The organism is Algoriphagus lacus (assembly GCF_003583985.1).
GTDB lineage: Bacteria > Bacteroidota > Bacteroidia > Cytophagales > Cyclobacteriaceae > Algoriphagus > Algoriphagus lacus.
On the sequence record NZ_QXML01000005.1, the window covers coordinates 1 to 57,671 of the forward strand.

Annotated in this window: 50 protein-coding genes and 2 tRNA genes (1 of these 52 running past the window's edge); 26 read left to right on the forward strand and 26 right to left on the reverse strand. The window is 43.2% G+C overall.

The window, feature by feature from the left end; genetic code table 11:
- From D0X99_RS10895 to D0X99_RS10935, 9 genes are all read right to left on the reverse strand, one after another.
- A partial coding sequence (locus D0X99_RS10895; RefSeq protein ID WP_147392222.1) for a cadherin repeat domain-containing protein occupies positions 1–1,865 on the reverse strand: 1,865 nt, incomplete at its 3' end.
- Between the two features lie 162 nt (positions 1,866–2,027).
- Positions 2,028–2,753: a LytR/AlgR family response regulator transcription factor gene (locus D0X99_RS10900; protein ID WP_233553699.1), complete on the reverse strand. Its 726-nt coding sequence runs from the start codon at positions 2,751–2,753 to the stop codon at positions 2,028–2,030.
- Between the two features lie 172 nt (positions 2,754–2,925).
- On the reverse strand, positions 2,926–5,142 hold the full coding sequence (locus D0X99_RS10905; protein WP_119477867.1) for a histidine kinase dimerization/phosphoacceptor domain -containing protein: 2,217 nt from the start codon (positions 5,140–5,142) through the stop codon (positions 2,926–2,928).
- Positions 5,143–5,493: 351 nt separating this feature from the next.
- Positions 5,494–6,282, reverse strand: a complete 789-nt coding sequence (locus D0X99_RS10910) for a DJ-1/PfpI family protein (protein ID WP_199708071.1) — start codon at positions 6,280–6,282, stop codon at positions 5,494–5,496.
- 59 nt (positions 6,283–6,341) lie between these two features.
- Entirely contained in the window at positions 6,342–6,983 is a 642-nt protein-coding gene (locus D0X99_RS10915; RefSeq protein ID WP_119477869.1) for a TVP38/TMEM64 family protein, read from the reverse strand.
- A complete protein-coding gene (locus D0X99_RS10920) occupies positions 6,980–7,717 on the reverse strand; it encodes an SDR family oxidoreductase (protein WP_119478149.1) in 738 nt (245 codons plus the stop codon). The genes D0X99_RS10915 and D0X99_RS10920 overlap by 4 nt, the downstream gene beginning before the upstream one ends.
- A gap of 144 nt (positions 7,718–7,861) precedes the next feature.
- A complete protein-coding gene (locus D0X99_RS10925) occupies positions 7,862–8,605 on the reverse strand; it encodes a hypothetical protein (RefSeq protein ID WP_119477870.1) in 744 nt (247 codons plus the stop codon).
- Between the two features lie 91 nt (positions 8,606–8,696).
- On the reverse strand, positions 8,697–9,257 hold the full coding sequence (locus D0X99_RS10930) for a Crp/Fnr family transcriptional regulator (protein WP_119477871.1): 561 nt from the start codon (positions 9,255–9,257) through the stop codon (positions 8,697–8,699).
- Between the two features lie 25 nt (positions 9,258–9,282).
- The gene (locus D0X99_RS10935; RefSeq protein ID WP_119477872.1) at positions 9,283–10,176 is read right to left on the reverse strand and encodes an SDR family oxidoreductase; all 894 of its coding nucleotides are present in this window, start codon (positions 10,174–10,176) and stop codon (positions 9,283–9,285) included.
- 122 nt (positions 10,177–10,298) lie between these two features.
- On the opposite strand from D0X99_RS10935, the gene D0X99_RS10940 reads away from it, so the two are divergent.
- The 8 genes from D0X99_RS10940 to D0X99_RS10975 all read left to right on the forward strand — a co-directional run bounded on the left by D0X99_RS10940 (position 10,299) and on the right by D0X99_RS10975 (position 16,348).
- Entirely contained in the window at positions 10,299–10,643 is a 345-nt protein-coding gene (locus D0X99_RS10940; protein ID WP_119477873.1) for a winged helix-turn-helix transcriptional regulator, read from the forward strand.
- Between the two features lie 322 nt (positions 10,644–10,965).
- On the forward strand, positions 10,966–11,535 hold the full coding sequence (locus tag D0X99_RS10945) for a Crp/Fnr family transcriptional regulator (protein ID WP_119477874.1): 570 nt from the start codon (positions 10,966–10,968) through the stop codon (positions 11,533–11,535).
- A gap of 87 nt (positions 11,536–11,622) precedes the next feature.
- Positions 11,623–12,177 carry an SRPBCC domain-containing protein gene (locus tag D0X99_RS10950; RefSeq protein ID WP_119477875.1) on the forward strand — a complete coding sequence of 185 codons (555 nt, stop codon included), beginning with the start codon at positions 11,623–11,625 and terminating at the stop codon, positions 12,175–12,177.
- Between the two features lie 12 nt (positions 12,178–12,189).
- On the forward strand, positions 12,190–13,005 hold the full coding sequence (locus D0X99_RS10955; protein WP_119477876.1) for an SDR family NAD(P)-dependent oxidoreductase: 816 nt from the start codon (positions 12,190–12,192) through the stop codon (positions 13,003–13,005).
- Between the two features lie 826 nt (positions 13,006–13,831).
- On the forward strand, positions 13,832–14,113 hold the full coding sequence (locus D0X99_RS10960; protein ID WP_119477877.1) for a hypothetical protein: 282 nt from the start codon (positions 13,832–13,834) through the stop codon (positions 14,111–14,113).
- A 292-nt stretch (positions 14,114–14,405) separates the two neighbouring features.
- Positions 14,406–14,479: transfer RNA gene (locus tag D0X99_RS10965), tRNA-Pro, on the forward strand.
- A 248-nt stretch (positions 14,480–14,727) separates the two neighbouring features.
- The gene (locus tag D0X99_RS10970) at positions 14,728–16,149 is read left to right on the forward strand and encodes an alanine/glycine:cation symporter family protein (protein WP_119477878.1); all 1,422 of its coding nucleotides are present in this window, start codon (positions 14,728–14,730) and stop codon (positions 16,147–16,149) included.
- Between the two features lie 117 nt (positions 16,150–16,266).
- A tRNA-Leu gene (locus D0X99_RS10975) sits at positions 16,267–16,348 on the forward strand.
- 133 nt (positions 16,349–16,481) lie between these two features.
- On the opposite strand, the gene D0X99_RS10980 is transcribed toward D0X99_RS10975, so the two are convergent.
- Positions 16,482–17,567 carry an AI-2E family transporter gene (locus D0X99_RS10980; RefSeq protein ID WP_119477879.1) on the reverse strand — a complete coding sequence of 362 codons (1,086 nt, stop codon included), beginning with the start codon at positions 17,565–17,567 and terminating at the stop codon, positions 16,482–16,484.
- A gap of 206 nt (positions 17,568–17,773) precedes the next feature.
- Between D0X99_RS10980 and D0X99_RS10985 the strand changes: the two genes are divergently transcribed.
- A complete protein-coding gene (locus D0X99_RS10985) occupies positions 17,774–18,631 on the forward strand; it encodes an alpha/beta hydrolase (protein WP_119477880.1) in 858 nt (285 codons plus the stop codon).
- An 87-nt stretch (positions 18,632–18,718) separates the two neighbouring features.
- On the forward strand, positions 18,719–19,864 hold the full coding sequence (locus D0X99_RS10990) for a 1-acyl-sn-glycerol-3-phosphate acyltransferase (RefSeq protein WP_119477881.1): 1,146 nt from the start codon (positions 18,719–18,721) through the stop codon (positions 19,862–19,864).
- 7 nt (positions 19,865–19,871) lie between these two features.
- On the opposite strand, the gene D0X99_RS10995 is transcribed toward D0X99_RS10990, so the two are convergent.
- Positions 19,872–21,125, reverse strand: a complete 1,254-nt coding sequence (locus D0X99_RS10995; protein WP_119477882.1) for a GAF domain-containing sensor histidine kinase — start codon at positions 21,123–21,125, stop codon at positions 19,872–19,874.
- Between the two features lie 135 nt (positions 21,126–21,260).
- Between D0X99_RS10995 and D0X99_RS11000 the strand changes: the two genes are divergently transcribed.
- The 15 genes from D0X99_RS11000 to D0X99_RS11070 all read left to right on the forward strand — a co-directional run bounded on the left by D0X99_RS11000 (position 21,261) and on the right by D0X99_RS11070 (position 38,193).
- Complete coding sequence (locus tag D0X99_RS11000) at positions 21,261–21,833, forward strand: peptidylprolyl isomerase (RefSeq protein WP_119477883.1); 573 nt, start codon at positions 21,261–21,263, stop codon at positions 21,831–21,833.
- Positions 21,830–22,900, forward strand: a complete 1,071-nt coding sequence (locus D0X99_RS11005; protein ID WP_119477884.1) for a Gfo/Idh/MocA family protein — start codon at positions 21,830–21,832, stop codon at positions 22,898–22,900. The genes D0X99_RS11000 and D0X99_RS11005 overlap by 4 nt, the downstream gene beginning before the upstream one ends.
- Positions 22,901–22,975: 75 nt before the next feature.
- Complete coding sequence (locus D0X99_RS11010) at positions 22,976–27,313, forward strand: PAS domain-containing protein (protein WP_119477885.1); 4,338 nt, start codon at positions 22,976–22,978, stop codon at positions 27,311–27,313.
- A 12-nt stretch (positions 27,314–27,325) separates the two neighbouring features.
- A complete protein-coding gene (locus tag D0X99_RS11015) occupies positions 27,326–29,311 on the forward strand; it encodes an ATP-binding protein (protein WP_119477886.1) in 1,986 nt (661 codons plus the stop codon).
- On the forward strand, positions 29,304–29,738 hold the full coding sequence (locus tag D0X99_RS11020; protein WP_119477887.1) for a response regulator: 435 nt from the start codon (positions 29,304–29,306) through the stop codon (positions 29,736–29,738). The genes D0X99_RS11015 and D0X99_RS11020 overlap by 8 nt, the downstream gene beginning before the upstream one ends.
- A 5-nt stretch (positions 29,739–29,743) precedes the next feature.
- Entirely contained in the window at positions 29,744–30,766 is a 1,023-nt protein-coding gene (locus tag D0X99_RS11025) for a PAS domain S-box protein (RefSeq protein WP_119477888.1), read from the forward strand.
- Positions 30,763–31,167, forward strand: a complete 405-nt coding sequence (locus D0X99_RS11030) for a response regulator (RefSeq protein ID WP_119477889.1) — start codon at positions 30,763–30,765, stop codon at positions 31,165–31,167. Before D0X99_RS11025 ends, D0X99_RS11030 begins: the two co-directional genes overlap by 4 nt.
- A gap of 76 nt (positions 31,168–31,243) precedes the next feature.
- Entirely contained in the window at positions 31,244–32,002 is a 759-nt protein-coding gene (locus tag D0X99_RS11035; RefSeq protein WP_119477890.1) for an SDR family NAD(P)-dependent oxidoreductase, read from the forward strand.
- A gap of 149 nt (positions 32,003–32,151) precedes the next feature.
- Positions 32,152–33,015, forward strand: a complete 864-nt coding sequence (locus D0X99_RS11040) for a fumarylacetoacetate hydrolase family protein (protein ID WP_119477891.1) — start codon at positions 32,152–32,154, stop codon at positions 33,013–33,015.
- Positions 33,012–33,839 carry an amidohydrolase family protein gene (locus tag D0X99_RS11045; protein ID WP_119477892.1) on the forward strand — a complete coding sequence of 276 codons (828 nt, stop codon included), beginning with the start codon at positions 33,012–33,014 and terminating at the stop codon, positions 33,837–33,839. Before D0X99_RS11040 ends, D0X99_RS11045 begins: the two co-directional genes overlap by 4 nt.
- Before the next feature lie 70 nt (positions 33,840–33,909).
- On the forward strand, positions 33,910–34,680 hold the full coding sequence (locus D0X99_RS11050; protein ID WP_119478150.1) for an L-fucose dehydrogenase: 771 nt from the start codon (positions 33,910–33,912) through the stop codon (positions 34,678–34,680).
- Complete coding sequence (fucP, locus tag D0X99_RS11055; protein ID WP_119477893.1) at positions 34,677–35,993, forward strand: L-fucose:H+ symporter permease; 1,317 nt, start codon at positions 34,677–34,679, stop codon at positions 35,991–35,993. The genes D0X99_RS11050 and fucP overlap by 4 nt, the downstream gene beginning before the upstream one ends.
- Before the next feature lie 87 nt (positions 35,994–36,080).
- The gene (locus D0X99_RS11060) at positions 36,081–36,419 is read left to right on the forward strand and encodes an L-rhamnose mutarotase (protein ID WP_119477894.1); all 339 of its coding nucleotides are present in this window, start codon (positions 36,081–36,083) and stop codon (positions 36,417–36,419) included.
- A 30-nt stretch (positions 36,420–36,449) separates the two neighbouring features.
- Positions 36,450–37,367: an alpha/beta hydrolase gene (locus tag D0X99_RS11065; protein WP_119477895.1), complete on the forward strand. Its 918-nt coding sequence runs from the start codon at positions 36,450–36,452 to the stop codon at positions 37,365–37,367.
- Positions 37,368–37,497: 130 nt separating this feature from the next.
- Positions 37,498–38,193 (forward strand): HAD family hydrolase, encoded by a 696-nt coding sequence (locus tag D0X99_RS11070; RefSeq protein ID WP_119477896.1) that lies wholly within the window; start codon positions 37,498–37,500, stop codon positions 38,191–38,193.
- Between the two features lie 6 nt (positions 38,194–38,199).
- Here the strand turns inward: D0X99_RS11070 and D0X99_RS11075 are convergent, their stop codons facing one another.
- A complete protein-coding gene (locus D0X99_RS11075; protein WP_119477897.1) occupies positions 38,200–38,844 on the reverse strand; it encodes a TetR/AcrR family transcriptional regulator in 645 nt (214 codons plus the stop codon).
- A 67-nt stretch (positions 38,845–38,911) separates the two neighbouring features.
- Between D0X99_RS11075 and D0X99_RS11080 the strand changes: the two genes are divergently transcribed.
- Complete coding sequence (locus tag D0X99_RS11080) at positions 38,912–40,426, forward strand: arylsulfatase (protein WP_119477898.1); 1,515 nt, start codon at positions 38,912–38,914, stop codon at positions 40,424–40,426.
- Between the two features lie 172 nt (positions 40,427–40,598).
- Here the strand turns inward: D0X99_RS11080 and D0X99_RS11085 are convergent, their stop codons facing one another.
- The 14 genes from D0X99_RS11085 to D0X99_RS11150 form a co-directional block, all read right to left on the reverse strand.
- A complete protein-coding gene (locus D0X99_RS11085) occupies positions 40,599–42,236 on the reverse strand; it encodes an FAD-dependent oxidoreductase (protein ID WP_119477899.1) in 1,638 nt (545 codons plus the stop codon).
- Between the two features lie 95 nt (positions 42,237–42,331).
- Complete coding sequence (locus D0X99_RS11090) at positions 42,332–43,306, reverse strand: DUF6807 domain-containing protein (protein WP_119478151.1); 975 nt, start codon at positions 43,304–43,306, stop codon at positions 42,332–42,334.
- Between the two features lie 113 nt (positions 43,307–43,419).
- The gene (locus D0X99_RS11095) at positions 43,420–44,778 is read right to left on the reverse strand and encodes a Gfo/Idh/MocA family oxidoreductase (RefSeq protein WP_119477900.1); all 1,359 of its coding nucleotides are present in this window, start codon (positions 44,776–44,778) and stop codon (positions 43,420–43,422) included.
- A 177-nt stretch (positions 44,779–44,955) separates the two neighbouring features.
- On the reverse strand, positions 44,956–45,843 hold the full coding sequence (locus D0X99_RS11100) for a sugar phosphate isomerase/epimerase family protein (RefSeq protein WP_119477901.1): 888 nt from the start codon (positions 45,841–45,843) through the stop codon (positions 44,956–44,958).
- 114 nt (positions 45,844–45,957) lie between these two features.
- Positions 45,958–46,479 carry a GNAT family N-acetyltransferase gene (locus D0X99_RS11105; protein WP_119477902.1) on the reverse strand — a complete coding sequence of 174 codons (522 nt, stop codon included), beginning with the start codon at positions 46,477–46,479 and terminating at the stop codon, positions 45,958–45,960.
- Positions 46,480–46,552: 73 nt separating this feature from the next.
- Positions 46,553–47,110, reverse strand: coding sequence for a TetR/AcrR family transcriptional regulator (locus D0X99_RS11110; RefSeq protein ID WP_147392223.1), 558 nt, complete (start codon positions 47,108–47,110; stop codon positions 46,553–46,555).
- A 93-nt stretch (positions 47,111–47,203) separates the two neighbouring features.
- Positions 47,204–50,200: a PAS domain S-box protein gene (locus D0X99_RS11115; protein WP_119477904.1), complete on the reverse strand. Its 2,997-nt coding sequence runs from the start codon at positions 50,198–50,200 to the stop codon at positions 47,204–47,206.
- Positions 50,201–50,418: 218 nt separating this feature from the next.
- The gene (locus D0X99_RS11120) at positions 50,419–51,120 is read right to left on the reverse strand and encodes an outer membrane beta-barrel protein (RefSeq protein ID WP_119477905.1); all 702 of its coding nucleotides are present in this window, start codon (positions 51,118–51,120) and stop codon (positions 50,419–50,421) included.
- Between the two features lie 316 nt (positions 51,121–51,436).
- Positions 51,437–51,979, reverse strand: a complete 543-nt coding sequence (locus D0X99_RS11125; RefSeq protein ID WP_147392224.1) for a TetR/AcrR family transcriptional regulator — start codon at positions 51,977–51,979, stop codon at positions 51,437–51,439.
- Between the two features lie 132 nt (positions 51,980–52,111).
- Positions 52,112–53,437, reverse strand: a complete 1,326-nt coding sequence (locus D0X99_RS11130; RefSeq protein ID WP_119477907.1) for an OprO/OprP family phosphate-selective porin — start codon at positions 53,435–53,437, stop codon at positions 52,112–52,114.
- Between the two features lie 59 nt (positions 53,438–53,496).
- On the reverse strand, positions 53,497–54,711 hold the full coding sequence (locus D0X99_RS11135; protein WP_119477908.1) for a porin: 1,215 nt from the start codon (positions 54,709–54,711) through the stop codon (positions 53,497–53,499).
- Positions 54,712–54,765: 54 nt separating this feature from the next.
- Positions 54,766–56,226 (reverse strand): aspartate ammonia-lyase, encoded by a 1,461-nt coding sequence (locus tag D0X99_RS11140; RefSeq protein WP_199708074.1) that lies wholly within the window; start codon positions 56,224–56,226, stop codon positions 54,766–54,768.
- A 90-nt stretch (positions 56,227–56,316) separates the two neighbouring features.
- Positions 56,317–57,369, reverse strand: a complete 1,053-nt coding sequence (locus tag D0X99_RS11145) for a type II asparaginase (RefSeq protein ID WP_119478153.1) — start codon at positions 57,367–57,369, stop codon at positions 56,317–56,319.
- A gap of 61 nt (positions 57,370–57,430) precedes the next feature.
- Positions 57,431–57,671: the end of an anaerobic C4-dicarboxylate transporter family protein gene (locus D0X99_RS11150; protein ID WP_119477909.1), read on the reverse strand. The gene runs 1,112 nt beyond the window's last position; only the last 241 of its 1,353 coding nucleotides appear in the window; the start codon falls outside the window, past its right edge — the gene reads right to left on this strand; the stop codon is at positions 57,431–57,433.

Here is a 57,671-nt window from a genome sequence, read left to right on the forward strand (position 1 = left end):
TCCAAGTCGGAGGTAACACTTCCCTCCTGCACTGTGTAGGTAAATACCAAAGCCGTGGAGCCAGAACCTGAAAGATAACTAGCTAATCCATCAGTCAGACCCGTTTCCAAGGTAAGTGTTGGAGTTCCTCCTGATGTATTCACGACCAAAGGCTGACTGAAATTAATCACCACAAAAATCTGGTCTCCAATATTGTAAAAGCCATTTACGTTACTCGAAGTCACATTGGTGACCACTGGGCTAGGCACAACCACTGTAATGACAAAGGTCTTTTCAAAAGACTCTCCTCCTTCATCAGTGACTCGTATACGGATAAAATAGTTTGATTTATTTTCAAAGTCCGGACTTGAGTTTATTATAAGGTTGTTTCCCGAGATAGTGAAAGCTGAATTGTCATCACTTAATAGTCCAGCTGAAAAAGAAAACGTAAATGCGGTATCACCATCGGGATCGACAGCTGAGAAAGTTCCCACCGCCGAATTGGCCGCGACATTTTCATTGATGCTGGTCGATGAAAGAATTATATCCGTAGGGGCATTATTGATGGAAACCACTTCTATGGTCTTTGAGGCAACGTTACTATTAAAGCTACCATCATTTACACTTATTGATATAGTTTTGTCTCCAAGAACTGGGGTGATAGAACTGTTTCTATAAGTTACAGCTCTCATTGCAGCCTGCATCTGTGAAACACTGGCAGTTCCTCCAGCTGAGGTAAGTGTTAATGCTCCTGTACCTGCATCAAAAGAAGCAGTGATATTTCCGAAAGTACTAGGGTTATTATTGGTAAATGAAAGAACGTCTTGCACATATTGATAACCAGAGGTTATTTGAAAAAGCGCTGCAGCAAAAGTTGGATCACTGGATTCTAAAACAAGATTTGGATCTATAGGAACGGGAGGATCACCTCTATCAAAAATTGTCTTTCCTCCACTTGCAGTTAATACAGGAGGTTCTGGAACATCGGAAACTGTAATTGGATTATTCTCCAAATCGGCAATAGTAAGTGCAGGATCTGCCCCGCTCAACCAGTCTTCTAAGGCCTCCAGATTGTATGTAGTATTGTCTCCTGAACTGAGCCCGTTTTTATTCAGTAAGGAACTGAGTCCTAAACGATCCGAAGCGGATAAGGTAAGGTTAAATGTGGTGCTGCTGCTGATTTCAGCATTAGGGGTATCGGTGAGGGTATAGGTACCATTACCTTGTCCTCTAATTCTGATACGGTTAGTAACCACGTCATTGCTTGCTCCCGCTGCACTAACAAAGCGAGCACCAGTAACCACCAATTGACCAGTTGATGCGTTATAAGTAGCTGAACTGATGCTCGGTTGGACAACAAAAGCCGGTCCGTGGGAAAATTCATCAACAAATAAACTGAGGTTAATTCCCTCAATCTCGATCACATCGACATTATAAAAATCAGGATTGTCAGGAAAATCTTTTAGCCCATTAAAATCTAAATCCAGTCTAATACCTGTTGGCTGTCCATCTTTAAACCCTCTAATCGTACCAGAAGATGAGCCTGAGTTAGATCTTAAGAAAATACCTAAAAGCCTGAATTCCGATCCGTTTTCAGTAGAGATCCTCCATCTCGTAACTGGATTGGGATTGTCAGTGGTATTACTGAGGGCAATGGAGTTTTGAAAACCCAAGTTAAAAGGAGGTACTACAGGTATGATATCATTGTTATTCGGAGCTAAACTGGAAATTGAAAAAATAAACCCATCCTTTAGAAAAGATCTCCCCAATGATTGATTTGTAATTAAATCATTAAAACCAATGGTTTGTTGAGAAAAGGATTTTTGGGAAAGAATAGAAAGGAAAGTCCCAAGGAATAAAAGAAAAAGGTATAAAGGTTTTTTCATCTATGTTTCTAAATTAAGATTGCGTGTTGGAGGTATTAATAGAACAAATGGCAAGAACGCTCACCATAAATGAATGTACAGCGGTGTCCCGATCTCCGGATCCTCTCTGGGATTAAAACACAATAATTGTGAAAGAAAGGCTAAAAAATGTTGTGTACCTTTTTACAGCATTTTGATTTGTTGTAGAAGCCAGCTGTATTGGCTGCGACTAATCGGAATCTCTTTCCCTGAGATACTTACTGACTCAGCTTGGATACTGTCGATTTCGGCCAAGTTAATTATAAATGATTTGTGAATTCGCGCAAAGCGATTCGTGTCCAGCTTTCCTTCAAGATCCTTCAAAGTAGCCCGAACAACAAATTTCTTATCCTTGGCAAATACTTGCGTATAGTTGGCATCAGCTTCTAGATAGATGATTTCTTGAAGTTTTATTTTAACCAACATGCCATTGTTACGAATAAACAAGCTGTCATTTAGGACAAAGTCCTGTGAGGTGTCCGGGTCATTTTTTCTTGCTTGCTCTTTGGAAAAGTTGGCCATTGCCAATTCGATACCTGCTAAGATCTCCTTTTCATTGAAGGGCTTCACCAGATACCCGTAGGGATTTACTTCTTTGACACGATTAATGGTATGGATGTCTGCATGTGAGGTCAACATGATAAAAGGTAAACGGTAATTCGCATTGATTTCTGCTGCCAACTCAACACCATCTTTGCCTCCTTTGATTTGGATGTCCAAAAGGGCAAGGTCAGGTGACTTTTCTTCTATCAAAGCCAACGCTTCCTTACTACTGATGGCGATGCCACATACTTCGTATCCCAAATCCTCCAGAATCTCTTTTAGGTCTTCTGCGATGACAAGCTCGTCCTCTACAATTAAAATTTTCAATTTACTCAATTCCTTAGCGGTCATTATGGTAATATGGTACCTTTTTTCTTCCGTTTCACTTCTTTCATTGGGTAGCGATTCAGCTTATCAACAGAATTTATTGGTGTCAGTGTATGATTTGGATTTTATAGCTGAGTAGTAAAGAATCAAAGGTTCGTTTTGTTTAAACTTCTTAAGCCGCGATGGAAGGTTCCATAAAGTCAATTTCGAAAGTAGTCCCCGGTTGTATTCTGATCTTAAGCTCACCGTGGATTTGCCTGGTGAGGGTTTTTACAAGTTTAAGTCCCAAGGATTTTGTGTTTTCAATATCCAGATTTTTGTCAAGACCAATTCCCGTATCTTTTACCAACAGCTTGTAGGAGCCGGGTTCTTTCCGAGAAAAACTGATGTTGATCTCCCCGTGTTCCCGATCTTCAAAAGCGTGTTTAAGTGAATTAGACAGCAGTTCATTGGTGATCAATCCCAAGGGAATTGCCATATCCATATCCAAATTAATGTTGGCTGCATCGATGTTGATTTTGATGTCTTTGTCTGATCGATAGGTATGGGTCAAAAACTCACTCAACTGCTCCATGTATTCCTGCATGTTGATTTTGGAAAGATTCTCGTATTGGTACAGCTTCTCGTGAATTAGTGCCATGGTTTTCACTCTGCTTTGACTCTCCTTCATGGCATCTTTCATTTTTTCATCTTTCATGCTACGGGTTTGCATGCTGAGCAAACTGGAAATGATCTGAAGGTTGTTTTTGACTCGATGATGGATTTCCTTCAAGAGCAGTTCTTTTTCGGCATTTTGCTTCGCAATTTCGCTGTTTTTAATTTCCAGTTCTTGATTGTGCTTTTTGCGTAGGGTAGCTTGTCTGAAAAAGAGTCCTGACACACCCAACAGAATCACCAATCCCACCCCACCCAGGTAAATCTGTGCCTGTTGCTTTTCTGCCCGCAGGTTCTGCAGCTCCTTTTCCTTTTCCAAATCAGCTATCGCCTTGTCTTTTTTCTCTGTTTCGTAAAGGGTTTCTATCTCTGCCAATTGTTTATTTTTGGTTTCATTGAAGACAGAGTCGTTGTAAGCCTGGAAAAGTGAAAGATTTTCAAAGGCTTTTTTGTAATCGCCACTGCGCTGATAGGCTTCTGCCAAGCCTTGGTAAGATTCCCTAAGGTCTACAGCAATGTTGAGTTTTTTCCTAATGACCAGTGAACGCTCCAAATAGTCCATGGCCAATTTGCTATTCCCTAATTTATTGTAGGCAAAACCTATATTAAAAAGAAAGCCTGCATAATCTTGGGATTCTTTGTCGTTAAATTTTTCCAGAGCTTTTCTGAAGTAGGTGATCGCCTGCTCATAATTTTTCCTTTCAAACTCAACATTGCCTAAGGTACCATAAGTAATGCCGACTTCTTGGGTGAATCCTTGCGGTTCAAAATAGCTGAGGCATGCTTGAGCATAATAGACCGCAGAATCCAAATAGGATGAACCGAGGTGGTACATGGCCAAGGATGAATTAACATTGGCAATGTCCATGAGATTTTGGGTCTTTTTGAGGAAATATTTGGCTGTCAATAGGGCTTTGTATTCTTTTTCTAATTCCCCTTTATATTGATAGACTACCGCTAATTTGTAATGCATCTTACCTATGCCAGACTCGTTTTTGTTATGTTCAGCTATTCTGAGTCCTTTGAGGAGCTCACTCAGACCTTCATCCTGTCTGTTGAGGTAGCTGAGTGCGATTTGTTTATTTAGGTGCAGCCCTACCCATCGGTTGTCCATGGAGTCTAGGTAGGTGCTTAGGAGTGAGTCTGTTTTCAGGAAATAGTCGAGTGCTTTCTGATTTTCGGATAGTTGAATGTAGGCCAACCCGATATTTTCATAGACGCTGGCTAAAGAAGGAATGTCTTTATCCTTTTCAAAAATCGTTAGAGCTTCCCGGTAGTTAAGAATGGCCGAATCAAAGTAGCCTCCTTTTTCCTGCATGATTCCGATGTTCATGGTCATGCCCGCTGTCTCGTTTAGCATCTTTGCAGCGGCGTAATTTGCTTTAGCTTTCTTAAAAGCCTCCTTTGAGCCAATGATGTTTCCTCTATAAAATTCCAAGGATCCTAGCCCGCTCGCCAAATTTCCCAAAACCTCAGGGTAGGATACTTCAGATGATTTTTTTAGGGTAGAAGTAAAAAAATCAAAGACTTTAGGATCAAGCTCTTCGGACCCCTTTTCTGTGATGTAAGAAATTGTTTTGTTGGCTTCCTTTGCGTTTTTGGCCTTTATTTGAATCCAAAACTGCTTTTCATAATAAGAAAGTGAATCCTGCGTCCAGGAATTTCCCTGAGCCAGTACTTCGCTAAATTGAAGAAGCCCCAGCATGATGAGGCAAATTTTTAAACTACGTTGCATGAAAGGTTGGTTAGCAAAAAGGAGTTGAAAAAATCTTTATGTCATTGGTAATTCAACAAGTTACAAAGAAAAAAAATTAGGATAATCCGCTCCTGACCTAGTGGGGTTGGATAGTCGGAATAATAAATCAATCAAAGAGTTTTCCTCCAAAATATCTTATGTTGAATTTGTCACAAAACTCTTCATTACAGTTTTGAGCTTGTTTGCAGAGATCCTTCTGTATTTTCTTAGATAACTTTTTCGAACTGATGGGGATTTTAAAATTGAACTTGGGTTCTAACAAAATTGCAAATCTAGGAAGGACAAATCTTTATTATAAAAAATAAGAGGCTGTCCCTTATAGGAGATAGCCTATTTCATTTCACCAAGTAACTTTAAAAACAGCTCGTTAAACTCCTCACTGGAATAGGGGTTTTGACTGGTTACCAAATTCCTATCCCTTCTTGCAAAACCTTTACCAGGCCCCCCATTTTCATATTCTAAGGCCAAATTTTTCAGTTGCTTGGCAATTTTACGGTTTTTGGGTTTCCCTTTCATGATGAACTTTTCAATGTAAAATTCCTCAAAAGGTGAAACCGAGTTAACGGTGTAACCTACAAATGGATTCTCGTTTTTAGGGATGGTGGTGATTAGGGCAGGTGCATGACAAATCAACCCAATTGCTTTTTTGTCTTCGGCAAATGCCTTTAAAAGTGCTGGTGTGTTGCTATCATAAATCAAATCGACCATAAGCCCTTGCCCACCGGGAATCACCAATGCCATGTACTCATCTTGCTTTTCCAAGGCTTTTTCCAAAGGCATGGGATTGGAAAATTCATTGTTGTTTTCCCAGAAGTCCATCGCTTCGGGCTTTAATTCAAGATTGCCTTTCCAATACTCATCGTCAATACTTTCTTGGTCAATAGTAGCTTTTTTTCCTGTTGGAGTAGCATAATCTATGTCAAAGCCCGCATCGGAAATGGCTTTATGTGCAAAATAGAATTCATTCAGGAACACTCCAGTCTGACGTTTCTTTTTGCCTTTTTTGAGTAAAAGTGTATCAGCTTCGCTTAACACAAAGAGCACTTTTCCATTTTGAGCAAATGTTGACATGGAAATAAACAATGCGAATACTGTGGTAATAATATTTCTGCGTTTCATTTAAACTGGATTTATGTGAGTTAAATAATATAGGGTTTCTTATATGGTTACGTTGGTGTTTAGTTTCGTTTTCTGTAAATGAACCATGCTAACCAAATCACCAGGTAAAGGCCTATCATGGTATATATGGCGGGTTTTGGGTTTTCAAAATCACTGATGGAACCCGAATAGGCAGCAATCAGGGCATAGGGAATACTGTTGAGAGTCCAGGCCAGATAAAATTTGGAAAATTTCATTCCAGTCATTCCGGCCACACAAGCGCATACTTCAGGGAAAATGGGTGAACTGCGGCTCAGTAATATCATCGACAAACCATACTGGACAAAGTGTGCTTTAGCGTCTTCTCTTTTTTCTTCAGAACGGACGATGATTTGTAGAATACTTTCTCCAAAAGCCCTGCTCAACCAATAACCAATCAATCCTGCTGATAATAGACCTATTGATGCACTCAATCCTCCCCAAGGAAATCCCAGGAGATAACCTGAAAGAATGCAGATAGTAAGGGTTGGAACGGCAATAAAAAGATCGACAGCCAAAAGAGACACCACCGCCAAGCCCACATACCATGGATTGATGGTGGTTGCTGCCTCCAACCAAGTTTTGATGTCATCTTCGGTGAGAACTCCAGATAAGCGGATAATCAGAAAAGTAGAGGCAAAAGCTAGGGACAACACCAAAGTTATCTTCAGCAATGCTTTCATTTTTCACCCCCATTTTTCATGATACCTTCTGCCAAAGCCGGGCTTAATCGGTTTATAAGCTTTAGGAGTTTGACTTTACCGATGTTGACCTCAAACTTGTCTTTTCGAAATGCGGTGATAAATTCCTCTGCCAACTGCTCAGGGGTGATTTTTCCTGAACCCCTTCCAGCTGTCATCCGAGTATCAACCAAGGGAGGGATAATTTCAAACACTTTTGTAGTTTCCAGTTGATAGCGCAATGCTTTCGAGAAAATATGAATACCTGCTTTCGTACCACAGTACACCGGGGCTTGTTTCTTAGGAACTAGCCCTAAACCAGAAGACACATTGACAATGGCAGCATTTTTATTGGCATTGAGCGTGGGCAAAATCAAAGCAATGAGTTTGATCGGAGCTAAAAAATTCACGTTAATTTCCTGTTCTATTTTGCCCAACAGTTGCGATTCTTCAGCAAAATGGTAGTTGAACTGAATCCCTGCATTGTTGATTAGAATGTTCGTGTCTGGGTGCTGCTGCTCCACGATCAGTATCAATTCATCCAAATCTTCCGCTTTGGAAATATCGCAAACAAGAGGGATGACCCGCTTATCCTGTTTCGCCATTGCTTGCAGCTTTATTTCGTTTCTGCCTACGGCAATAATTTGGTTGTCAAGGCTTAAAAACTTTTGGAGCAGTGCTTCTCCAATGCCTTCCGTAGCACCTGTAATGAGGATTTTATTGTTATTTAATCTCATGGTTTTTAATTGGTTGGACAATCGGTACCTGTTTCCAGTCCGGATGAGTAAAAAAGGATTAAAACGTGGTGTACAGCCTTCAAATTCCATTGGGTCACCATCAAGGAATTGCAGGTTGATGAGGGGCAATCCTAATATTAAGTGCTAGAAAACTTGGTTGTAAGTGCGGCGAGAACCTCTGGTGGCGACTAAACTTTGTATGTTTCTTTGAAATTCAACAGGATCATCATTGACACCAATACTTTGCTCTGATACCCGGGAAATGGCACCCTCTACCTTGGCAGACCAGCCAAACAATTCAGATTCCTTAAACAGGATGTTGACGTTGGGATAGACAATCTTTAAATCAACCCTTTCTGTTTCAAAATTTAAAGAAGCAATCGGTAGGATGCTGTCATGGTAAAAATCACTGACTAAGGCAACTCCGAAACCAAAAGTGAAATCGGAATTTTCTCCAATGGCATAATTCATCAGGAATAATCCGAAAGGAAACAAGACTTTAGCGTCAATGCTATTCCGCAAGTCAGAACGCGCCATGATTCCAGCAATAGCGATAAGCTCTTGCCGTTCAGGAATACCTGCTCTGACACTAGCTGAACAGCGTGTGTCGTGTAAATTCTTGGAGAAAAAATGATTGTTAAAATCTGGACTAAACCCAAAATCTGAAAACCTAGAGTAAAAAGCGTTAATCAATTTTATCTTTTTGCCAAGGGTAATGGGAACTTCAAAGTTTGTTTCCAAACAGTTGACATCTAAGTGTCCACTACCACTTTCGGGATTGGTTAAATGCAGGGAAGTATACTTGAAGTGGATGGGATCTTTTAGAGCCTGCCCTGTTGTTTTCAGGTGAAAGAAAAAGCATAGGAACAGTATGGTGACGTATTTCATTTAGAGGTTCTTAAAATGATTACATCACAAAGATTAAGGCTCTTCAAAACGATTCCATTTACATATGTAAAGGAATGAAGTGGAAGAAAAATTATTTTTTCGCCCTTATCCTGCTGAGTTGAGTAGGGCTTACTCCTAAATAGGAAGCAATATGATACTGAGGGATAAGCTGCTCTAAAGTGGGATGTTCCTGTTGGAAGATGATATAGCGTTCTTTGGCTTCTAGCGTAACCAGTTCGATTTCCCGTTTTTCTTTTCTCACAAAAAATTGCTCTGCTAAAATTCTGGCCAAGCGTTCTACTTGTGGATACTGCCCGTAAAGCATGGTTATTTTCTCATACTCCGCAACTAGTAAGGTGCAGTCAGTCAGACAATCAATGTCAATCAGGTTTTTCTCCTTTGTGATTAATGCGGAGTAGGCACCCACAAAATTGTTCTCGGTAAAAAATGTTTTATTGTATTCCTCCCCTTTATCGTTGCTGTAATAAGCCCTCAAAACGCCCGATTTCACAAAGGCTATATTTTTGGAATATTCCCCTTTCTTGGCAAAAACTGTCCCTTTTTTGAGTTTAATTTCTGAAAAAAGACCTAGTAAACATTCAAGGGTTACTGGCTCGAATGGAACGACATGATTTAACGATTCTTTTAGCATTTGGCATTAAGTACATTTCAAAACTTTAACTAAATGATTCAATATTTTGAGAAACCCATTCTTCAATACTGGTCATTTTAACTGGAAGTTTTTCTAGAACCTCAGATAAGCTATGTGAATGCATGATTGGGTATTGTTTGGTATCAGTTATTTCCTGATACATTTTTTCTGCACCTTTTCCTGCACCTTCACCAAAGAGACCTTCCAGTATTTTACCAAATTCCCTTGGCGGCATTTGACGATATTGGACAGGTTTATTCAACGCAATGGAAAATTTATTAGCCAGTTGACGACCGGTTAAATTTTCTACTCCACTAATTTGAAATGACTGACCAGCTAAATGAGGACTATAAATAGCCTGTGCAACAAATTGAGCCACATCTTTAGTTGCAATCCAGCCAATAGGCATTTCTTCAGGTGTTGGGTAAGTAACAGTGTCATCGTTTTTTACAAATGGTGCTGTCCAAGGTCCCAGAAGATTTTCAGCATATACAGATGGTTGGATAATAATGTTAGGGATACCACTATTTTTTAAATAATCGGCTATATCAATTCGGACATCCATTGCAGGATTACCAATTTTAATTGGAAGAATGTAGCCACTCGTATTCCAAACTAAAAGCTTAACGTTATTTTTAACCGCTGCGTCAATGGCATTCTTGGCATATTCGTATCCATCAAGAGGATTCGCCAAAAAGAAAGGAACCAAAAAAGAAATCGCATCGATACCCTTCGTGATTTCAACAAGCCGTTCTTTGTCGGACATATTGGCAAGAACTGTTTCTGCACCAGCCTTTGTAAGCAAATCTATTTTTTCAGGCTGGTTGGTAGTCGCTAAAACTTTTGCTCCTCTGTCCGTGAGAGCTTTAATCACAGGGAATTGCTGTGAACCACCTGCACCATAAACTAATACTTTCATGTTTTTTTAATTTTGTTGTTTGTTGATAATGAGGCAAAGATATTTACCTTCACTATACAAAATATACCACTATACCAAAGTATACTAGTATCCTTTGGTATAGCGACCTAAAAATCAGTTAAATGAAGTCGCCAAAAGAAGAATGCGTTGAGTACATACGTCCAGTAAGAGATGTATTAGACATTATTAACGGTAAGTGGAAGTTGCCCATACTTATTGCCTTGTCTTTTGGAAATAAGCGTTTTAAAGAATTAGAAAGAGATGTGGAAGGTATTACGCCAAAAATGCTCTCCAAAGAATTAAGGGATTTAGAAGTAAATCAACTGATTATCAGAACTGTCTATGACACCATTCCTGTAACGGTTGAATACAGTTTGTCGGATTATGGGAAAACTTTAGATGACGTAATTACAGCTCTGAGAGAATGGGGCAAAAAACATAGGTCTAAATTATTCGTGAAGTCTTAAGGATTGTAGGCTTAGGGCTACATCTAATCGGGTCAGGCCAGGGAATTTCGCCCATTTGAGCAGACGGTGATTGAGTTGATTCCATGCTTCACTCCTAACCTCTCATCGAGTTAGGGTAGGTCAGCTGTCCTCTACAAATAGGGTTGAGCAACTACGCTATTTAATTCAATTGGCCGAACCACCTTTGGATTCCCAGCTCTATGAATTCCTCCAATATCCAGGACTTGGAATTGCTGCTTACAAATGGTCCCGGCAAAAGCATTCCTTTTCATTTGATGGTTTCCATAAGCGGAATTCAGTAGCTTAGAAATTTATACCAGGCATGTTCGATTCATTCAAAAATGCAATTCTAAGCCTGATCCAAACCGATCAACAGGAATTGGATCAGCTTATTTCCCTTTGCTCTTTTCAGAAATTCCGAAAAAACGATTTCCTCAGCCAACCCGGAAAAGTCCCACAGGAAGTGTTTTTTATTTCAAAAGGACTTTTGCGGGTAGTAGTTACCGATTCAAAAGGCGTGGAGCACACGATCCATTTTGCATCTGAAAATCAATTTGTAGCCGATTACTCCAACTTTTTGTTACAACAACCCGCCATGTATACGCTTCAAGCTTTGGAGCCCTTGGAGGCAGTGGTCATGACTCGTCAAGCAATTGATTGGGGATACCAATTCATGAAAGAAGGTGATAAATTCGGTAGAAAAGTAGCTGAGTTCTATTTTGTCTATCAGGACAACAGGGTCAAAAATTACTATTCCCGAACACCTAAAGAGCGGTATGAGCTGATGGAGAGCATTTTTCCACAAATCCACAACCGCGTGCCCCAGCATATGATTGCCTCCTATCTTGGAATCACCCCGGTACATCTCAGTCGTCTGAAAAAAGAGCGCTGAACGGGATTGGTCCTCCAAAGTCTAAACAAATGTTATCGTTTGGTGCCTGAGGTCAGGAATACCTTTGAAAGGTAAACTTTAGACACCATGAAAATTATATTTATCGGACTCCTATTCCTTGTTCCCTGGAGCATTCCACAGGCCCATACCCAATCCATTTCTGACCTCAACTGGCCGGCAGGATTTTCTCCTGAAGAATCCTCCTTTTATGTTGAAAATCAAATTGAAATTCAGGCTAGTCCGGAGCAGGTATGGAATGAATTAATCCAGGCAGAAACCTGGTCAAACTGGTACTATGGGGCATCGGAAGTAAATTTACTGGATGACAATCCGGGGCCTGCATTAATGCCTAACTCTAAATTTTCCTGGAAAACCATGGGGTTGGAGTTTATATCGGAGGTTAGGGAATTTCAACCCAATACTCAACTAAGCTGGATTTCAAGCAAAAAAAGTATCCAAGGCTACCATGTTTGGCTTATTATTCCCACCGAAACTGGATGTCGGGTCATCACAGCGGAGAGCCAAAACGGGTGGCTGACTGTGATGGAAAAACTTTTTCAACCAAAAAAGCTCTATCAACAACATGAAGACTGGCTTTACCTGTTGAAAACCCGAGTGGAGCAAAAAATCATCCAAAACTAGTCCTGTCCAAGTATGAATATCCAAGAAAAAATAGCCTTTCTGGACAGTTATGGCCCATGGGCAGTGGTCACAGGTGCCAGTTCCGGCATAGGAAAAGCTTTGGCATTGGAGCTTGGTAAAATCGGATTTGATGTAGTGCTGGTAGGTCGGAATAAGGCTGCGCTTCTGGAGTTAAGCCAAGAAATCGAAACAAAATTTTTCACCCAAACCAAAATAATTGAAGCAGACCTAAGTCAATTGGAGGGAAACCGGAAGGTTCTCCAAGCCACAGCGGGCATAACAGTTGGTTTATTGGTTGCTTCAGCTGGTTTTGGCACTTCAGGAAAACTGCTTGACAATAATCTGGAGACGGAACTTGAAATGATTCAGGTCAACTGCCATTCACCTCTCATTCTTAGCCACAGTTTTGGTCAGAAAATGGTTTCAAGAAGAAAAGGAGGAATCATTTTCATAAGCTCGATTGTAGCTTTTCAAGGAGTGCCTTATGCTGCAAATTATGCGGGAACAAAAGCCTACATCCAAAGCTTGGCAGAAGGATTACATCGAGAGTTAAGTCCCTTCAAAATCGCAGTTCTAGCGGCAAGTCCTGGTCCAGTTGGAAGTGGATTTGCTAAACGTGCCGGAATGGTCATGGGAAACACGCTAAAGCCAGATGAAATTGCAGTACCTATTCTTTCTGCACTAGGTAAAAAAGGGACTGTTTACCCTGGATTTTTAACCAAGTTTCTCACCGGATCACTTTCCTTACTACCCCGTTGGGGAAAGGTTAGAGTTATGGAATTGGTTATGCGTGGATTCACCAAACATCAGTCCACGTCAATTAATTAATCTTTGAATCAAACCTATTATCGCCGATTGGATTTAGATTAAAAGCACTACGACTGAAAAGATTAAAAAATCCGAACAAGAAAAATTTGAATCACTCAAAATGCTTTTCCGATGAATTTAGAAATGGAATTTTTCCTTTTTTGATGTTTTCCCAATGAAGCAAGTAGAGCAGTTGTTTTATTGGCCTTTTTTAAGAAAAATCATCAAATCCTTTCACTGCTGCTTTTTTATAACCACTGTTATTCATTGAAATTAGCTCCATACTCCGATTCTGACGCTCCTCCCCTTCCCTCTCCCGCCGCAGGTGAATGAATTTATCGGCAGTTAGGCAGTTCATCAATAAGGTCCGAATAATTCCTTGAACAGCAGAGTCATCATGGTGTAAGTCCGGTAACTTCAGGTAGTTTCAGAAAGACTTTGATCATATTTCTGGCTAGCCTTGTAAAATGGCACAATGGAATAGACCGCTAGTTTCAAATCGGCATCTTAATATTTATTGACCCCAATCAGGGTTAGAAATTGGTTAGCTAAGAGTTCTATGGGGAGGGGGAATCTTTAACCATAGCCCATAAAAAATCACTATTCCGTTCCTGCAAAAAAATACTCCTGTTATTCCTTTACCTTAGGCTACAGGGGATCCATTTGACTGGTTTTGTTTTCAAACAATAAAAGGAACGACAAAGTCATAAAAAAAAAGTTTTTCACATACATGTAAATGGGTCTATTCCTATCTGAATGGTTATCCCTCTGGTCTTACCGTAATTAAATTTGCAAGGCCAAAGTAACCCGGATAATTCAAATTCTTTTAATTAAACCTTTAGGATATATGACTTTTAAACATCAAGTACACTGCGTTATTCTAAAGGAAATTGCAGGTCAAAAAGTACTCACACACATTTGCGGCAAAAATCAAAAAGGTGAAATGTGGAATATTGGTATTGAACAAGCTGCATCCGGAATAGCCACAGGCATGTGGGAGTTTTTTATTGTCCATGATTCCAAACATATCCCACTTGAATTTGCCCAGACTGAAATTGGAATTTCACTTACCACCTCAGGAACTCCCCAAAATCTGTTGTTGGAATTGACCCCTTGCAACATACTTTAGTGATTCAGTTTTCTTCCTGCCAATCAATTAATCAAGCCTTTCAATTAAGGCTCCCCTAAAAAAAGTCAAAAAAGACAGTGAAATAAAAACAAAAACCGAAGTAATAAATTTGGAATTGGGATTCGAAATGCTACTTTTGCACACATCAAAAATATGGGCAAAAATTCTTAAGCGTAAAAGTCGGCGTACCTGATTTCAAGCTTAAAAATCATGCTGATAATCAATGAGTTAGAGAGAAGGTTCATTTCCCCCACTCTCTGCAAAAGTCAAAAGAGTCTTTTAAATAATAGTTCGGGGTGTAGCGTAGCCCGGTATCGCGCCACATTTGGGATGTGGAGGTCGTAGGTTCGAATCCTGCCACCCCGACTTAGTTAAATCAAGCCTTTGGAGCAAATCCAAAGGCTTTTTTTATTGCTCCTAGCTATGGGATTTCCACCCCCGTTCCTTCTTGGAAAAATCCATGCTTCGAATCTCCAATGAGAATTCAGTCACAAATTGTGAATGATTTTTTCTTCCCCTTTCATCAAGTTTTTTTCAATTTTTCCAGCTTAAACCAACAAATTGAAGCCGAAAGGACAGGAAATTGATTTTTAAATAAAAACAAACCACAATTCATGAAGGAAATAATCGATACAATCAATGGCATAATCTGGAGTAATGCATTAATCTTTCTGTGTTTGGCAGCTGGAGTTTATTTTTCTTTTTCCTTAAAATTTGTTCAGGTAACCTATTTCAGGGAAATGATTCGGTTGTTGTTTGGTGGGCAGGCATCTGATAAAGGAGTTTCCTCTTTTCAAGCTTTTGCAATAGCCATTTCAGGCCGTGTGGGTACAGGTAATATTGCAGGGGTTGCCACAGCCATCGCCATGGGCGGCCCGGGTGCCGTATTTTGGATGTGGGCAATCGCCTTTTTGGGAGCCTCATCTGCATTTATAGAATCCACTCTTGGTCAGATATACAAAGAAGTGAATGATGGACAATACCGGGGAGGCCCATCCTACTACATCGAAAAAGGGCTTGGAATGAAATGGTACGCAATGATTTTTGCCTTTGCTACGATCTTGAGTACGGTAATTTTTCTCCCGGGTGTACAGAGTAACAGTATTGCTCTCAGCGCAAAAAATGCCTTTGACCTTCCTGTTGAATACACAGGTATCGCCATTACCATCTTTTTGGCTTTAATCATTCTCGGAGGAGTTAAGCGAATCAGCAAAGTGGCCGAAGTGGTAGTACCATTTATGGCATTAGCCTATATCCTGATGGCGTTGATCATCATTTTTATCAATATTACCGAGGTACCGTCAGTTTTCGCCCTAATTTTCAAATCTGCCTTCAATTTTGAGGCTACCTACAGCGGGGTTTTTGGAATGGCAGTAGCCTGGGGAGTGAAGCGGGGAATTTACTCCAATGAAGCTGGGCAGGGTACTGCTCCGCATGCTGCAGCAGCTGCTGAAGTTAAGCACCCGGCAAACCAAGGGCTGGTTCAGGCTTTTTCAGTCTATGTGGACACCCTGTTCGTATGCACAGCCACTGCATTTATGATTTTATTCACAGGGCAATTTAATGTTGTAAATCCAGAGGGTGGGTTTATTGTTGAAAATCTTCCGGGCGTTCCTTATGGTGCAGAATACACGCAGTATGCTATTGCCACCCATTTCCCGTCAATTGGAAAAGGCTTTGTGGCAATTTCATTGTTGTTTTTTGCGTTCACTACCATAATGGCCTACTATTTCATTGCAGAAACTAATCTTAGTTATCTGACTCGAAATAAATCCTCCAAGTGGGCAATTCGATTACTGCAGGTGGCAATTTTGGGAGCAACTTTTTACGGATCTGTCAAAACTGCTGAAGTTGCTTGGACACTGGGTGATATTGGGGTTGGGCTAATGGCTTGGTTGAATATAATTGCCATTTTACTCCTTCGTAAACCAGCATTTAAGGCCTGGGAAGACTACAAAAAGCAAAAGAAAGAAGGGAAAGACCCTGTATTTGTTGCCAAGAATGTTGGAATTGAAAATACCGACTTATGGAAGTAATTGGATGTCAAAGGTATCAAAGATCCCAACCCGGAAACTTCAATATTATTGAATCATGTTTTGGTTTCAATAATTCAGAATTACTTTATTTGCATATCAATTGAAAAATTGAACAATGCGGACGTGGCGAAATTGGTAGACGCACTGTCTTCAGGCGGCAGCGCCTTCGGGTGTGAAAGTTCGAATCTTTTCGTCCGCACAAAAAAGGCCTTCAGATCATTCTGAGGCCTTTTTTTATGTGTTTATGACTTGATTTATAACTATTTTTCCCCCTTTAGCTGGAGAGATAATACCCATTGGGATCTCAAGCCTTTGGAGTGGTGCTCCTTTTCTCAGGTCTTTTTGGTGAAATATTTCCGATGAATCAATTTCATAAAATTCTCCGAGGATTCGCTCACCGGCACGTCATCTCCCAGAAGATAGGCAAAGGGTTTTAACTCCTGGCTTCTCTCCAAGGTGATCTTCAATACGCCAGTGAGGGGGATAAACAAAACCATGCCTGATATTCCCCAAAGCCATCCACCTAATAGGATGGCAAGGATCACGGCCAGGGCATTTACTTTTACTTTTGAACCGACCACCAAAGGAGTGATAATGTTGTTTTCAAAGAGCTGAATTCCCCACAGGGTGGCGAAAGTGACAAAAGGATAAATAAAAGAATCTGTAGTAAGGAAAACGTAAAGGATTACAAAAAACGAGGAAATAAAGACTCCCACATAGGGAATCAAGTTCATAATAGCGATGAAGGAAGCAAATAGGATAAAGTATTTGATTCCCATCAGATAAAAGAAAATTCCAGCCAGGAGTGCGACGATTCCAGTGACCCTAATAATTCCGGCGAGGTAGGACTGAATAATCTGACCCGAATCAGCCGCCCAGTTGAGTACCGATTCCTTGTTTTTGGAGGACAATCGAATCAGAAATTCGGTGAAAAAATCTTTGTAATACAGGATTAGAAAGCTGTAAAGTGGAATTATCCCAGCCAAAGTCAAGGATTTACCTGTGGAAAACAGCGTCTGATTAAGATTGTCTGCCTGCATAATTGAAAACATGTCCGCCTTATGATCAGGATTGAGAAATTCCTGACCAAGCAGCAGCCCTATTTCGTCGTAGTACCTACTGAGTTTTTCTTTGAGATTTTCTCCGATTTCCGGGATTTCCCGAATCAGCCCTACCATTTGATTGAGCAGAAGGTAGAGAATTCCAAAGGCTACCAAACTGACCATTAAAATGCTGACAAAAATAGCCAGTCCACGAGGAAACCGCTTTCGCTCAAACCAAGATGACATCGGATAAAGTGCAAATGCGAAAAAAATCCCCCAGACCATCGGCACCAGGATAAATGCTCCCTCCTTCATGCAAATAGCGCCTAAAACCAGGATTATCAGAAAATAAGCAGTTTGCTGTAATCGCCTCATGGAATCACACTGAGTTAAGAATTGGAATATACAAAATTGCCTTTTCGCTTTTATCTACTGAAGGAAGTCCAGAGACTTTAAACTTGGCTTTTATTGCTATTTTTCAAAATCCAAAAAGTCAAATTGAAACTACTTTCCAATTTTAATCCAAGTGGTTTCTCTCATTTCGAACTGAAAGTCATTAAACAACCGGGTTTCCAAATCTTATGAAAAAGGCCTTACTGATAATTCTCGCTTTTTTGCCATTCCTGACTTTGGCACAAGTCAATGTGGACACCATTCAAGTCTACAGTGCTGCCATGAAGAAGAACCTGAAAGCCGCAGTGACAACCCCATCCTCCTATCGCTCCGGCAGTCAGAACTATCCTGTTGTTTACTTATTGCACGGTGGCAGCGGGTCTTTCAGCGATTGGCATCAGAAAGTGAGTGATCCTGGCCTGGTGGGGAAATTGGCTGAACAATACAACCTAATCATCGTCACTCCAGGGGTAGGTCCGGCAAGCTATTACTACGACAGTCCGCTACTGGATTCTGTCCGATACGAGACCTACATCATTTCAGAATTGATCCCTCACATTGATCAAACCTACCGGACACTTGCGAAGAAAGAGTCAAGAGCCATCACCGGTTTGTCCATGGGAGGACACGGGGCAATCACACTTTCTGCCAAACATCCAGAACTCTTCGTGGCTGCAGGAAGCATGAGCGGAGTCATGAACATCGATACAAGGATGTGGAAAGTCGCTGATGACTTCAGAAAATTAAGGCAGGAAGGTCAAAAAGCCATGTTAGGTTCAGACCTAAATTATGACGGTCCCACTTTCAACTCATTTACAGCGGTGGGATTGGTGGATAAAATGAAAGCTAACGGACTGGCGCTGATTATCGATTGTGGTGTGGAGGATTTCCTGATCGAAACCAACCGGCAGATGCATCAACTCTTACTTGCAAACGGCACTCCCCATGAATACATTGAACGCCCGGGGGCACATACCTGGCCCTATTGGACAGAAGCCCTGCCGGTACACCTGCTGTTTTTTTCTAAATACCTGAAGCGGGATTAATTAACCCAACGCCCTTCCGCAAAAGGTAATTTAACTTCAAATATTCAGCTAATTTTTGCTTTTTGCGTGAGTTTTGAACCCCACCCCATGTCCAAATTTGATTCGATAAGGCCATACTACGACGCTGAGGTAAATGCTGCGATCCGTCAGATCATTGACGACCCCATGCTGGAAGCCATAATGAATTTCACATTCCCCAATGAAAATCCTGCTCATTGGAAAGGTCTGATGAGACACACACACTCGCTTCGGGATTTTCAAATCAACTTCATCTATCCGGCATTGATGAAAGTGTTGGAAAAAAGCTCGGATGGACTTAGTACCGGAGGATTTGAAGCGCTAGAGCCGAACACCGCCTACCTTTTCATATCAAATCACCGGGATATCATCTTGGACACTTCACTATTGAATGCCTGCCTTTATGAAAAAGGTTTGGTCATGACCACCTCTGCGATTGGAGATAACCTGATCAAAAAGCCATTTCTCCATATTCTTTCCCGTCTCAACCGAAACTTTGCCATACGGAGAGGATTAACAGGACGAGCACTTTTTGAAAGTTCATTATTGGTTTCAGAATACATTCATAAATCTCTCTTAAGGGAAAACAGATCTGTCTGGACGGCCCAACGGGAAGGAAGAACAAAAGATGGAAATGACATCACCCAAAAAGGAGTCCTAAAAATGCTTACCCTCGCAGAGGAAGGTCAAAATCCTTTTGGCTTTTTTGAAAAAATCAGGGTAGTTCCTGTTTCAATTTCTTACGAATACGATCCTACAGACATTTTGAAGATGCCGGAGCTTTTGGCCAAATCCCGGGATGAAAAGTATGTCAAAAGCGAAAATGAGGATTTTGTCAATTTGCTCCGTGGAATTATGGGAACTAAGAAACGAATCCACATTCAGGTGAATGGCGTTTTGGACGAGGAAATAAAAGAAATATCACAAATGGATATCCCTCAGAGTGATAAACTGACTCAACTTGCCTCCCTGATAGACCTGAAAATTTGGAACGGTTTTAAGCTTTGGCCAAGCAATTATATCTCTTATGATTTGCTTCATGGGAAAGAGGAATTTGCCTCCTGCTATACCAAAGAAGAAAAAGAAGCATTCCAAAAAAGGCTTAATGAAAAAGTGGATACCAAGAATTCAGAATTGCTCAAAAACTTTCTTTCCATGTACGCTTACCCGATCGAAAACAGTAAAAAAGCAAGCGCTGAAATGAAAAAAGCCTGAGCTAAGCTCAGGCCAGGGGAAGTATCAAATTAAATTCTGTACCACTTCCAAGTTCTGACTTCACCAAAAGCCGTCCTTTGAGACTTTTCACCAGGTGATTGACTAGGTTTAACCCAAACCCAAAACCCTTTTCACCGGAAGTACCTGAAGAGGAACTAGTGCCTCCTTCAAGGATCTCTGCAATTTTTTCCGAAGAGATACCAACCCCGCTGTCTATCACTTTTAGATTGAGGATTTTTTCCTGATCCAAAACCTCCAAATCAAGGATTACTTTAACCATCCCGCCATTTGGAGTAAACTTGAGGGAATTGGAAATCAGATTACCCAGTATCTGGAGAATTTTATTCTTGGGAAATGGAATCTCAGGATTAGAAGGACTGGCTTCTACCTCTAAAGTCACTTTTTTGTTGATCGCCTGAGGATTAAACATGTCCTGAATCTTTGTTTGAAGCGTCAATAGGGTGAATTCGTGATCCTTTGGAATTCTCTTGGTAGCCCCCTTTGAATCAAAGTTCTGTGAGAGAATTTCATCTGCCAACTCCAAAACTGACTTTCCGCTTTTTCGAATTAGCGCTATGAAATCGAGAACTTCTTCCAGCTTGTTTTGGTCCCCTTGCATCTGGATGATTTCAGCCAACCCTATAATTCCACCGATTGGACCTCGGATGTCATGAGCCACCCGATTTTTGATAGTTGTGGTTTCCTGTACTTTCTTCTTGAGGTTAGCTACAGCAAATTGAATTTTGATCCGATTTACCACCTCCCCTGCTATGATTTCAAGCATTTCTTTCTTTTCAGCACTCAGGTTTTTAAAATCCTCATGCAAGACACAAAGGGCTCCCAAGGAAAGGTCTTCATCGACCTTTAGCGGGACTCCATAATAGTATCTCAGATGTGGCTCATCAGTCACATAAGATCGATCTTTAAATCGCTCATCCTTGGATAAATCCTGTACTTCAAATCCGCCTGAGTTTTCTTCCAGTATGGTGTATTGGCAAACCGATTCTTCTCTTGGCATTTGTTGAAGTTCAATTCCATAAGTAGAAGCACTCCATTGGGTAAATGAATCAATAAGATTGATTAACGAAATGGAAGTACCTGCCACCTTTGCGGCAAGTTTTGTTAGATCAGCAAATGTTTTGTCCAAATCCGAATAATCCAGGTCAAACTCACTAAGCGCCAAAATGCGCTTCATTTCATTTTCTGGAACTGGCGGTAAAAAATCAACTTCCTGATTTTGCAATGGGCTTTCCTGTGACATTTTTAGATTTTTCCCAAAACAACGTACAAAAAATTGATTCGGATTTATGCACCTCTGGGATTTCCTGAAGATTTAAACAAGCTCATGAATTATGTATATTAACTGCCCTTTAAATAAATCCATCCAGTCACTTCCATGATTCAAATCCTATTTTTGATTCTTTTCCTTTTCTCCCCAGCTTTTGAGGAGAAAATTCCAGTAGGTCAAATCAAGACACCTATGGGAGACATTCTTATCAGTTTGGATGAACGGACACCCCGTCACCGGGAAAGCTTTATTGAATTAGCCCAAGCTGGCTACTGGGATTCACTTACTTTTAATCGGGTAATCCCAAATTTTGTAGCCCAGGGAGGATGTCCGGATACCCCGGAAGGATTCAAGGATCCAGAATACCTGCTGGAACCAGAATTTCACCCCAAACTTAAACACGTCTATGGCGCTGTGGGAGCTGGAAGGGATGACAACCCTGGAAAACTATCTGCAAGATGTCAGTTCTACATCGTTCAAAATCCGAATGGAATTCCCCGGCTTGACGGAGATTACACGATTTTCGGACAGGTAATTAAGGGCATGGACATCGTGGATCAAATTGTCAATGTGACACGAAGCGATAAGGACGAACCCAAAACTCCGATCTCGCTCGATATTGAAATTATATTCCTAAGTCAAACTGAACTCAACAAACTCATCAATAATTCTGATCAATGAAACCTATTCGGATCCTCATCGTGGGCTGCGGCAATATGGGAGCTTCACATGCCACAGCTTATCATCACATGCCTGAATTTGAAATCTGTGGCCTGGTGGCCAGAGGTGAAAGCAAGGAAAAACTGAATAAAAAACTGGGGGGGAATTATGCCTTGTTTGAGGATTTTGATCTGGCAATGTCCTCTACCAAACCTGATGCAGTTTGTATTTCCACTTATCCGGATACCCATGAGGAATTTGCCCTTAAGGCATTAGAGGCCGGTTGCCATATTTTCATCGAAAAGCCGCTGGCCGATTCCATCGCTGGCTGTGAAAAAATAATTGCTAAGGCTCAGCAAACCGGTAAAAAAGTAGTGGTGGGATACATCCTGAGGCACCACCCCTCCTGGATGCGATTTATTGAAGAAGCACAGAAAATGGGTAAACCCTTGGTGATGCGAATGAACCTCAACCAGCAAAGTCATGGGTTCATGTGGGACGTCCATCGAAATTTACTTAAATCCTTGAGCCCGATTGTGGATTGTGGCGTCCACTACATCGATGTAATGTGCCAGATGACCCGCTCCAAGCCAGTTTGGGTTTCTGCCATTGGCGCTCGGTTGACTGAGGACATCGCCAAAGACAATTACAATTACGGTCAACTCCAGATCCGGTTTGAAGACGGATCGGTGGGATGGTATGAGGCAGGTTGGGGACCGATGATCTCGGAAACAGCCTTTTTTGTGAAAGATGTCTTTGGCCCAAAAGGTGCAGTTTCTATTGTGGCCAAAGATGCCGGTGCCGCCGGCAAATCGGACAACGTGGACAGCCATACCAAGACCGAATCCATCCGTGTCCATTATGCTGATATTGATGACAAAAACCATTTTACTCGAAAAGACGAATGGATCGACATGGCTGATGAACCCGACCATCAGGAGCTTTGCAACCGTGAGCAGCGCTATTTTCTAAAGGCAATTCGTGAAAATATTGACTTGACTGATCATTTGGATGATGCACTAAACAGTCTTAAAATCGCCTTTGCCTGTGATGAGTCTGTTAAGACCGGGGAGGTTGTAAGGCTGTAGGTTTACAGAACAATGCACTTTGTAGGGTAAAACCCTCAAAAAAGCTAAATTCCTTCGGACATAATCCCTCCCGGTATGGGTACTAATCCCAATTCAAAAGAAAACCAACTAGATGAACCTGGATCCAAAATCCTGGAGGAAACCAAAGAGCTCCTAAGAAAAATAGAAGCATTGGCTAATATAGGCCATTGGGAAGTGGATTTGGTGACCGGGAAAAATACTTGGTCTGACCAATTTTATAGGATTTTAGGGCTTAATCCAGCCATCACAACTGGCACAACTGAACTTGGACTTTCAACTATCCACCCGGAAGACAGGGAAAGAGCCACGGCATCCTATCAAAAATCTTTTGAAACCGGATCTCCCTACAAAGTAGAAAAGAGGATCATCAGACCTAGTGGAGAAATCCGCCACGTTATTTCTGAAGGAATTGTTGAACTGGGTCCCGAGGGAAGACCGGTTCGCCTTTTCGGCGTTTTCAAAGACATTACCGAAGAAAAACTTAAAGAGGAAGCACTCCAACAGTCGATCAATGAGATAGAAAATCTCTTCCACACCACCCAAGACTTAATTTTAATAACCGACTTGGATGGCAAATTCAAAAAGGTATCCCAGTCTAGCCAACAGGTCTTAGGCTATCCGGCAAATGAAATGCTCGGAAAATCAATTTTTGATTTTGTCTATTCAGCCGATTTGGAAGTCACCAGGGAATTTTGGGAGAAAATCATCAAAAACGAGCCTGTAAATGAATTCAAAAACAGGTCTAGCCATCCGGATGGTTGGCTAATTCATTTTAGCTGGTCCTCGGTATTTGACCCAAGATCCCAAACCGTTTTTCTGGTAGGCAGGGATATCACTCCAATGGTCCATACTAAGGAAAAACTTAGATCAGAAAGACAAAACCTGTCCATAATCCTTAATAGTTCTCCATACACGATTTGGACACTGGACAAAGACTATAATCTGATTACTGCAAATCAACATTTCATCGATACGATGAAAGAAATAGCAGAATGGGAACCAAAACCTGGTGAGAATTTAGTTTTTGAAACCCCATTACCACAGAGTTTTATTTTAGAATGGAAAGCATGGTATGATCGGGCAATAGGAGGTGAATCATTTTCCATCACCCGAAAAGTAACGTTGCTCAAAAAGGGTGGCTACATGGAAATTGCCTTCAAACCCATTTTTGAAGAAGGTGAAATCATTGCTATAGCCTGCTATTCACAGGATATCACTCAGCGAAAGGAAGAGGAAATCCGCACAGATGAGTTGGTTAAGAGACTGAATCTTGCCCAAAAAATAGGAAAGCTAGGTTACTGGGAATTTGACATCAAAACTGAAAAAATCTATTGGTCTGACGAAGTATTCCAAATTTGGGGAATTGACAAATCCCAATTCAATCCCAATTTTGAATTGTTTTTAAGTACAATACACCCCGAAGATCAAGGGGATTTTTTAATTCATCATCACAACGCTCTGGCTGGAATAGCACCTTTAAATGCGGTTCATCGGATTCTATTAAGCTCCGGTGAAATCAAATTTGTTCATGAAATCGGAGGTTTGGAAACCGATCCTGTCACTGGCAATACCTCTTTTAGAGGTACGGTTCAGGATATCACCCAAGAAAAATCGATTGAAAAAGTACTTTGGGATCGTAATAAGTTTATTGAGTACGCATTGGAAAATCTTCCAATGGGTATTGCCGTCAATAAAATGAGTTCCGGTGAGGCAACTTACATAAATCCCGCCTTTGGGGAGATTTACGGTTGGCCGACTGAGGTTTTAAAGGATGTTGATACTTTTTTCGATAAAATCTATCCCAATAAGGAATATAGGGGATTTATTACAGGCCAAATCATTGCAGATATACAAAGTGGTGATCCTGAGCGGATGATTTGGAAAAATATTCCAATCACTACCCAAACCGGTGAAGAACGGATTATCACTGCGAAAAACATCCCACTTCCCGAACAGGATCTGATGATTTCAACGGTGATAGATGAGACAGATCGGTATTGGGCAGAGCATTCCCTTCGGACTAGCAATGAGCGCTTTCATTTGGCCACACAGGCCGTATCAGATGCAATCTGGGATTGGGACATCAAGAAAAACAACATCTTCTGGGGAAAAGGATACCATCGGCTTTTTGGATACCCGGAGGAAGTCGAAAATGTTTCCGAGGATCTCTGGCAAACCAAAATCCATCCTGCGGATCTGGAAGAAACCTGGCTTTCTATCCAAGAAGCAAGAAATACCAAAGAAACCCATCGATGGACAGGAGAATATCGGTTCCAAAAGTTTGACGGAACTTACGCTTATGTAAAAGAAAACACGGTAATAATTAGGGATTCGGAAGGAAAACCCATCCGGATGGTCGGAGCTTTGCAAGACATCACTCAAGAAAAAGAAAAAGAGCTACAGATTCTAAAAAAGACCCGGCTCATTGCAGCTACTTCGCAGATTATTGCCTCACTTTTGGAAACTGAGGATTGGCAGGAAATTTTGGAACCTACCCTCAAAATCATGGGGGAAAGCGTGGAAACAGATCGGGCATATCTGCTTAAAATCCAGCAAAACTCTAGCAACCAATTTTTCGCAAAACTCATCCATGAATGGACAAAGGCCAAAGGCCCTGTTGAATCCCATAAATCTGGTAACCCGGAAATTCCACTTGAGCAACACCTGGCTTTTTTGAATGAAGGCTCAAAGCATAAACCATTTTCCATCCTTACCAAGGATGCATCTGATCACACTCGGCAATTCCTGGAGGAACAAAACATCAAATCGATTCTTATAGTCCCGATTTTCCAGGGTGATGAATTGTTTGCACATCTTGGATTTGAAGATTATCAGAGTGACAGGATTTGGTCGGAGGATGAACTGAATTTTTTGCAGGTTATCGGGACAAACCTAGCCTTTGCTATTGAACGAAAGAAGAATTTGGATGAAATCCAGAATGCTTTTGAATCCAGAAATTCCCTTCTGGAAAGTATCGGAGATTCTTTTTATGCTTTAGACAAGAATTACAAGGTCACTTATTGGAATAATGTAATTGAAAAACTTACCGGAATTAAAAAAGAAGAAATTCTTGGGAAGAGCATTTGGGACTTTGTGGATGTAGTAAATGACCAATTTACATCAGCCTATGAAAAGGCGCTCAAGGAAAATGTAGCCCAGTATTTTGAGACCTTTGATAATTGGTTAAAGGCTTGGTTGGAAGTAACTATTTATCCGGCTAATGGTGGCCTTTCAGCCATTATCAAAGACATTACCGAACGCAGAAATACGGCTAATCAATTAGCTGAATCAAATGAACGGTTTGCCATAATCTCAGAAGCTTCCAATGACGCGATTTGGGATTGGAATTTGGAAACCGAGGAGCATTTCTGGGGAGAGGGATTCCAAAAACTATTTGGAATTAATGCATCCAAGGAGGGTAAATCTTCCAAAAACTGGGAAAAAAGGGTTCACCCGGAGGATTTGGAGTCCGTCAAAATGATCCTCAATAAGCTTCTAAGCAGCCCTGATTCGAGTTATTTTGAATGTGATTATCGATTTCAAAGACAGGACGGCTCATTCGCCTATGTAACCGACAAAGGTTCTGTCATTCGTGACAAAGAAGGAAAACCCATCCGTTTGGTGGGGGCTATTCAGGACATCACCCAACGGAAGGAGTATGAGGAGTCATTGAAAAAGCTCAATGAGGACTTGGCGAAATCTAATCGGGAACTCGAGATCTCAAATAAGGAGCTTGAGCAATTTGCCTACGTTGCTTCCCACGATTTGCAGGAACCCCTTCGGATGATTTCAAGCTTTCTTGGTCTAATCGAAAAAAAATACCAGGATATTCTGGATGAGAAAGGACTCCAATACATTCATTTTGCTGTGGATGGCGCTAAGCGAATGAGAGAGATCATTCTGGATTTATTGGAATTTTCAAGATTGGGTAACATCACAGAATCCAAGAAAGAAATAGACTTGAATGATCTTCTGCTGGAGGTTACTCAGCTCAACAAAAAGTCAATAAAGGATAAAAATGCAATAATCCACATTGGAAATCTCCCAAAAGTAGTCGCCCATTCCAATTCCATGATTCAGCTTTTCCAAAACCTGATTTCCAATGGACTGAAGTATCAGCCTGAGGGCCAAAAACCTGAAATCTGGATTGAAGCCACCGAGCTTCCCACGGAATGGGAATTCCAAGTACGGGATAATGGAATTGGAATCGAACCTGAATTCAAGGATAAAATATTCATCATTTTTCAACGACTCCATCAAAAAGAACAATTTTCAGGATCAGGAATCGGCTTAGCCATATGCAAGAAAATTGTAGAATTCCATAGTGGGAAAATCTGGGTAGAATCGATTCCCGGCCAAGGCAGTACTTTCTTTTTTACGATCAAGAAATAACCGAAATCACTTTTGAATACTTTTAAAAATTGGATCCTGTCAATAATATCAACTTCTCCCAAACTTTCGGGATGGTTTGTGTTTTTGGTGTCACTTTCGCTGACACTTTTTCTGTCCTTCGTAGAATATCAGCTCAAACTTTCCAATGAACGGGAACGGGTCAATACCAAACTTTTCGAGGTAGAAAATCAAATCGTCAACATCCTGAACAACAGTGTTTCTGCAGCTAAAACCCTCGCTTATCTGTCCAAAAACCTCAATGTGGTGCCGGAATTTGAAACCATTGGCAGGGAAATTTTGGAAAGTAATCCCTCTGTAGATGCCATTCAACTCCTGGACAGTGGCAAAATAGTCGCCATCTACCCATTGGGAAGACACCAAAAAGCGATGGGATATGATATCCTAAAAGACACCACATTACTAAGGGAGGCAAGTGAGTCCATTCGCCGAAGGGAAATTTATTTTGCCGGCCCTTACACAATCATGCAGGGCGGCCAAGCTATTGTAGGACGACTGCCAATTTTTAATGGAGATCAATTTCGGGGATTTGCTGTAGTGATTGTCTTTATGGAGACGCTGATCAAAACTGCTCATATGGAGAACTCACCGGATAGCCCTCTCTATATCCAATTTTCGAAGACCAATCCCAACTCAGGTCAGATAGAACATTTTCTGCCCGAAATTGAAAATCCTGCTGAATTTTCCGGATATCGATCTAGCCGAAAGATTGAATTGGGTAACTGGGATCTATCCGTACAACTGAAGAACAGCACAGCACTAAGCAGTTCAGCATGGTCTATCTTGCTTAGAATTTCCGTCTCTGTTTTGTTTGGGTTTTTAGCATGGTATTTCGCCAGACAACCTTCAATTCTGAGAAAAAAAGTACAGGAGCAATCTGAGGAAATCCTATTGGCTAATGAGCGGTTTGAATTGGCCACCAAAGCTACTGCGGATGTGATCTGGGATTGGAATCTCCTTACAAATGAAGTCTATCGTTCAGAGCAATTCATCCAAATGCTGGGATATCCCAGCGAGGAGAGCAACGGAAACAATAATTTTTGGACAAAGATTATCCATCCTGAGGATTTGGAGCGGGTAAAATCGAACATCAAAGAAGCCTTGGACGGAGACAATCAATACTGGGAGCAGGAGTTTCGGGTGAGGAAAGCCGACTCCTCCTATGCCTACATCATTGACAAGGGCTACATAGTTCGTGATCCCCAAGGCAAGCCTATCCGGATGATTGGTGCTACCCAGGATATTTCAAAGCGAAAATATGCAGAACTGAAACTGCTCGAAGCCAATCAGAGCTTAAGCAATGCCAATGAAGAACTTAAAGTTTTTGCTTCTTTGGCTTCCCACGACATGAAAGAACCGCTCCGGATGATCAGTTCGTTTATGTCACTTCTTCAAAAGAAATACGGCTCCACACTCGATGAAAAAGCAAATCAGTACATCTCGTTTGCCGTGGAAGGATCCAAGCGATTGACAAATCTGATCAATGATTTACTCGATTATTCCAAGGTTGGATTTGATCTTAAGCTAATAGAGCCTCTAAACATCAATGAAATCATCGAGGAAGTAATCAAACTCAAATCTGATTTGATCCGAGAATCAAAAGCTACAATTTTGGTTGACCCCCTACCGGTTATAAAAGGCCTAAAAACGCCAATGCAAATTCTCTTTCAAAATTTGATCGGAAATGCATTAAAGTACCGCAAATCAGACACTGCACCCATAATTACTATCACCGGAAAGGAATTAAAAGATTCTTGGGAATTTTCAGTTGAAGACAACGGAATAGGAATCGATCCTGATTATCTTGAACACATCTTTGGAATTTTGAAAAGACTTCATCCCAAAGAAAAATATCCAGGTACTGGAATGGGTCTAGCCACTTGCCGAAAAATTGTAACCCAACATGGCGGCAAAATCTGGGCTGAGTCCACACCAGAAAAAGGCAGCAAATTTTTATTCACAATCAAGAAATATGAGTAACGATCCATTAAAAATTCTTTTGGTCGAAGATAATGAGGGTGACATTTTGCTCACCACGGAAGCACTGGGGGACTGCAAAATTTCCAACGAACTTAAAGTGCTGAGAGACGGTAACGAAGCATTGCAGTATCTTATGCATCAGGCCAAATTGGGAGGTAATGAATTACCAGATCTGATTTTGTTGGACATCAACATGCCTAAGAAAAACGGCCACGAGGTATTAAACAGTGTAAAAAATCATCCTGAATTAAAACATATCCCAATTATTATTCTTACGACTTCCTCCTCGGAGATTGATATTCTAAAAGCTTATCAAGAGCATGCAAATTGTTACATTATCAAACCCTTGGATGTTGACGACTTCCTCACCATCACCTCAAAAATCGAAGAGTTTTGGTTTAATATAGCCAAACTCCCCAAAACCTAAATCTAATGCGAAAGGACGAAAAACCTTATCATATTCTGATCATTGAGGATAATCTTGGGGATTATATTCTCATTGAAGAATATCTCGCAGAGAACATCCTTGAACCAGATCTTGAACGAGTTGAAACATTCCACAGTGCCAAACAACTTCTGGAGGACAAAGGCAAAAAGTTTGATTTGGTGTTTCTTGACCTTTCCCTTCCTGACCTTTCGGGAGAACAATTGATCAGGGAAGTACTCGAACTGACCGAGGGAATTCCGGTGGTAGCTTTGACTGGATTTTCAGATTTGGATTTCAGTATTAAATCATTGTCCTTGGGAATTTCGGATTACTTGCTTAAGGATGAACTTACACCGGTTATTCTTTACAAAAGCATCATCTATGCGATCCAGCGAAGCAAGTTTATTGATGACATTCAGAAATCCGAAAAAAGATACAGCGACCTGTTTCAATTGAGTCCACTTCCTATGTGGGTGTATGATCTAAAATCCCTTCGATTTCTGGATATTAATCAGGCAGCGGTAGATCATTACGGTTACAGCGAGGAGGAATTTCTGTTGATGAAAATCTCTGATATCAGACCGGCGGATGATCTGCAATTGATGGATCAAGCACTAAAAGCTTATCAAAATGGTGAAAAATTAGACCCCAAGAATATTTACAAGCACAAGAAAAAAAACGGGGATATTATCAAGGTAGAAGCTACAATTCGTAATCTACTTTTCAACGATAGAGAGGCTGTGCTCGTATTGGTTAATGACATCACAGAGCGCTTAAGGTATGTGGAGACCATTGAAAAACAAAACCAGACTTTCCGTGAAATTGCTTGGATTCAGTCCCATGTGGTGAGAGCTCCTTTGGCGAGACTACTAGGTTTGGTAAGTCTACTTGAAAGCGAAATTTCAGATCAATTTGAGGAGACTACAACTCTTGTCAACTACATCAAAGATTCAGCGATTGAACTGGATGAAATCGTCCGGGAAATCAGTAAAAAATCCGAAAACATAGCCCCGCTAGAGAAACCATGAATTCAGAATTAATCTTGGTTGATGATGATGATGTGTTATTGGTCATCTTTGAAAAAATGATCCATAAAGTGGATCCGGGCATTAAGCTTATACCATTCAACTCCGGAAAAAAAGCCCTTTCTTACCTCAGTACGATTCCGGAATCCGGCACAAACCGCTATCTGCTGGTGGACATCAACTTGAAGGACATGAGTGGTTGGGACTTTCTAAATGAATTGGTTGAAAGAAAAGACAAATTTTCCAAGGTAATCCTCATCACTTCATCCGTGAATTCCTCAAATCCTATAACCGCCAAAAAGTACGTGCCCGTTATTGGTTTTTTTGAAAAGCCACTCACCTTCGAAATCATCCATCAGATCCTGAATCTAATCGGGCAAAATTCAACTGAGAAAAAGGAATAGAAAAGTCCTTTTTTTATTACCCAAAATGCTCTAGTTTAATTCCTTTGGAAGATTAATTAAACCCTGCCCTTTTGAAATGAATATCAAGACCGTCTTGGTCACCGGCGGAGCCAGTGGAATTGGCCTAGCTATGGTGAGAAAGTTTGCTGCTGAAGGCTACCATGTTTTTTTCATCGACACCAATCACATAGAAGGTCAAAAACTCCAACTTGAGGAAAGTGAAAAAGGCTATCCGGTAAAATTTCTTGAAGGAAGTATCGCAGACTATTCCCAAGTAGAGCGCCTGATTCATTCCATTCCCGGAAAGATCAATGTGTTGATCAACAATGCCGGGATTTCTCACATTGGTAAAGTGGAAACTACTTCAGAGGAAGATTTTGACCGACTGTTTCAGGTGAATGTTAAAGGAATGTTTAACTGCATCAAAGCTGCCCTTCCAAAGCTCAAAGAAAATGGTGGTGGTTCGATTTTGAATATGTGCTCTGTAGCAGCCACCATCGGAATCCCGGATCGATTTGCCTATAGCATGACCAAAGGCGCAGCACTTTCCATGACATTAAGTGTAGCCAGAGATTACGTGCAGGATGGCATCCGATGCAACTGCCTTTCTCCCGGTCGGGTTCATACGCCATTTGTGGATGGCTTTTTGGCAAAAAACTACCCGGGACAGGAAAAAGAAATGTTCGCCAAACTCGCTGCTACCCAACCCATCGGCAGAATGGGAACCCCTGAAGAAATTGCCGACTTGGCCTTTTTCATCAGTTCAGATGCAGGAAGCTTTATCACAGGGGCCAACTTCAACATTGACGGTGGCTTTATGGGGCTGAAAATGTAGGATGCGTAGGGTTGTCGATTAAGGGATGACCTATTCATGATTCATGATTCAGTTTTCGATATTCGGAGTTTGGCAATCGATGGTTGGAGTTGAAACTTCAGCTTTTCCTCTACTTAGAAAAACGCTCATTAACCTAAAGAACTTAAAACATGAAACTCATTCGCTTTGGAGAAGCCGGAAAAGAAAAACCGGGAATTCAGGATAAAGAAGGCCGAAACTTGGACTGTTCCTCATTTGGGGAGGACTGGAACGAGGATTTTTTCACCAACAACGGACTCAGTCGATTGAAATCCTGGTTGGGTGCCAACCAAGCCAATCTTCAGGAAATCCCGCTTAGCGCCCGGATTGGATCACCGATTGCACGCCCGTCAAAAATCATCTGTGTGGGCCTCAATTACCGCAAACATGCAGCTGAAGCCGGGATGGCTGTTCCTGAGATACCCATCATTTTCATGAAGGCCACTTCATCCCTTTGCGGTCCTTATGACCCGATTTACATTCCCAAAAACTCGGTTCAAACTGACTGGGAAGTGGAATTGGCGGTGGTCATCGGAAAGCGGGCGAAGTATGTCTCCAAGGAAAATGCTTACGAATACATTGCCGGATATTGCCTGCACAACGATGTCAGTGAGCGGGATTTCCAACTTCGCCACGGTGGGCAATGGGTAAAAGGAAAAAGCGCTGATCACTTTGCACCGCTCGGACCATTTTTGGCCACTAAGGAAGAGATCGAGGATCCCCACCAACTCCGGCTTTGGCTAAAGCTTAATGGAAAAATGCTTCAGGACAGCAACACTTCAGACTTGATTTTTGACATCCCTACGATCGTATCCCACATCAGTCAGTACATGACATTGCTCCCGGGAGATGTGATTTCCACCGGAACACCTGCCGGAGTGGGTATGGGATTGAAGCCGGAACCCAAATACCTCGAACATGGCGATATCGTCGAGTTGGGAATCGATGGACTAGGAATTTCCCGTCAGGTAGTGATGAATGATCCGGAAGCATGAGGATCGATTGCCATCAGCACTTTTGGGAGTATGATCCCAAGCGCCAGGAATGGATCACCCCTGAGATGAGTCGCATCCGGAGGAATTTCCTGCCAGGAGATCTTTATCCAATTTTACAGGACGTCAAAATCGATGGATGCATAGCGGTGCAGGCGGATGAAAGCCTACGGGAAACAGATTTTCTTCTGGACCTTGCCTCCCAACATGAGTGGATTTTGGGAGTGGTTGGTTGGGCTGATTTGGGAAGTGATCAGTTAGATGAACTATTGGACAGCTATTCAAGTGCCGAAAAACTGGTCGGCTTCCGGGAAGTCCTGCAATCCAAAGATCCACGCTACATGCTTCGTGAGGAGTTTATCCGAGGGATCCACAAAATCGGCCAACGTGGCTATGCCTACGATATTCTCATCTTCCCCCAACACCTTTCGGCTTCCTTGGAGCTGGTCAGCAAATGTCCAGATCAACGGTTTGTAATCGACCATTTGGCCAAACCTTACATCAAAACTGAAGAATGGAAAGAATGGAAAAAAGCCATGACCCTTCTTGCTGAGCGGGAATTGGTACACTGTAAACTTTCCGGAATGGTGACTGAAGCGGATTGGAAAAAATGGACTACGGACCAGCTTTTCCCCTATCTCGAAATCGCCTTGGAATTATTTGGGCCGAATCGGCTGATGTATGGAAGCGATTGGCCGGTTTGCTTGGTTGCAGGAGAATACGAGCAGGTTTATCGAGTGGTGGATGATTTCACCAGCCAACTATCCTCTACAGAAAAGGATAGAATCATGGGCGAAACTGCCGCGGAATTTTACAAATTGGGGTAAGATATCAGAGGAAATTAGAGCTAATTAATTCGTGCCATTGACAGTGTTCAGTGGAATGTTAACCAAAAAAATGAACCTAAACCTAAACGACAAAGTCATCCTAGTCTCCGGCGGCGCCAAAGGAATCGGAGGGGCGATTTCCCGGGGATTGATCGAGGAAGGAGCTATCCCGGTCGTGATCGATCCTTCCGAGAAGGAAGGAAAAGAAATCCTTGAACTGGCCAATGGCAAAGCACTTCAAATTCCCATCCGGCTTTTTTCTCCAGAACAAGCCAAGTCAGTCGTGGAATTGACGGTAGAAAAATTCGGTAGAATCGACGGTTTAGTCAACAATGCAGGAGCCAATGATGGCGTAGGCCTGGAAAACGGAAGCCCGGAAGCCTATGTGAATTCGGTTTCCAAAAACTTGTTTCATTACTACTATTTGGCACATTATGCTTTGCCCTATCTGAAAAAAAGCAAAAGTGCCATCGTCAACATCTCATCTAAAACAGCAGTAACCGGGCAAGGAAATACCTCTGGCTACATTTCTGCAAAAGGGGCCCAACTTGCCCTGACCCGTGAATGGGCGGTAGAGCTTCTCCCCTATCAAATCCGGGTAAATGCAATCCTCCCGGCTGAAGTGTACACGCCCATGTATGCCAACTGGATCCAATCATTTCCCAATCCGGAAGAAAAACTGGCAGAAATCAATCAGCGAATTCCCCTTGGCCATCGGATGACAACCCCAGAGGAAATCGCATCTATGGCCATTTTTCTGCTTTCTGAAAAAGCCTCTCACATCACAGGTCAGCACCTGTATGTTGACGGTGGCTACACCCATCTTGACCGCGCTTTATGAGCCAAAAACCAGCCCTTGTCCCCAAGGAACTTATCCTTCCTTTTATCCTGATCACCTCGCTTTTCGCACTTTGGGGATTTGCCAATGACATCACCAATCCCATGGTGGCGGCGTTTAAGCGAGTACTGGAACTCAACAACACACAAGCATCCTGGGTGCAACTGGCTTTTTATGGCGGCTATTTTACCATGGCTTTGCCGGCGGCGTTCTTCATCAAAAAATACTCTTACAAAACCGGTGTGCTCTTAGGTTTAGGCCTTTATGCGTTTGGAGCTTGTCTTTTTTATCCGGCCGCAGCATGGGAAAGCTATGGTTTTTTCCTGGCAGCACTTTATATTTTGACTTTTGGCTTGGCATTTCTGGAAACCACCGCCAATCCCTACATTCTTTCCATGGGTCCGGAAGCAACTGCAACTCAGCGACTCAATCTAGCCCAGGCTTTCAATCCCATGGGCGCTTTGACCGGACTGTTTGTAGCCAAACAGTTTATTCTCAATTCGCTCCAATCCAGCGCTACAGATGAAAACGGACAGGTGATTTTTGAAACCCTCGACGAAGCCAGCAAAGCCGTGATCCGGACTGCTGATTTGATGGTCATCCGCAATCCTTATGTTCTGCTCGGCCTTGTGGTGCTGGGCTTTTTTGTGGTAATCTCTTTGGCCAAAATGCCCGAAAGCAAGGACAGTTCAGGGAAAATCAACTTTGGTCCGACAATGAAACGCCTGTTGAAAAACCGGAATTTCGTCGAAGGCACCCTGGCTCAGATGTTTTATGTCGGAGCTCAGATTATGGTTTGGACGTACATCTACCAATACGCCGAGTCCCTTGGAATAACCACCTACGATGCGGTGAATTATGCCTACGCCTCTCTTGGGGTGTTCCTTGTAGGCAGGTGGATTTGTACTTTCCTGTTGCGGGTCATGTCTCCTACCCGGTTGTTGGCCATTTTCGCCGTGTTGGCAATGGGCTTCACTTTAGGAGCAATCTTCCTGGAGGGAATGATTGGTCTTTATTCTTTGGTAGGGATCAGCTTTGCGATGTCTTTGATGTTTCCTACTATTTATGGAATCGCTTTGGAAGGCTTAGGGGAAGATTCAAAGTTTGCAGCTGCCTATCTGGTAATGGCCATCGTTGGAGGAGCCATCATGCCTACACTGCAGGGGATGATCCTGGACTGGGGAGGAGTCGGCTACACAGACATCCTCATATTTGGAGTCCCGGAGGTGAATTTCTCTTTTACGTTGCCTCTTTTCTGCTTCCTGATGGTGTTTTTGTTTGCAGTCAGAGTTAAAAAAGTAAATCTCAATTCTTAATACCATTTCATCATTCGGAATTCGAGATTCGGGATTTTGAATTTCGAACACCGAACTTAGAATGATGAATTTTGAAGCTAAAAAACTATGCAAACCTTTGTTCTGATTTGCGACTTAAAAGACGAACCGGAAGCCATTCAGGCATATGTGGAATGTCATAAATCCATTGATCCGGCCATTCTGGAGAGCATTCGAATAGCTGGTGTTCTTCAAATGAGCATTTACCGCTGGCGCAACCGGCTGAGCATGATTCTGGTAGGTGATGATGATTTTAGCTTTGAGAAAAAGGCGAAACTCGACAGCGCCAATCCCAAAGTGCAGGAATGGGAATCCTTTCTGGGACAGTACCAAACCAACCTTCCCGGCACACCTCCCAATTGGAGATGGGCGCTGATGGAGAAGATTTTTGAGTTCAAAGCAGAATGAATCAGTGACTTGAGATTTTACTAAAAACCCATGAAAAAACCATTCCTAACCCTCCTATTCAGCCTCTTCACTTGTATGGCATTCTCCCAAAACCACATCCTTCCACTTTGGTCAGGTACCCCTCCGTTACAGACCGATATGGGATTGGAAGAAGAGGTTCGGCAGGAGGGCATCATCCGGATCGCCAATGTGCAGAAACCAACCATTGAAGTTTACCTGCCGACCAAGCAAATTGCAACCGGTAAAGCAGTGGTCATCTTCCCCGGAGGCGGCTATGGAATTTTGGCCTACGATTGGGAAGGAACCGACTTTGCCAAGTGGCTCAATGCGCAGGGCATTGCCGGAATCGTAGTTAAGTATCGCTTGCCGATCTCCAAATCCTTAACCGACCCCAAGGAAGTTCCATTAATGGATGCCCAGCGGGCGATCCGATTGGTCAGACAAAATGCTGCTGCATGGAACATCGATCCGGCAAAAGTCGGCGTGATGGGTTTTTCCGCGGGAGGACACCTTGCCTCGACCCTCAGTACCCAATACAACCATGAGGTCAATCGCCCAAAAGACTCGATTGATGCACTTTCTGCCCGTCCGGACTTCTCGATTTTGGTTTATCCGGTGATTTCCTTCCGGGATGCATCCGCACATTCGGGATCGAGGAAAAATCTCATCGGAGAAAATGCCAATCAGGAATTGATGGATCGCTTTTCCGGGGAGTTAAACGTCAATGCTGAGACTCCTCCCACTTTCCTTGTACATGCCCAGGATGACAAGGGTGTTCCGATTGAAAACTCACTTTTGTATTACCAAGCCCTTCATAAAAACGGAGTGAAAGCTTCCCTGCACATTTATCCTACAGGTGGACACGGTTTCGGCTTTGGCTTGAACAAAGGCGCAGTGGAATCCTGGAGAGAAGTGCTGCTCGCATGGATCGAGGAAACTTTAAAGTAGTCAACTGTCCACAGTCGACAGCCGTATCTGGTTCAAATTGGTGATTTCCTTTCTTTCAGGGTCTATTGAAAATTGATGTTTAATTCTTTCCGCTGTGGTCCATGGACCGTGGACCGTTGACTAAAAACCCATGCCTATAAAAGTAATAGCCTTCGATGCCGATGACACCCTTTGGGTGAATGAACCTTTTTTTCGCGAAGCGGAGGAAAAATTTACCAGTCTCCTGGAGGATTTTATGCCTCAACACGGGATCATGAAGGAGTTGTACCGGACTGAAATCGAAAACCTGACCCTTTACGGATATGGAATTAAGGGTTTTATGCTTTCGATGATCGAGACAGCCCTACGCATAACCGATCATAAAATGCCTATTACCTTGGTTGACAAAATCATCAGGATCGGTCACGAAATGCTGGAAAAACCTGTCGAGTTATTGCCTGGAGTGGAAGAGGTTTTGAAGGCCTTGAACGGTGACTATCGGATGGTATTAGCGACGAAGGGAGATTTGGTCGATCAGGAGCGAAAGCTCCAAAAATCAGGTCTGGAGCAGTATTTCCACCACATCGAAATCATGAGCGAGAAGCGGGTTGGTGATTACCAAAAACTAATCCGTCACCTAGATGTACAGCCGAATGAATTTCTCATGTTGGGTAATAGTCTCAAATCGGATATCCTACCTGTTTTGGAACTCGGAGGCCACGGCATCCATATTCCGTTTCACATCACTTGGCTGCACGAACAGATCAAGCATGAAGTGGAGCATGAGCGATTTTACAAGGTGGAAAATATCGCGGAGGCGGCAGAGTTGATTCAGAAAATAGGATGAGATTGGTTATCGCTTTTTAATCTCTTCAAACTGGCTTTTGCCTAAATCAGTGAAATAAGGATAATAGCACATAAAAATACTGTTGAGGTACAGGTGCTTTTCCGCTTCATAGTTTAATTCGCGTTGATAGGTCCTAATCGTCATGACCCAATTGGTGAACACTGACAAGTGCTGAAAGAGGAAAATTTCATAGTTGGAAGGCTCGATAATTTCGGGCTTGAGAATCCCCGATGAAATCATCAGATTGACCAAACCCAAAACTTCCTTACCATTTTCGGCATAGCTTTTTTGAAGTTGGGTAGAAAATCCTAGCTCGGAAACAGGCGCTACCACCGTGTAATAAATTACACAGCGAAATTGGTACTGATTGTCCATGATTTGGGAAAAAAGCGCTGCAACCTGAAAAAGACTATAATCATTTGACCAGTCAAATTGTCGGACAGTTTTTTGAAATGCTTGGTCATAGGATTCCGAAAGCGCGACAAATAGCTGGTCCTTGGTTGGAAAATAGTTCGTAATCCGACCTTTGGTGATTCCCATTTTTATAGCCAATTGGTCCAAGGTCAGCAATAAGCCCTCCTCGTTCATGATACTACGGGTGAGATCCAATATTCTCGCCCGCATCTCCACGCCTTTTTTATAATTCCCCATAAAAGCAAAACAAAAATTTGTTTTTAATATTTAAATTTAATCCATCCATCCTGTTAAGTGGCTATCTATGAACAAAACTATCAATTTGATTCTTGGAATTTTTCTTTTTGCACTTGGCTTAGTGCAAGCCCAACAGAAAAAGCAAAACGAAAAGCCCAATATCCTGCTAATCTGCACGGATGATGTGGGAATGTGGAATATCGGAGCTTACAGCCATGGGATGATGGTTCCTACTCCAAATATTGACCGTTTGGCTAAAGAAGGAATGCTTTTCACCGATCACTATTCTGCTCCTACTTGCACTCCCGGCAGAGCGATGATGATCACCGGACAGCTCCCCATCCGAACCGGCTTGACCACAGTAGGAATGCCGGGTTCACCTATTGGATTGGATAAACGGGACCCAACCCTCGCCGAGGTATTGAAAAAATTAGGATACAAAACCGCACAATTTGGTAAAAACCACCTTGGAGACCGAAATGAACATCTCCCCACTGTCCATGGATTCGATGAGTTTTATGGAAATCTCTACCACCTCAATACAGAGGAGGAGCCTTTCTTGAAGACTTGGCCTAATGATCCTGATTTCAATCAGCGGTATCGACCAAGAGGTGTTTTGGATACCAAAGCCACTGACTTTGATGATCCCACTGCGGATCCAAGATTTGGTCGAATTGGTAAACAAATTATTAAAGACACCGGACCACTTGACCCCAAGCGTATGGAAACAGTGGATGATGAATTCACCGCAAAAACGAAGTCTTTTATGGAAGCATCGGTTAAAGAGGATAAGCCATTTTTTATTTGGCACAATCCTACCCGCATGCACATTTACACCCATCTAAGACCCGAACGAAGGCAACTAGCAACTCCTTATTCCTCAGAATTTGATCTCTATGGCTCTGGGATGATGGAATTGGATATGCAGGTTGGTGAACTGCTTGACCATTTGAAAAAATTGGGAATCGTTGAAAATACCATTGTCATATTTACGACAGATAATGGACCAATGACCGACTGGTATCCAGATGCCGGCGTGTCGCCATTTAGAGGAGAAAAGGCTACTACCTGGGAAGGAGGAGTTAGAGTTCCATTGCTGATTCGTTGGCCCGAAAAAATAAAAGCCAGGAAGGTTTCAAACGGAATCCAAGATCACACCGATTTATTCACCACCCTTGCTGCAGCTGCAGGGGCCAGCCAAGTGGCCACTGATTTGGAAAAGTCTCATCAGGTTTACATCGATGGTGTCAATAATTTGGCTCACTGGACCGGAGATCAACCTTCCTCCAGGAACTTTGAAATATACTACAACGAAAGTGAGCTTACCGCTGTCCGAATTGGGCCTTGGAAATCCCACTTAGCGCAACGAGATGGTTTTTTTGATTACAACAGACCCAGTGCCTTATTATTCAATCTTCGTCAGGATCCTTTTGAACGTCAGGACGGATGGAAATCCAGGGAGTTGGCAATGAAGCTGGGAATCGCTTGGGGAGGTCAGATTCAGGATGTTCTAAGAAAACACTATGAAACCCTCGAAAAGTACCCTCCAAGACAAAAAGGAGCTTCCTTGAGAGCAAAATGATCATTTCAAAATCAAAACAAGAAAAGGAGAGATAAAATCTACTTGGCGTTAAGTAAGCAAACAACCAATGAGTTGAACAACAACTGACAACGTCTATCCAAAGAATACCAAACAGTCGGTGCTTTGGAGAGCAACGCAATACAGCATTTAAAGCACCAGATTTTAGTTCGATTCAATTCTCCAACACCTGCTTCTCCTCAAGCAAAACCTTCCGCAGCTTTTCATACTCCAAATCCTGCACGGCCTGATTTCCATCAATCGCCAAGGCAGCAGCTGCGGCAGCGCTTTGTCCCAAGATCATAAACACCGGCTCCATCCGGATCGAACCAAAAGCCGTGTGGGAACTTGACACACAGACCGGCACCAGAAGGTTGGTGCACTCGCCTTTCTTGGGAATCAGCGTGCCATAGGAAATGGAATACGGCTGCTTGGGATGTACGCCTATGTCTCCTTCGTTTTGCACAAAACCTCCCGGAGTGACAAATCTCTGGGTATTGTGCGAATCCAAGGAGTAGGAACCCATTCCTACCGGCTGAGGCACTTCCTTAGCGCCAAGGACATCGTGCTCGGTCATCACGTAGGCACCAACCATCCGACGCGCCTCACGCACGTAAATCTGGTGAGGCCAGTTGCCATTGTCAGTGAATTCATCGGCCGCCAATCCATAATTGGCCATCTCTTTACGTACTTCCTCCGGCACTCTGGGATCATGGGAAAGAAAATACATCAGGCCCTTTTGGTAGTCCTCGTGGTCTTTGATGATTTCCTTTCTCCGCTCATAGCTTGCCTCCGGATAGTCGTAGTTTTTTCCGATGTAATCCGTGCTGAATGGCCCGTGATTGTTGGTGTCTGTCTTCAGATTTGGAATAGGGTCATATTTCCAAAAGGTCTCTTTCCATCCTGCCGCGTACACTCTGGCTAGGAGCTCATATCTGGACGGGTCATAGTTTGCAGGTTTGGGAAACGGAACGCGGTTGTTGGGATTTCGGCTCAGCGCCATTCGGAAATTATAGGCCTGCAGTCGGCTATCCCCTTCCCCGTTTTTTCCGGGAGGATTGGGGGAGATTTCGGGCAAAAGTCCGCTGGTAGGATCCCCTGGAATCCGGTAAGCCGAAATAGAGTCCGTAAAGTAATGGTTGTGCTGAAAGACCCCAACCTGCACCCCATTCCATCGTTCTCCATACTGGGCATTGGGTTCCCGACCCACGGTGTAGCTCACCTTTGCCGCAGCCATCAAGTCGCCCTCGTAGGTGGCGTCAATAAAGACTTTTCCCTGGTAGATTTTTCCTGAAAGTGTCTGAATCGAAACGATTCTACCACTTTCCATTTTCACTCCTGATGCACGATTGAGCCACTCATTCCGATGGATATCCAGTTGATTTTCCCTGACGAAATCCTCAAAAACCCGCTCTGCAGCATGGGGTTCAAAAATCCACATGGTTCGGTTTTCACCGTCTATCGCCGGGGTCCCCTGACCTTTGTTTCCGTATTCCTCCCGTTTTTGCCACTTCCAAGCCGAATCCTGCGCATAGTGGAGATACAGTCGATGGTAAAATTCTCTTGCCAAGCCACCGATCACGGCTTTGTTTCCGGTATCGGTATATCCCAATCCTCCGGAGGATAAACCTCCTAGGTGAAGATCCGGAGAAACAACGAGTACCGATTTTCCCATTTTCTTGGCCTGAACCGCTGCGGTAATTGCCGCGGATGTCCCACCATAAATGACAATGTCTGCATGGAAGGTTTGGGCATTCAACCCCTGAAAACCTGCCATCAGAATAAGTATCAACAGCTTGGAAATGAATTTCATGTCAAAAATTTGGGTATGTGGAATTCAAGATCGGACTAGCAGGATTGAATTAAGGAATGCAAAATTCCTCCTCTCAATTGCTACGGGCAATCTTCCTATTTTGAAAATTCTTCAGAATCCGCATTCAACATTTGGTCTGAGACTGCTGAACCTGAATAAACAACAATCCGATATCGGAAAGTGGTGGATTGTCCCGCTGCCAATTTGAAGTTCAACTCTTCCTTTCCGTTGCTGAGAGCCTTTTGACCCAGCGAATTTGCAGCAAACAGGCCATAACCCCGGGCATGCCAGTACGTCGGATAGCCTACATTTTTTGGGTGATCCAAAATGGCCAAAGAGACTTTCTCCCCTTTGATTTCTCCGGATAGATTGGTCCATTTTCCACGGGTTCCCCATACGGCATCGCCTTCCAAGCCTTCACTGCTTCGGTATTTTCCGGTGACTCCTTCATTATTTAAGGTCGGCACTGCTGTAGCAATTCCATTGGCATCAGTGAAAATTTCCGGCTTGTCGGAAGGGTGTTCGAGTTCCCGCGCCACCCGGATTCCCAGCATTCCTTCCTTGTTGTCTTTCAGGGAGACTTCCTTTCCCTGAGCAGTCAGCGTAGTTATTCGGTCAATCATCCGTTTCCCGGTGGCAACCCGGAACACAAACGTGGTTTTCTCCTTGAGTAAAACTTCACCGTCAGGACCTACCCAATCCATTGCAACCTGGAGTTCAGCTTGATCTTTTCCTTCCTTGGCTTTTAGAATTTTGGTATGAACGATGGTTCCATATCCTCCCTTTTTCTCGGCCGGAATCGCATCCGAATTGTTCCAAAAATCCAGTCCATTCACATCTCCATAATTGAACCAGAGTCCAATATGGTGCGGATGATCTACCCGCTCTCCAGGTCGTGAGGCGAGTGGAAATCCCCGGGTCAGCTCGTTTCCTCCTTCAGACTTGATCGGATAAAGCACAGGTTTCGCAATCGTCTCCGGGTAGAGGTAAGCGGTAAAAAGCTCCCCATTCACCAAGACCTCCACTTTTCGTTCCGCATCATTTCTTACAAGCGTTACCGAATTGGCCATTTCGGAAGATGGGGGTTGATTTGATTTTTTCACATCGGATCCTTCCGAGAAGAAACTAAGCAACAAGCCGGCAATAATACCGGCTTTGATTAAGGTGTGCATCTGATTTGATTTTAGTATTGGAATACTTTTCCTCCTGCCAATACTTCCTGATTGGCTTCGTCAAACGTCACAAACTGACCTGTGCGAAGTGCTGCCGTAGTCATGATATTGGCGATCGAGTGATTGTATCCTGCCATGACATCTGCGTTTGGCTTTTTTCTAGAGCGAACACACTCCATCCAGTTACGCATATGGGCAGAGGTCATATCATCCGCGCCTGTGTTGGCTCCGGTTTCCACTTTTACCGCTTCACCCAATGCCATCTCCGGAAGCAGGTTTTCCTTGAGCCCCATGGGTTCTGCTTGATTTTTTCGCAAACCTCCATTTGGAGAAATCATATTGGTATCCAAGTTGAGCTCTCCGGCATTGGAGTAATAAATCTCCTTGGTGCCTCCGGCGGAATTGGTAAATCTGGAAGAATATATTACCTGAAACCCTTTCGTTTTATCGTTCAATGGCCCATAATCAAATACTGCTGTCATGGTATCGAAATTTTGGCGACCGTCCTTCCAAACATAAATCCCCCCATTCGCTGCTACACTTCTAGGATGCGGCAGGTCAGTAAACCAGTGAACCGTATCGATCTGATGCGCCATCCACTGACCCGGAATACCTGATGAATAAGGCCAAAACAATCGGAATTCCAGGTATTTCCGTGGATCCCATTCCGTCTTGGGACGATTCATCTGATAGCGATCCCAGTCTGTATCTTCTTTTCTGATCTGGCTGGCAAGTTCCTGTCTTCTCCATCTTCCAGGTTGATTGACATTCCAAGTCATTTCCACTGCCACAATATCTCCGAATTTTCCAGCCTTGATAAATTCATTGGCTTGATGGTAGTTTACTCCACTTCGGCGCTGTGAGCCCACCTGAACGATTTTTCCTGTACGAAGCACGGCTTCTTTGGCTGCCCGATTGTCGGCCATGGTTTCGGCAAAAGGCTTTTCCACATAAGCATCTCTGCCCGCCTCCACAGCTTCTTTGCAATGCAGTGCATGTTGAAAATCTGCTGTACTGATGATCACCGCATCCACATCCTTCCGGTCATAGAGTTCTTCGTTGTTTCGGCAAGCGGCGATGTCCACTCCTGCTTTGTCCTTTACAAACGCCAAACATTCCTCTCTTCTCCTACTCCAGATATCCGAGACCGCAGTAAACTGAAAATTCATTTCCTTGGCATGGATCTGCATGGCTGGAATCAAGGCGCCTCGGCATCGGTCCGAAAAACCGACAATGCCGACATTCACCCGGTCATTGGCGCCGAGAATCCGACTGTAACTTTTTGGGGAAAAAGCCATTGCCCCAAAGCTGAGGCCGGCAGTGGTGAGTGCAGACTTTTTGAGAAAGTCCCGTCTGGATTGATCGTTCATGGTTTATGGGTTTAATGATTTCGGATTTGTGGACTTCGAATATTCGTTATTCGGCATTCGATATTCATAATTAAATATTCTGTCTTCTAGGTTCAAGGTTCTGAGTTCGCTATTCAGGGTTCATTATCCAAAGCTTCCCATTCCAAAAACCAATTCACTAATGAATTAGTAACTGCTTCAACTGGATTGTGCAACCAGTGCGTTGAACAAATCGAGCTGCTCCCGCAATGCCACCACCCGATCGGCGGGCTGGCTTCGCGCTTCCATAAGGATCCAACCTTGGTAGTCCATCTTGGAAAAAAGCCGGAAAAGCTCCGCATAGGGATAATCCCCAATATTGAATTCCCGCACGTGAACGGTATCACCAAACCATTTTTTGACACTGTTGAAATTGGCCTCCAGCCCTGGAGGAAGCAAATCTTCCGGATTGCTGTTCCAGCAGATCTTCACGTTTGGCTCAGTAACCTGATCAAAAATCGCCTTCATGTTGGGCAGCTCCTGAGTCAGATGTCCATGAACCTCCACTCGGATCAATTGCCCGTAATCCTGGGCAAATTTTCCCACCTCATTGAATGAGGCCGCAATCTGGGCGATGGTTTTTTCCTTGGCAATTCCCTCGGGAAGGGTGTTGGGCTTCACTTTGATCCCAGTGGCACCGATATCGTGGCAAAGCTTGATGTAAGCCTTGGTTCCTTCGATGTTTTGGTTGAGTTTAGCCGCATCCGGGCTGTGGTATTCGTAGTTGCTCCCATAGCCCAGGCAAGTGACTTTACTGTCTGCAAATCGTTTTTTCACCTCCAATCGCTGGGAAGCAGAGAGATTGACTTCCACTGCATGGGCATGCTGAGTTCTCAATTCCACGCCCAACACGCCTGTTTTTTCACAGTTGGAAATCAGAGTGGGAAGATCCCAGTCTTTGGCCCATTCATAGGTGACCAGGCCAAATTTCATCCCGTTTTTTTTGGACCCGGCAAAAGACGGAACTAAAGGGAGTGCAGCCAGACTCAAGCCGGCCACAAGGCTTTGATGAATAAAAGCCCTTCTGGATAAATCCTTCTCTATCATACCTCATTATAAGGATAAAAAAGGAGGGGACTTTCCTGATCTTCCATTTAATCATCGGAAACGATTGAGGAAAGTCCAAAAAGCGACTAATCCTAACGCTTAAAAAGCGGGGTCTTACCTCTTTGAATAATTTGGATTGATCCAAGCCATGGGAATATCCGCTTCGAACGTTCCATCACCCCGATCTATTCGCTGTTCAAATCTTCCCTCCTGCTTGAATCCAAGGGATTCATAAAATCGAATGGCCTTGGAATTACTTTCTCTGGAGATCAGTTCGACCCGCAGAATGTCCGGACGTGAAGTTGCTACCTCCTCCAAAAAAGCGGAAAACAGCGCCTTTCCCACACCTTTTCCCTGAAAATCCGGATGTACAGCGATCGTCAATTCAGACAATACATGTGAAAAAACCTGGGGCTGGAGCTTATGGGCATGTATTTCCGCTACAATATCCATCCCGGAAAGCGCAATCAGGCTTAGGCCGGTTTCCTTTGCTTTTCGCTGAAAATCTTTGACATAGTCCCCGGAAATTTCAGCAGATGTACGAGCCAATCCTCCCGGAATAGCAGCGACTTTCTGATAAAGGCCAAGTATTTCCTCCCAATATTCAGGTCTACATTTTCTTATTTTAATGGACATTAGGTCAGTTGGTTAGAATAACAGCCGATTAAATACACACAAGAATTTCCATTTACTGCTTTGTACAAGAATCTCAATTTGAAAATTGCCTGTTCACAAGGGTACTTACCTCTTTAACCAAATCATCAAAAAACCTCGAATTGAAATTTTCTTCAGTTATTCTGGCGTAAAAAGAATCCCTCGCAATGGTCCAAAGCGAAATTGCAACATCACAGGGCACTTGCAAATGATCGCTCCAGACGGGAATTACGGCGCCCACAATTTTGGAATTGAATTGTTGAAAGGTCTTCGCAAAAAGCTCCGTTTCCCGGTTTTTCACCAGTTGCATTTGAAATAGCACGGGATTTTTATAGTCCATCATGATCTGATAAAAATCAGGATCAAAGGTTCCAATTCTTCGAATCCTGTCTGCAATTTCATCTGCACGTTCCAGATGCTCCTTCATCATGGTTTCAAAAAAATACTCCCGATCTCCAAAAAAATGGTAGAACCCGGATTTGTTCTTATTCAACTCTCTGGCCAATCGTTCCACCACAATTCCCGACGGGCCCTCTTTGCAGAAAATTCCATAGCCTGTATCCATCCAGATTTTATAGCTGCCTTTTTTACCCAGCTCAGTTGTTTTTTCCAAGGTTTTTAATTCCATTTTTTCGTGCACAGATTAACCGAAATGCCTTTAGACTATTTTATTAAATTTTAAACCGGAGAGTGAAAACGGACAGTTCTATTTGGGAAGTGTGAAATGAAATGTCGTTCCAATATTCTCACTCGACTCCACCCATATTTTTCCATGGAGATTCTCAAGTACTTTGCGGACTATCGCTAGGCCTATTCCATTTCCCTGGTAATGGGCCCGGGTATGCAAACGCTGAAAAATGACAAATACCTTTTCGGAATACTCCATACTAAACCCTATTCCGTTGTCGCTGATCGAAAACTGCCAGTAGGCCCCCAAATCCTGAGCGGTAATTTTTATGATCGGAGATTGATCAGGTTTTCGGTATTTGATGGCGTTGCTGATGAGATTTCCAAAAACCTGGATGAGTTGGGTTTTATAGCTGTTAACCACAGGAAGGTCATGAAAAACAAGTTGTGCTTTTGACTCTTCAATACTCTTCTTTTGGAGGAGGCTTATTTCCTCAATTATGCGATCCAAGCTTATTTCCTGCTTCTCCTCTCCTCCTTTTCCAACCCGTGAAAACTCCAACAAATCCAGAATAGTACTTCTCATCCGGAATGCTCCGTCAGCGGCAAAATCAATGTATTTATTGGCGCTCTCATCCAATTGACCCGAATACTTCCTTTTCAAAAGCGTCATAAAACTGGTGACCATCCGGAGCGGCTCCTGCAAATCATGAGACGCCACATAGGCAAATTGCTCCAGCTCCGCATTGGATCTGGCAAGTTCCTTTGCCCGGATTTCCAGCTCTTCCACTGCTTTTTTCTTTTCGGTGATATCGTTTCGGATGGTGATGTATTGGAAGACTTTCCCATTCTCATTTTTCATGGGAACAATGGTCGTATCCACCCAGAAGTAGTTCCCGTTTTTGGAAATGTCCTTGATCTCACCCTTCCAGATTTTGCCGGATCGGATGGTATTCCAAAGCTCTTCAAAGAAGGCTTCACTGTGATAATCGGATTTGGTAATAGTTGAGTTGGCACCGATCAATTCCTCCCGGCTATATTCAGTCAGTTGGCACCAGCTGTCATTTACATCGATCACAATACCATCAAGCCCTGTCACCAACACATAAGATGACTGATCCAAGGCTTCCTTGTAGTTTTTTACAGATTGAAGGGATTTGACCAGTTCGATTTCATTAAGCTTTTTCTCGTTGATATCCTGGATACTGCCGTAGATCTTCAGGATATTTCCATTGAGCCGTTCCAAGGTACCAATAGCTCTTACCCATTTTTTATTTCCTTTCCAGGTGATGACCATGAGTTCCAAGTCATATCCTTCCCCGGTAGCGTAGAGATTGGATATTCCTTCTTCCAAGGTTTTGAAACTCTCCTTTTCAAAGAATAATTTGAGCTCATCAAATCGGGGGAAATACACCTCCGACACCTCAAAAATCTGTCTGGTCATGGGAGACCAGAAAAGGGAGTCCTCACCGTTTTGAGAAACGGTGTATTCCCAGTTTCCGGTGAGCGATAGTTTGGTGGCATTTTCCAGCAGTCGAGCCAGTTTGTTTCGCTCGGTCACGTCAAGGATCATGGCCATGTAAAAGGTACTTTCTCCCAGCTGAAAGGAATTTAGACTGACCTCGACATCAATTTCATGACCGTCTTTCTTCACCGCTTTGATGTCACGGTTTTCCATCATCCGCATGGGCCTGGCATTCATGGAATAATTATGCTCGTGCTTGGAATGAACGTGATGGAATCGGTTGGGGATCAGGAGTTGGATGGACTGACCCACTAATTCTTCTTCTGTGTAACCGAAAATTCTGCAAATTTCAGGGTTGACCGTAGAGATCCGCATGGTTTGATCCACGATCAAAATGGCCATGGCAGCAGAGGTAACGATCTTTCTGAATTTCTCCTCGCTTTCCTGAAGCCCCAGTTCGAGCATTTTCTGCTCATTGATGTTTTTGGACAAAAGTCCTACCCCCAATAGCTCTCCACTATCCAAATAAATCGGGATATAGCGTGTTTGAAGCCAGATCTTGTCCCCACTTTTAATTGTATAAGTCCCCTCGGATTCGACCAACTCTCCCTGAAGTGCCCTTTCGAAATTTTCTAAAAAAATCTCTTGTCCATCCTCATAAATGAATCCCAAGAAATCAACTCCAAGAATCATCTCCTTTCCCAAATTAGCCTCAAGCCTTTTTTTGGCGAGGTTATTAAATCGAAGAACAGATCGATTTTTGGATAAAATCACCACGGATTCATTGAGGTTTTCATTTAATGCATTGAAAGTTTCTGCCAAACTTCTGAGTTCCAGTTCTGCAGCTTTCTCAGCTGTGATGTCCTTTCCTCGGAGACAAACACCAACAAGTTCCTCGGATAGATTATAAACCGGAAACAAGTAGTATTCAAACCAATGGGAAACGGAATCCGATACAGTATTGTGCTCCACAAAAAAGCGCTCACCACGCAAGGCGGTTTGAAACCCGTTCTGGTACAATTCCAGGATCTCAGGCATGACAAACTCCCGGTAATCGTTGCCTTTTTGGATATCGACCTTGAAATATTCAAAAAGCAGCTCCTTGGCAAATCGGTTGAATTCCAATACCCGATGATTGGGATCGATCAATACGATCATCTCCGAGGAATTGTCCAAAACCGCCTTAAAAACGGCAGCTTCATTTTCGGAAGTTTTTGATATAAAGCTTTCCAGATTGTTCTTCAGGAAATCCAGCCAAGGCTGAATTTTATCTTCCTCAATACTCTTCTGTTCCAAACCGGGAGCATCAAAAAACAGCAGGAGTCCTTCCATGCTAGGAATAGACAAATCGAATTTCCATGCCTGATACGCCACTAAGGAAATCCCTTCTTCATGCATCACGGGAAATTTTCCCGTAAACCCTTTGTTTTTTGCTTTCGGGATGGAGTCTTCCCAAAGCGATTCGATTGGGGCCAAAATCTGATCCAGATCCGAACTACCATGATAGTAGTCCAGGCAATTTTTCTGGTTCTTCCAAAGTCCAAAATAGCAACTCCTTCCTCCAAAAGAGCTTGAAGCCAGTCGGGCAATATCAGTCAGAATGTGATCCAAAAAGGGAAGAGGTTATCGGTTCAAAGGCAATTCATTTGCAACTAAGGGCCTTTAATACAAACTTCCACGCACGGAAACGCCCCTTTGCTAAATGATGTAAATGAACGGTATTGGAAAAAAGAATTTGATTTCAAAAAAAATGACTCCAGTAGCCGAGGAACCAGCCCGATCCACTCGTTAATCCAGCCAAGGGATTTTAGCAAAAAGAAAAGGCCGGGTCAGTCTTTCTTACCTGCCCCAATCGGAATACGGGCATAGAGGTACAGGCTGGAGTTTTTCAGGTTGTAGGTCTCCGGCTTATAGACATCCACCACCCCGTAGTAATAATTCAATCCTACACTGGCACTGACCGGATTTTTGCTCAGGCGATAGCCCAATCCTCCTACCACGCCAAAATCAAGGCGGGTGTAGTCATCCCGAACGTCTTTTTTATACTCCAATTCGCCTCCAAAATCATCCACCTTGAAGTAGTCATTGGCCTTGGATCGCAAGCCCGGTTGAATTCCCCCTTCGACAAATACTTTCCCCAGACGCTGCTGCCACATGATCGGCACATAAAACACATTGACCTTGGTGGTCAACTCCCCATCGGCATAGACGGCATCAAAATCGGAATCACCGATGGAATAGGTCGGCATCCCGCTGGCTCCCACATTGGACTTGACATGCACTCCCGTGGAAATAAATCCCGTACTGTTTTCGGTCATTTTGATGTGGAAGAAAAAGCCCAGGTTAAAATTATTCAGGCCTTCCGATCCTGGTTTGTCCAGGTACCAAGAGCGGTTGATGCCCCCGTCCAAGCCAAATTCGATTTTTCCGGAATTCAACTCATCTCCGAAAATCGCCACAATCAGCACTTGGGCAGTTGAAGACATGGTAATCATGCTGAACAGGGTCAGGCTAAGAATAAATTTTTTCATAATGAAAATGAGCAAAATGATTTGTTAAAGGTAAAAAATCCACAGATAGAGCCTTTAAACTATGTCGCCTTGACCAAGATAAAAATAATAACTCTTTTATACTTACAGCCGCCAGTATATAACTCGTTAGCCCAAGGATAAAGAATAAGCCACCTACCCAACTCAATAATCTACCCAGCTGCAAGACAGTTACGACTATTTACTTTAGGCAAAAATTTGGGCTTTGGTTTTTCAGATTGGACAAACCTGACCAATGGGTATCTCATTTATCTGGGTGAATTTCCAGACAAGGGAATTCAAAGACGAGTGCCCAACTTTACCTTTGTCCTACAAGGGACACGATATTCCGGAGTTCGGCAGTGAAGGCAGAAATCCATTCTGCAGAAAACGTCTTAAGGGTGACCCGTGAGTAAAAAGAATCCCGCAACAGTCCCCAAAACTTACTAGCCTCCTCCTGGGATACACCCAAATACCTGCCAAAAACAGGGGAAATTACGGGTACAATAAGTTCGTTGACTTTTAGTGCTGTATCGATAAAAATTCTGAATTCCCGGTTTTTGACCAACTGCATCTGAAACAGGATGGTGGTTTTATTTTTGACCATGAGTTGGATATACTCAGGGTCAAAATCCTTGATCAATTTAATCTGCTCCGCATAGGCATGAGCCCTTTCCAAATGCTCTGCCATCAGCGCATTTAAAAAAACATCCTTATCTCCAAAGTAATGGTAGTACCCTGATTTGTTCTTGTTCAAAATACGGGCGAGACGTTCAACTTGCAATCCTTCGTGCCCCTCCTCTGAAAACAGCTCGTAACCGAGTTCGATCCAGCTTTTCTTCGAATCATTAGTTGGATGCATATAAGCTACTTTGACCAATTTATGGTTTCCTCAACTGAAAAACTGAGGTATTTCTCTCGAAATATTGCAATAACAAGGCTGATTTTGAAATTATTTTAGAAAAATAGTTTTAGTCATGCGAAAACTACCGACTCAAAGAATTGCAAATTGGAGTCGGGTTTGGAAAATCTGAGTGGCCCCTTTCAAATTGAATCGGTCCAATACTGCATAGCCATAGGAGAACTCCAATCTCAGGCTACGAGACAGGTACCAATTGACCATGGGGGTAATTCTCCAAAGCTTCCCACCCTGAAGCCGACCTGCATCGAGGTCCAAACTGGAGACACGAAGCAATCCTTCCAGCTCACCCCATCCTCCTTTGAATACGGGATTTTTCACGGGAACAAATGAATAAACCCCGCTGACGGTGCTATAAGGCCGGGAAGCTCCTGTGAAAATGTAACTGACCGCGATGTCACCTCCATGAAAAAGGGGATTGCCTTTTTCCGGAGAACTGAACTTATGCCAATGGTATTCCGAACCGATCATCAGGGGACCATGGGTGTAGTAAAACTCTGCCCCAAAATGATTGGAATGATCGGTATTGAAGTTTTCTGTATCAATAAAAAAGGGTGCTGGATTTGACTCAGGCCGGGATCTTACCCTCATTTCTCCGGCTTCCACTTTTCCATACCGGTAGCTGAAGCCGAGATGAAGCTGTTTTTTCTCCTCGGGAAGAAAAATCGGAAGCCATCCGATCCGGGCTGCGGTTTGCCAGCTGAAGGTGGAAAAGCCCTGACTTTTTGAAAAGTAATCATCATAAATCCCCACATTCCAGACGATCTTTTTCTTGGGCCAAAAGCCTATCCACTTGATCCCATCGGCCAAAATCGGAATCACATCCAAGGCCATCTGCCGCTCCATTGTCCAACCGGCATAGCCGTTCATGACTTTATTGAGTGAATAGCCTTCTTTGGTCCTGCCGACGAAGATGTGACCGGAGATCTCAGGAACGGCAATGGTCACACCCGTCTCGCGCATGAGCCATTCCCGGCTTGGACCATCGTACATCAGGCCTATTTTCCAGGAGATGACCCGTTTGGTGGTCAATTGGCCATTGGCCATGATCCTGAAATCCCGGACTTTCAGTTGATTCTCAAGGGGAGATCCAATGGAATCTAGCTGCTGTCTTGCTACAGCATCCTGTGAAAAAGCTGCATACTCGTAGAGGAAGCCCATTCCTACCCGAAAACTGCTCCATCGGCCGGTGAAAATGTTGATGTTTTTGGGGAATTTCTTCTTTTCCAGCGAATCGATCGGCTCCAAAAATTCCCCCATGGTACCATCGGGAATGATCACTTGGGTTGTGTCCTGGGCTTGGACAGCCTGTGAACAAAAAAAGACCGTCAGGATCAGCCCAGAGGCCAATCCCAACGATCTAATATGACAAAGCGGCCGATTCCAAAAACTCAGGATCATTTGTTTTCAAATTTTTGGAACTAGGGGTCGGTATTGGTAAATGAATCCTGAATTATCGATTAGAAGATCGCAAGTGGGGAAATGAATCCTACAGTAAATCTTCCGGTGGTATAATTCTTGGCTCCAAAACGATCCTGCGCATATTCAGAGTAATCATAGCTTCTGCCCACCCAGTTGGCAAAAAACTTCAAATTGAGGTCATCCCATGGATAGACTTCTACAGCTGGAATAAAGCCCCAGGCATTTCGGATATGCTCCTCTCCGGTGGTATTTTCCGGGTCATTAAAGCTGTTTTTCCAATTGGCAATGTCCAGCATCCCGACAAAGGTCAGGTGAACTTTCTGATTGATCATGTATCGGAAGTTGACCCAGTGGCCGGTGTAAACCGTATTGGCCACTGAATAATTGTACAGGTCATTGGGAATAGTCTCGCTTACGATTCCGGTTCGGTCCAATTCTTCATCACTCCATTTGAAATCATAGATGAATCTGAATTTTGAAGTGATATTGAATTCGTTACCCAAGGCAATGTAATTCATATTGGCACCGTTGCCGGAAGCATCCTGAGCCTCGTTGAACAGAGAGTAAGACCAGATGGTCTTGACCTTTCCGTCAAACAGACTTCCTCTCCAGTTGGCCACAAAGGCCAATGGAGCTTTGGACTCTGAAAAGTTGGGCTGAGCTCCATACAATTCATTGAAGCTTTTGGTTCTGGAATCCAATACCTGGAAAGTCCACTGATTTTTAGGGCTTGCGGTATACGAAAATCCCACACCAGTAAGGAAGTTATCGGCATATTCCACGATATCGGAGTACTCGTAAATGTCGATCGGGTTCCAGTCAAATTCCCAGGCTCCCCAATCAGCACACATCTTACCGGCTGAGATGCTCCATTTATCGGACAAATCAACCCGGATATATGCCAAATCCACAGATCGGCTCAAATTGTCAATGGACTCGGAAGTCTGCGCCCGGGTGTATCGATCACGGAAACGGAAATACACCTTGTCGTGAACTTGTCCCCGGAATTCCAGTCGGAATTGCTCGTTTCTAAACCTGGATTGGACATACTCTCCATCTACAAATTCATTTCGGAAGGCATAGTTCATGTTGGCAATCATGCTCACGTTTTTGAGCAAGCCTTGCTTTTCTTCCGGAATCAGCGTTTTGTAGTAAGTAGTATCTCCTACCTGACGTTCCTGTTTTTGTGCCCACACCAAAGAGGGAAGCATCACAAACACCAACATCCATTTCACCCATTTTAATGCTTTCATAATTTTGTGATTTATAAAGTCAACAAATGATATTCTAAGGCTGGATTTTCCTCCTTATTTCTGTCCGGTCAAGGCCGCAGGATCCAAGAGCTTCTTGATCTGGTCTTCGGTCAACAGCTTCTTTTCCCGGATCAATTCCAAAATTCCCTTCCCGCTTTCAAGTGCTTCTTTTGCGAGTTCGGTGGTTTTTTCATAGCCCAAAACAGGGTTGAGGGCAGTTACAATCCCTATAGTAGTTTCCATGTATCGCTTCAAAACCTCCTCATTGGCAGTGATTCCATCAATGCAATTCTTACGGAACAGCGGCATCAATTTGTAAAACAGAGCCTGGGATTCCATGATGGAGGTAGCAACTACCGGCTCATACGCGTTCAATTGCAATAGACCATCTCGGGAAGCGATACCCACAGTTGCATCATTGCCTATCACCTTGTAGCACACTTGGTTCATTACCTCCGGCATGACCGGATTTACTTTCCCCGGCATGATGGAAGAACCCGGCTGAAGGGCTGGGAGATTGATTTCAAAAATTCCGTTTCGGGGACCGGATGCCAGGAATATCAAATCACTGCTGATTTTTGAAAGGGTAACGGCCAGGTTTTTATAAGCCGCGGAAAACATCACGAATCCCTGCATGCTGCTTGTCGCTGCAATCAGGTCTTTGGGATTGACGAAAGGTTTACCGGTGATTTTGGCGATTTGGGCTACGCATTTTTCCGCATAACCCGGACTTGCTGTCAAGCCTGTACCAATGGCAGTAGCCCCCATGTTTACTTCATATAAATACTCCTCGGATTTGCGGAGGGCATCTATTGCAGCATCGATCTGAAAACCAAATGCGTGAAACTCCTGACCCAAAGTCATGGGTACTGCATCCTGACCTTCGGTACGGCCCATCTTCACCAGATTTTTGAATTCATCACCCTTCTTGTGAAAAGCCTGGGAAAGCAATTCGGCCTCTTTGATCACCTTGTCATTGTGCAAAATCAAGGCAATATGGATGGCTGTTGGATACACGTCGTTGGTGGATTGGCCCATATTGAGATCATCATGCGGCTCAATAAACTGGTATTCACCTTTTTTCTTACCCATCATCTCCAGCGCAATATTGGCCAATACTTCATTGGCATTCATGTTGGCTGAGGTGCCCGCGCCGCCTTGATACAAGTCAGTAAGAAATTGATCATGGTATTTCCCGTCCATTACCGCCAAACAGGCTTTCTCGATGGCGGCCAGCTTTTCCGGACTCATTCTACCCACTTCTGTATTAGCTCGGGCTGCAGCCAACTTTACGATGGCATACGCTTTTACATAGTCTGGATAGAAATTGGTTTTGACCCCGCTGATCGGGAAATTTTCCAATGCACGGAGCGTCTGGACGCCGTAATAGGCGTCAGCCGGAATTTGCTTTTCCCCCAGCAGATCCTTTTCGGTGCGGGTTTGTTGTGCCTGGGTCACCTGAACGCTCATCAGCATCAGCAGGGCCAGTAGTTTAAGTGATAAAATTTTGTTCATTTCAGTGTTTGTTGAATTGGGCAATAGCTCGAAAAGTCAGTTAAAAATTGCGCCCGGATAAGGAATCCGGACGCAATTCAATTCAAGTGATTAATAGGTAAAGAACACCTCCTGAAGCTGCTTCTTATCCTTGGTTCGAGTAAGCGCAAGCATTAATAAAATCCTTGCCTTCTGAGGAGTAAGGTCATCTGAAACGATAGTGCCCAACTCCTCATCGTTGATCTCGTCGTGGAGAACCACCCGTCCGGATGGCGCACGGCTGGCTCGGCAAACGATAATTCCGGCAGCAACAGCTCTCTTCACAGCATCCATGTAAGCTTTGTTGAAATTGCCATTACCCACGCCCGCAATCACGATTCCGTCTACTTTTTTGCTGATCAGGAAATCAATCTGGTCTGCAGGCGCATCGGCATACATGTACACGATATCCACTCTGGGTAATTTGGTGTCTGCGGTGAGCTGAAGGGGCTTAGGTGGATTTACTTCCCGTACTGAGTTGGAATAATATTCAACTCTTCCATCGTATGCCTGACCAATCGCTCCTGTGTTTGGAGAGTCAAATGCATTGGTCTTGGTTGTACTCATTTTCATCACTTCGCGTGCGTCGAAGATTCCTTCGTTGAAACTCACCAAAACGCCTCTTCCCTTAGTCTCAGGGTTAATTGCCACAGTAATGGCGTCATACAGATTTTTTGGTCCGTCTGCACTGATTGCAGTAGCCGGACGCATGGAGCCAGTCAAAACTACGGGCTTGTCGGAAGGAACGACCAAATCCAGGAAGTAGGCTGTTTCCTCCTGGGTGTCGGTACCGTGAGTCACGACGATGGCATCTGCTTCATTTTTTGCATAAATCTCATTGATCCGGATGGCCAGTTTTTTCCAGACATCGATAGTCATGTCCTGGCTACCTACAGATGCAATCTGTTCGCCGGAGATGTTGGCAATTTTCTTTACTGAAGGGATTGTCCCAATCAAATCGTCAATAGGAATTTTACCGGCTGTATATCCGGCACGGTCCGCGGAGGCTCCTGCACCTGCAATGGTCCCACCTGTTGCTAAAATAATTACCCTAGGTAATTGAGCCTGAGCGTAAACCTGAACAGTTATGAACAGGAGTACTAGAATTGAAAGTAGCTTTTTCATAATTGGATTGTTTTTGGATTTGGATGTCATTTGTTGATTTTTCATTTGGATTGGTTAGTGTTTATAAAAGAATAGATTGAAGTAAAAGCCCGGCCAGAATAGAAACAGTGGTGGTAATCAGGCCAGGAAGCATAAAGCTGTGGTTGAGCACATACTTCCCGATTCGGGTAGTACCCGTGCGGTCAAACTCAATGGCCATCAGCAATGTGGGATAACCAGGGATAAAGAAATGCCCGTTGCAGGCCGGGAAGATTCCGATGAGATATGCCGGAGGCAAACCCAAGGAAAGTCCAAGTGGCATC

Bases quoted from the DNA above. Each gene is read 5' to 3' on its own strand.
- D0X99_RS11025 (WP_119477888.1), top strand. From the start codon at position 29,744: ATGCGAAAGGACGAAAAACCTTATCATATTCTGATCATTGAGGATAAT.
- D0X99_RS11035 (WP_119477890.1), top strand. From the start codon at position 31,244: ATGAATATCAAGACCGTCTTGGTCACCGGCGGAGCCAGTGGAATTGGC.
- D0X99_RS11085 (WP_119477899.1), bottom strand. From the start codon at position 42,236: ATGAAATTCATTTCCAAGCTGTTGATACTTATTCTGATGGCAGGTTTT.
- D0X99_RS10930 (WP_119477871.1), bottom strand. From the start codon at position 9,257: ATGCTAAAAGAATCGTTAAATCATGTCGTTCCATTCGAGCCAGTAACC.
- D0X99_RS11125 (WP_147392224.1), bottom strand. From the start codon at position 51,979: ATGCATCCAACTAATGATTCGAAGAAAAGCTGGATCGAACTCGGTTAC.
- fucP (WP_119477893.1), top strand. From the start codon at position 34,677: ATGAGCCAAAAACCAGCCCTTGTCCCCAAGGAACTTATCCTTCCTTTT.
- D0X99_RS10990 (WP_119477881.1), top strand. From the start codon at position 18,719: ATGTCCAAATTTGATTCGATAAGGCCATACTACGACGCTGAGGTAAAT.
- D0X99_RS10955 (WP_119477876.1), top strand. From the start codon at position 12,190: ATGAATATCCAAGAAAAAATAGCCTTTCTGGACAGTTATGGCCCATGG.
- D0X99_RS11135 (WP_119477908.1), bottom strand. From the start codon at position 54,711: ATGAAAGCATTAAAATGGGTGAAATGGATGTTGGTGTTTGTGATGCTT.
- D0X99_RS10985 (WP_119477880.1), top strand. From the start codon at position 17,774: ATGAAAAAGGCCTTACTGATAATTCTCGCTTTTTTGCCATTCCTGACT.
- D0X99_RS11030 (WP_119477889.1), top strand. From the start codon at position 30,763: ATGAATTCAGAATTAATCTTGGTTGATGATGATGATGTGTTATTGGTC.
- D0X99_RS11140 (WP_199708074.1), bottom strand. From the start codon at position 56,226: ATGAACAAAATTTTATCACTTAAACTACTGGCCCTGCTGATGCTGATG.
- D0X99_RS10915 (WP_119477869.1), bottom strand. From the start codon at position 6,983: ATGAAAGCATTGCTGAAGATAACTTTGGTGTTGTCCCTAGCTTTTGCC.
- D0X99_RS11145 (WP_119478153.1), bottom strand. From the start codon at position 57,369: ATGAAAAAGCTACTTTCAATTCTAGTACTCCTGTTCATAACTGTTCAG.
- D0X99_RS10945 (WP_119477874.1), top strand. From the start codon at position 10,966: ATGTTCGATTCATTCAAAAATGCAATTCTAAGCCTGATCCAAACCGAT.
- D0X99_RS10960 (WP_119477877.1), top strand. From the start codon at position 13,832: ATGACTTTTAAACATCAAGTACACTGCGTTATTCTAAAGGAAATTGCA.
- D0X99_RS10995 (WP_119477882.1), bottom strand. From the start codon at position 21,125: ATGTCACAGGAAAGCCCATTGCAAAATCAGGAAGTTGATTTTTTACCG.
- D0X99_RS10970 (WP_119477878.1), top strand. From the start codon at position 14,728: ATGAAGGAAATAATCGATACAATCAATGGCATAATCTGGAGTAATGCA.
- D0X99_RS10935 (WP_119477872.1), bottom strand. From the start codon at position 10,176: ATGAAAGTATTAGTTTATGGTGCAGGTGGTTCACAGCAATTCCCTGTG.
- D0X99_RS10925 (WP_119477870.1), bottom strand. From the start codon at position 8,605: ATGAAATACGTCACCATACTGTTCCTATGCTTTTTCTTTCACCTGAAA.
- D0X99_RS11120 (WP_119477905.1), bottom strand. From the start codon at position 51,120: ATGAAAAAATTTATTCTTAGCCTGACCCTGTTCAGCATGATTACCATG.
- D0X99_RS11070 (WP_119477896.1), top strand. From the start codon at position 37,498: ATGCCTATAAAAGTAATAGCCTTCGATGCCGATGACACCCTTTGGGTG.
- D0X99_RS11010 (WP_119477885.1), top strand. From the start codon at position 22,976: ATGGGTACTAATCCCAATTCAAAAGAAAACCAACTAGATGAACCTGGA.
- D0X99_RS10940 (WP_119477873.1), top strand. From the start codon at position 10,299: ATGAAGTCGCCAAAAGAAGAATGCGTTGAGTACATACGTCCAGTAAGA.
- D0X99_RS10905 (WP_119477867.1), bottom strand. From the start codon at position 5,142: ATGCAACGTAGTTTAAAAATTTGCCTCATCATGCTGGGGCTTCTTCAA.
- D0X99_RS11075 (WP_119477897.1), bottom strand. From the start codon at position 38,844: ATGGGGAATTATAAAAAAGGCGTGGAGATGCGGGCGAGAATATTGGAT.
- D0X99_RS10950 (WP_119477875.1), top strand. From the start codon at position 11,623: ATGAAAATTATATTTATCGGACTCCTATTCCTTGTTCCCTGGAGCATT.
- D0X99_RS10920 (WP_119478149.1), bottom strand. From the start codon at position 7,717: ATGAGATTAAATAACAATAAAATCCTCATTACAGGTGCTACGGAAGGC.
- D0X99_RS11050 (WP_119478150.1), top strand. From the start codon at position 33,910: ATGAACCTAAACCTAAACGACAAAGTCATCCTAGTCTCCGGCGGCGCC.
- D0X99_RS11020 (WP_119477887.1), top strand. From the start codon at position 29,304: ATGAGTAACGATCCATTAAAAATTCTTTTGGTCGAAGATAATGAGGGT.
- D0X99_RS11040 (WP_119477891.1), top strand. From the start codon at position 32,152: ATGAAACTCATTCGCTTTGGAGAAGCCGGAAAAGAAAAACCGGGAATT.
- D0X99_RS11045 (WP_119477892.1), top strand. From the start codon at position 33,012: ATGAGGATCGATTGCCATCAGCACTTTTGGGAGTATGATCCCAAGCGC.
- D0X99_RS11065 (WP_119477895.1), top strand. From the start codon at position 36,450: ATGAAAAAACCATTCCTAACCCTCCTATTCAGCCTCTTCACTTGTATG.
- D0X99_RS11130 (WP_119477907.1), bottom strand. From the start codon at position 53,437: ATGATCCTGAGTTTTTGGAATCGGCCGCTTTGTCATATTAGATCGTTG.
- D0X99_RS11080 (WP_119477898.1), top strand. From the start codon at position 38,912: ATGAACAAAACTATCAATTTGATTCTTGGAATTTTTCTTTTTGCACTT.
- D0X99_RS11095 (WP_119477900.1), bottom strand. From the start codon at position 44,778: ATGAACGATCAATCCAGACGGGACTTTCTCAAAAAGTCTGCACTCACC.
- D0X99_RS11090 (WP_119478151.1), bottom strand. From the start codon at position 43,306: ATGGCCAATTCGGTAACGCTTGTAAGAAATGATGCGGAACGAAAAGTG.
- D0X99_RS11005 (WP_119477884.1), top strand. From the start codon at position 21,830: ATGAAACCTATTCGGATCCTCATCGTGGGCTGCGGCAATATGGGAGCT.
- D0X99_RS11105 (WP_119477902.1), bottom strand. From the start codon at position 46,479: ATGTCCATTAAAATAAGAAAATGTAGACCTGAATATTGGGAGGAAATA.
- D0X99_RS11060 (WP_119477894.1), top strand. From the start codon at position 36,081: ATGCAAACCTTTGTTCTGATTTGCGACTTAAAAGACGAACCGGAAGCC.
- D0X99_RS11100 (WP_119477901.1), bottom strand. From the start codon at position 45,843: ATGATAGAGAAGGATTTATCCAGAAGGGCTTTTATTCATCAAAGCCTT.
- D0X99_RS11000 (WP_119477883.1), top strand. From the start codon at position 21,261: ATGATTCAAATCCTATTTTTGATTCTTTTCCTTTTCTCCCCAGCTTTT.
- D0X99_RS10910 (WP_199708071.1), bottom strand. From the start codon at position 6,282: ATGAAACGCAGAAATATTATTACCACAGTATTCGCATTGTTTATTTCC.
- D0X99_RS10980 (WP_119477879.1), bottom strand. From the start codon at position 17,567: ATGAGGCGATTACAGCAAACTGCTTATTTTCTGATAATCCTGGTTTTA.